Source organism: Megasphaera intestinihominis (assembly GCF_040096415.1).
Classification (GTDB): domain Bacteria; phylum Bacillota; class Negativicutes; order Veillonellales; family Megasphaeraceae; genus Megasphaera; species Megasphaera intestinihominis.
The window spans coordinates 57,672-114,839 of sequence record NZ_JBBMEU010000001.1; the positions used below are offsets into that span (position 1 = coordinate 57,672).

At 54.8% G+C, this 57,168-nt stretch carries 49 protein-coding genes (1 of these 49 cut by a window edge); 34 read left to right on the forward strand and 15 right to left on the reverse strand.

Going from position 1 to position 57,168, the window contains the following annotated elements; all coding sequences use genetic code 11:
• The 3 genes in view from addA to sdaAA are tightly spaced (at most 21 nt apart) and all read left to right on the forward strand, a layout consistent with a single transcriptional unit that may run on beyond the window.
• Nucleotides 1-1,406, forward strand: the final stretch of a protein-coding gene (addA, locus tag WMO23_RS00260; protein WP_292281979.1) for a helicase-exonuclease AddAB subunit AddA. It extends 2,230 nt beyond the left edge of the window; 1,406 of the gene's 3,636 nt are visible here — the last part of the coding sequence; the start codon falls outside the window, past its left edge; it ends in the stop codon at nucleotides 1,404-1,406.
• Nucleotides 1,407-1,427: 21 nt separating this feature from the next.
• Entirely contained in the window at nucleotides 1,428-2,087 is a 660-nt protein-coding gene (gene sdaAB, locus WMO23_RS00265) for an L-serine ammonia-lyase, iron-sulfur-dependent subunit beta (RefSeq protein ID WP_020309698.1), read from the forward strand.
• 10 nt (nucleotides 2,088-2,097) lie between these two features.
• Nucleotides 2,098-2,982: an L-serine ammonia-lyase, iron-sulfur-dependent, subunit alpha gene (sdaAA, locus tag WMO23_RS00270; RefSeq protein WP_020309699.1), complete on the forward strand. Its 885-nt coding sequence runs from the start codon at nucleotides 2,098-2,100 to the stop codon at nucleotides 2,980-2,982.
• A 9-nt stretch (nucleotides 2,983-2,991) separates the two neighbouring features.
• Here the strand turns inward: sdaAA and WMO23_RS00275 are convergent, their stop codons facing one another.
• Nucleotides 2,992-3,177: a hypothetical protein gene (locus WMO23_RS00275; protein ID WP_036200724.1), complete on the reverse strand. Its 186-nt coding sequence runs from the start codon at nucleotides 3,175-3,177 to the stop codon at nucleotides 2,992-2,994.
• Between the two features lie 302 nt (nucleotides 3,178-3,479).
• On the opposite strand from WMO23_RS00275, the gene WMO23_RS00280 reads away from it, so the two are divergent.
• The 12 genes from WMO23_RS00280 (at nucleotide 3,480) to WMO23_RS00335 (ending at nucleotide 14,751) form a co-directional block, all read left to right on the forward strand.
• A complete protein-coding gene (locus WMO23_RS00280) occupies nucleotides 3,480-4,220 on the forward strand; it encodes a suppressor of fused domain protein (protein ID WP_020309700.1) in 741 nt (246 codons plus the stop codon).
• A 27-nt stretch (nucleotides 4,221-4,247) separates the two neighbouring features.
• The gene (locus tag WMO23_RS00285; RefSeq protein WP_020309701.1) at nucleotides 4,248-5,060 is read left to right on the forward strand and encodes an FAD binding domain-containing protein; all 813 of its coding nucleotides are present in this window, start codon (nucleotides 4,248-4,250) and stop codon (nucleotides 5,058-5,060) included.
• 21 nt (nucleotides 5,061-5,081) lie between these two features.
• Nucleotides 5,082-5,870 carry a selenium cofactor biosynthesis protein YqeC gene (gene yqeC, locus WMO23_RS00290; RefSeq protein WP_020309702.1) on the forward strand — a complete coding sequence of 263 codons (789 nt, stop codon included), beginning with the start codon at nucleotides 5,082-5,084 and terminating at the stop codon, nucleotides 5,868-5,870.
• Nucleotides 5,871-5,900: 30 nt separating this feature from the next.
• Nucleotides 5,901-6,779, forward strand: a complete 879-nt coding sequence (locus tag WMO23_RS00295; protein ID WP_239639540.1) for a polysaccharide deacetylase family protein — start codon at nucleotides 5,901-5,903, stop codon at nucleotides 6,777-6,779.
• Between the two features lie 431 nt (nucleotides 6,780-7,210).
• Nucleotides 7,211-8,233 (forward strand): 3-deoxy-7-phosphoheptulonate synthase, encoded by a 1,023-nt coding sequence (gene aroF, locus WMO23_RS00300; RefSeq protein ID WP_020309704.1) that lies wholly within the window; start codon nucleotides 7,211-7,213, stop codon nucleotides 8,231-8,233.
• A gap of 21 nt (nucleotides 8,234-8,254) precedes the next feature.
• A complete protein-coding gene (locus WMO23_RS00305) occupies nucleotides 8,255-9,142 on the forward strand; it encodes a prephenate dehydrogenase (RefSeq protein ID WP_292108109.1) in 888 nt (295 codons plus the stop codon).
• Entirely contained in the window at nucleotides 9,123-10,196 is a 1,074-nt protein-coding gene (gene aroB, locus WMO23_RS00310) for a 3-dehydroquinate synthase (RefSeq protein WP_292108108.1), read from the forward strand. Before WMO23_RS00305 ends, aroB begins: the two co-directional genes overlap by 20 nt.
• Complete coding sequence (gene aroA, locus WMO23_RS00315; RefSeq protein ID WP_292108107.1) at nucleotides 10,193-11,479, forward strand: 3-phosphoshikimate 1-carboxyvinyltransferase; 1,287 nt, start codon at nucleotides 10,193-10,195, stop codon at nucleotides 11,477-11,479. The genes aroB and aroA overlap by 4 nt, the downstream gene beginning before the upstream one ends.
• 1 nt (nucleotide 11,480) lies before the next feature.
• On the forward strand, nucleotides 11,481-12,572 hold the full coding sequence (gene aroC / locus WMO23_RS00320; protein ID WP_292299377.1) for a chorismate synthase: 1,092 nt from the start codon (nucleotides 11,481-11,483) through the stop codon (nucleotides 12,570-12,572).
• 17 nt (nucleotides 12,573-12,589) lie between these two features.
• Complete coding sequence (gene pheA / locus WMO23_RS00325) at nucleotides 12,590-13,450, forward strand: prephenate dehydratase (protein WP_349173002.1); 861 nt, start codon at nucleotides 12,590-12,592, stop codon at nucleotides 13,448-13,450.
• Complete coding sequence (locus WMO23_RS00330; protein ID WP_292108104.1) at nucleotides 13,425-14,255, forward strand: shikimate dehydrogenase family protein; 831 nt, start codon at nucleotides 13,425-13,427, stop codon at nucleotides 14,253-14,255. The genes pheA and WMO23_RS00330 overlap by 26 nt, the downstream gene beginning before the upstream one ends.
• On the forward strand, nucleotides 14,248-14,751 hold the full coding sequence (locus WMO23_RS00335; RefSeq protein ID WP_020309712.1) for a shikimate kinase: 504 nt from the start codon (nucleotides 14,248-14,250) through the stop codon (nucleotides 14,749-14,751). Before WMO23_RS00330 ends, WMO23_RS00335 begins: the two co-directional genes overlap by 8 nt.
• Nucleotides 14,752-14,756: 5 nt before the next feature.
• Here WMO23_RS00335 and aroD read toward each other — a convergent pair whose 3' ends face one another.
• From aroD to WMO23_RS00370, 7 genes are all read right to left on the reverse strand, one after another.
• Nucleotides 14,757-15,503: a type I 3-dehydroquinate dehydratase gene (aroD, locus tag WMO23_RS00340; protein WP_292281974.1), complete on the reverse strand. Its 747-nt coding sequence runs from the start codon at nucleotides 15,501-15,503 to the stop codon at nucleotides 14,757-14,759.
• A 261-nt stretch (nucleotides 15,504-15,764) separates the two neighbouring features.
• Nucleotides 15,765-16,130 carry a P-II family nitrogen regulator gene (locus WMO23_RS00345; RefSeq protein WP_020309714.1) on the reverse strand — a complete coding sequence of 122 codons (366 nt, stop codon included), beginning with the start codon at nucleotides 16,128-16,130 and terminating at the stop codon, nucleotides 15,765-15,767.
• 11 nt (nucleotides 16,131-16,141) lie between these two features.
• Nucleotides 16,142-17,551: an ammonium transporter gene (locus WMO23_RS00350; RefSeq protein ID WP_020309715.1), complete on the reverse strand. Its 1,410-nt coding sequence runs from the start codon at nucleotides 17,549-17,551 to the stop codon at nucleotides 16,142-16,144.
• 282 nt (nucleotides 17,552-17,833) lie between these two features.
• Nucleotides 17,834-18,808: an AEC family transporter gene (locus WMO23_RS00355; protein WP_020309716.1), complete on the reverse strand. Its 975-nt coding sequence runs from the start codon at nucleotides 18,806-18,808 to the stop codon at nucleotides 17,834-17,836.
• Between the two features lie 74 nt (nucleotides 18,809-18,882).
• Entirely contained in the window at nucleotides 18,883-20,076 is a 1,194-nt protein-coding gene (locus tag WMO23_RS00360) for a M20 metallopeptidase family protein (RefSeq protein WP_349173005.1), read from the reverse strand.
• A gap of 98 nt (nucleotides 20,077-20,174) precedes the next feature.
• Nucleotides 20,175-23,255, reverse strand: a complete 3,081-nt coding sequence (locus WMO23_RS00365) for an efflux RND transporter permease subunit (protein WP_292299373.1) — start codon at nucleotides 23,253-23,255, stop codon at nucleotides 20,175-20,177.
• Between the two features lie 5 nt (nucleotides 23,256-23,260).
• Nucleotides 23,261-24,505 carry an efflux RND transporter periplasmic adaptor subunit gene (locus WMO23_RS00370; RefSeq protein WP_302491130.1) on the reverse strand — a complete coding sequence of 415 codons (1,245 nt, stop codon included), beginning with the start codon at nucleotides 24,503-24,505 and terminating at the stop codon, nucleotides 23,261-23,263.
• 209 nt (nucleotides 24,506-24,714) lie between these two features.
• Here WMO23_RS00370 and WMO23_RS00375 point away from each other — a divergent pair, with 209 nt between their 5' ends.
• The 11 genes from WMO23_RS00375 (at nucleotide 24,715) to nifJ (ending at nucleotide 38,394) form a co-directional block, all read left to right on the forward strand.
• Nucleotides 24,715-26,289: a ClC family H(+)/Cl(-) exchange transporter gene (locus tag WMO23_RS00375; protein WP_303267719.1), complete on the forward strand. Its 1,575-nt coding sequence runs from the start codon at nucleotides 24,715-24,717 to the stop codon at nucleotides 26,287-26,289.
• Between the two features lie 247 nt (nucleotides 26,290-26,536).
• Nucleotides 26,537-27,103: a peptidoglycan-binding protein gene (locus tag WMO23_RS00380; RefSeq protein ID WP_417087648.1), complete on the forward strand. Its 567-nt coding sequence runs from the start codon at nucleotides 26,537-26,539 to the stop codon at nucleotides 27,101-27,103.
• A 119-nt stretch (nucleotides 27,104-27,222) separates the two neighbouring features.
• A complete protein-coding gene (glmU, locus tag WMO23_RS00385; RefSeq protein ID WP_292108122.1) occupies nucleotides 27,223-28,596 on the forward strand; it encodes a bifunctional UDP-N-acetylglucosamine diphosphorylase/glucosamine-1-phosphate N-acetyltransferase GlmU in 1,374 nt (457 codons plus the stop codon).
• A 33-nt stretch (nucleotides 28,597-28,629) separates the two neighbouring features.
• Nucleotides 28,630-29,595, forward strand: coding sequence for a ribose-phosphate diphosphokinase (locus WMO23_RS00390; RefSeq protein WP_292281967.1), 966 nt, complete (start codon nucleotides 28,630-28,632; stop codon nucleotides 29,593-29,595).
• A gap of 16 nt (nucleotides 29,596-29,611) precedes the next feature.
• Entirely contained in the window at nucleotides 29,612-30,175 is a 564-nt protein-coding gene (pth, locus tag WMO23_RS00395) for an aminoacyl-tRNA hydrolase (RefSeq protein ID WP_036202476.1), read from the forward strand.
• A 145-nt stretch (nucleotides 30,176-30,320) separates the two neighbouring features.
• Nucleotides 30,321-31,319, forward strand: a complete 999-nt coding sequence (locus WMO23_RS00400; protein ID WP_349173008.1) for an MBL fold metallo-hydrolase — start codon at nucleotides 30,321-30,323, stop codon at nucleotides 31,317-31,319.
• Nucleotides 31,320-31,338: 19 nt separating this feature from the next.
• A complete protein-coding gene (locus tag WMO23_RS00405; RefSeq protein ID WP_020724142.1) occupies nucleotides 31,339-32,493 on the forward strand; it encodes an autotransporter domain-containing protein in 1,155 nt (384 codons plus the stop codon).
• A 107-nt stretch (nucleotides 32,494-32,600) separates the two neighbouring features.
• Nucleotides 32,601-33,053: a desulfoferrodoxin family protein gene (locus WMO23_RS00410; protein WP_014015231.1), complete on the forward strand. Its 453-nt coding sequence runs from the start codon at nucleotides 32,601-32,603 to the stop codon at nucleotides 33,051-33,053.
• 19 nt (nucleotides 33,054-33,072) lie between these two features.
• The gene (locus WMO23_RS00415; protein WP_020309726.1) at nucleotides 33,073-33,624 is read left to right on the forward strand and encodes a glutathione peroxidase; all 552 of its coding nucleotides are present in this window, start codon (nucleotides 33,073-33,075) and stop codon (nucleotides 33,622-33,624) included.
• Nucleotides 33,625-34,026: 402 nt separating this feature from the next.
• The gene (locus WMO23_RS00420; protein WP_296819111.1) at nucleotides 34,027-34,458 is read left to right on the forward strand and encodes a YbjN domain-containing protein; all 432 of its coding nucleotides are present in this window, start codon (nucleotides 34,027-34,029) and stop codon (nucleotides 34,456-34,458) included.
• 423 nt (nucleotides 34,459-34,881) lie between these two features.
• Nucleotides 34,882-38,394, forward strand: a complete 3,513-nt coding sequence (gene nifJ, locus WMO23_RS00425) for a pyruvate:ferredoxin (flavodoxin) oxidoreductase (RefSeq protein WP_020311612.1) — start codon at nucleotides 34,882-34,884, stop codon at nucleotides 38,392-38,394.
• A gap of 238 nt (nucleotides 38,395-38,632) precedes the next feature.
• Here the strand turns inward: nifJ and WMO23_RS00430 are convergent, their stop codons facing one another.
• Nucleotides 38,633-39,559 (reverse strand): LysR family transcriptional regulator, encoded by a 927-nt coding sequence (locus WMO23_RS00430; RefSeq protein WP_292108331.1) that lies wholly within the window; start codon nucleotides 39,557-39,559, stop codon nucleotides 38,633-38,635.
• A 599-nt stretch (nucleotides 39,560-40,158) separates the two neighbouring features.
• Here WMO23_RS00430 and WMO23_RS00435 point away from each other — a divergent pair.
• The 8 genes from WMO23_RS00435 to trpA all read left to right on the forward strand — a co-directional run bounded on the left by WMO23_RS00435 (nucleotide 40,159) and on the right by trpA (nucleotide 48,450).
• Complete coding sequence (locus tag WMO23_RS00435; protein ID WP_292105998.1) at nucleotides 40,159-41,454, forward strand: SLC5/6 family protein; 1,296 nt, start codon at nucleotides 40,159-40,161, stop codon at nucleotides 41,452-41,454.
• A gap of 551 nt (nucleotides 41,455-42,005) precedes the next feature.
• Nucleotides 42,006-43,475, forward strand: coding sequence for an anthranilate synthase component I (locus WMO23_RS00440; protein WP_020311615.1), 1,470 nt, complete (start codon nucleotides 42,006-42,008; stop codon nucleotides 43,473-43,475).
• Nucleotides 43,472-44,038 (forward strand): anthranilate synthase component II, encoded by a 567-nt coding sequence (locus tag WMO23_RS00445; protein WP_020311616.1) that lies wholly within the window; start codon nucleotides 43,472-43,474, stop codon nucleotides 44,036-44,038. Before WMO23_RS00440 ends, WMO23_RS00445 begins: the two co-directional genes overlap by 4 nt.
• Before the next feature lie 36 nt (nucleotides 44,039-44,074).
• On the forward strand, nucleotides 44,075-45,097 hold the full coding sequence (gene trpD / locus WMO23_RS00450) for an anthranilate phosphoribosyltransferase (RefSeq protein ID WP_292281383.1): 1,023 nt from the start codon (nucleotides 44,075-44,077) through the stop codon (nucleotides 45,095-45,097).
• A gap of 11 nt (nucleotides 45,098-45,108) precedes the next feature.
• The gene (trpC, locus tag WMO23_RS00455) at nucleotides 45,109-45,897 is read left to right on the forward strand and encodes an indole-3-glycerol phosphate synthase TrpC (protein ID WP_292106022.1); all 789 of its coding nucleotides are present in this window, start codon (nucleotides 45,109-45,111) and stop codon (nucleotides 45,895-45,897) included.
• On the forward strand, nucleotides 45,890-46,492 hold the full coding sequence (locus tag WMO23_RS00460; protein WP_020724038.1) for a phosphoribosylanthranilate isomerase: 603 nt from the start codon (nucleotides 45,890-45,892) through the stop codon (nucleotides 46,490-46,492). The genes trpC and WMO23_RS00460 overlap by 8 nt, the downstream gene beginning before the upstream one ends.
• Nucleotides 46,493-46,496: 4 nt before the next feature.
• Nucleotides 46,497-47,681 (forward strand): tryptophan synthase subunit beta, encoded by a 1,185-nt coding sequence (gene trpB, locus WMO23_RS00465; RefSeq protein ID WP_020309927.1) that lies wholly within the window; start codon nucleotides 46,497-46,499, stop codon nucleotides 47,679-47,681.
• Nucleotides 47,674-48,450: a tryptophan synthase subunit alpha gene (gene trpA / locus WMO23_RS00470; protein WP_020309928.1), complete on the forward strand. Its 777-nt coding sequence runs from the start codon at nucleotides 47,674-47,676 to the stop codon at nucleotides 48,448-48,450. The genes trpB and trpA overlap by 8 nt, the downstream gene beginning before the upstream one ends.
• A 66-nt stretch (nucleotides 48,451-48,516) precedes the next feature.
• Here the strand turns inward: trpA and WMO23_RS00475 are convergent, their stop codons facing one another.
• The 6 genes from WMO23_RS00475 to WMO23_RS00500 form a co-directional block, all read right to left on the reverse strand.
• A complete protein-coding gene (locus WMO23_RS00475; protein WP_020309929.1) occupies nucleotides 48,517-49,821 on the reverse strand; it encodes a dicarboxylate/amino acid:cation symporter in 1,305 nt (434 codons plus the stop codon).
• A gap of 375 nt (nucleotides 49,822-50,196) precedes the next feature.
• On the reverse strand, nucleotides 50,197-50,523 hold the full coding sequence (locus tag WMO23_RS00480) for a cupin domain-containing protein (RefSeq protein WP_020309930.1): 327 nt from the start codon (nucleotides 50,521-50,523) through the stop codon (nucleotides 50,197-50,199).
• 587 nt (nucleotides 50,524-51,110) lie between these two features.
• Complete coding sequence (gene larAH10 / locus WMO23_RS00485; protein WP_349173012.1) at nucleotides 51,111-52,418, reverse strand: NPN-dependent 2-hydroxyacid racemase, LarAH10 family; 1,308 nt, start codon at nucleotides 52,416-52,418, stop codon at nucleotides 51,111-51,113.
• A 120-nt stretch (nucleotides 52,419-52,538) separates the two neighbouring features.
• Complete coding sequence (gene amrS / locus WMO23_RS00490; protein ID WP_292107078.1) at nucleotides 52,539-53,390, reverse strand: AmmeMemoRadiSam system radical SAM enzyme; 852 nt, start codon at nucleotides 53,388-53,390, stop codon at nucleotides 52,539-52,541.
• Nucleotides 53,391-53,398: 8 nt separating this feature from the next.
• Nucleotides 53,399-54,760 carry an AmmeMemoRadiSam system protein A gene (gene amrA, locus WMO23_RS00495; RefSeq protein WP_349173013.1) on the reverse strand — a complete coding sequence of 454 codons (1,362 nt, stop codon included), beginning with the start codon at nucleotides 54,758-54,760 and terminating at the stop codon, nucleotides 53,399-53,401.
• 310 nt (nucleotides 54,761-55,070) lie between these two features.
• Nucleotides 55,071-56,891, reverse strand: a complete 1,821-nt coding sequence (locus WMO23_RS00500) for a phosphoethanolamine transferase (protein WP_292281380.1) — start codon at nucleotides 56,889-56,891, stop codon at nucleotides 55,071-55,073.
• Between the last annotated feature and the right edge of the window lie 277 nt (nucleotides 56,892-57,168).

The window sequence follows — 57,168 nt, forward strand, 5'->3', positions numbered from 1 at the left end:
GCTTCCGCGGCCTCTTCCGCTACCTGCAGCTCATGGATAAGATGAAAGAAGACGGCCTGGACCTGGCGCCGGCTAAAGTCGTCAGTGAAAAGGAAGACGTCGTGCGCATCATGAGTATCCATAAGAGCAAGGGCCTGGAATTCCCCGTCGTCTTCGTCGCCGATATGGGCAAGGCCTTCAACCGCCGCGACACGCAGGACCAGATACTCTTTCACAATCGCCTGGGCATCGGTCTCAAGCAGTATGACCCGGAATGGCGCATATCCTATCCGACGCTCATCTGGAGCGGTATCGCCGCCCAGCTGCGCTGGGAAGGGACGGCCGAAGAAGAGCGCATCCTCTATGTCGCCATGACCCGCGCCAGGGACCAGCTTATCCTGACGGGCCACAGCAGCCACATCGACCGTGACTGGCAGCGCTGGACGAGCCACCTCAATCCGGCTCAGGCCAAATCGTATTTCGACTGGGTCATGCCGGCTGCCCTGGCCCCCTTCGGGGCCAAGGCCGATGCTGATTATGCCCGTCCCGGTGCGGCCTGGCAGGATGCGGTCTGGCAGGTGCGCATCGCCAAGGCCGTCCCGGCAGGGACTGTTGAAGAAGGCGCCTATGATGGGGAACCGCGGCTGGAAGCCCTGCGGCGCGGCGACTTGACCGGCACGCCTGTCCCGTCCTGGCTGGACGAACAGTTATCCTGGCAGTATGCCTATCCCCAGGCTGTCCGGACAGCGGCCAAGTTTTCCGTATCCGAAGTCAAGCGGCGATATCAGGAACTGCACAGCGATGAACTGCAAGACGAAGCCGCCCTGTCTGTCCCGGCTGCGGCCGTCATCCCGCCGGCGCCCGGTGAGGACGATGCCTTTGCCGCCCTGCCGCCCTGGCTGGCCGGAGAAGAAGCGGCTGTCAGCGGAGCTCAGCGCGGGACGGCCCTGCACAAGGCCTTGCAGTATATCACGCCGGCTGCCGATCAGACGACGGCGACTTTGCGTCGTGAAATCGACGCCTTTGTCCGCCAGGGCCTGTTGAGCCGGGAAGAGGCCAAGCTGGTCTATGTGCCGGTCCTGGCAGCTTTCTGTCAGTCCGATATAGGCCGGCGCATGGCCGAATCGCCGGAGCTGCATCGCGAATATCCCTTCACTGTCCTGTTAGCTGGCGGCGATCCTCTGCCTGAGACAGAAACGGGCGAACAGATTTTGATCCAAGGGGTCATCGACTGCCTTTTCCGCGAAGATGATGCCTGGATCCTCGTCGATTATAAGTCGGACCGGCTGGAAACGGCAGACGCCTTCCGCAGACGCTATGCCGTCCAGCTGGCATTATACAAGCGGGCTGTCGAACAGATTACGCACCGGCCCGTCGAAGAAACGTACATTTATAGCTTACATCTACAACAAGAAATCAGACTATAAAAACTGTAAGGAGGTTTTCTCATGGGAGTTTTTGATGTGGTCGGCCCTGTCATGATCGGGCCGTCCAGTTCCCACACGGCGGGTGCCGCCCGGATTGGCCTCATGGCCCGGGAAATCCTGAAAGATGAACCGAAAAAGGCGGTCATCACTGTCTATGGTTCTTTTGCCAAGACCTATAAGGGTCACGGTACGGACCGGGCCCTCGTCGCCGGCCTGCTCGGCTTTTCTGCCGACGATGTCCGCCTGCGCACGTCCTTTGCCATTGCCGCAGACCAGGGCCTGGCTATTGAATTCCACCGGTCCGATGAAGAAGTGGACCATCCCAACACGGTACGCATCGCCATGACCGGCGCGTCTGGCCGGAAGATGGAAGTCCTCGGCGTCTCCCTGGGTGGCGGTAAAATCGAAATCCGCGAAATCAACGGGGCAGAAGTGGCCCTGAATGGGGAAGAACATACACTGATTACGGTCCACAGGGACCAGCCGGGCATCATCGCCCAGGCGACGACGGTCCTGGCCATCGGTCATATCAATGTATCGAATATGCGCGTCTTCCGCAGTGCCAAGAACGAAACAGCCGTCATGATCGTCTGCACGGACAGCCCTGTTCCCAATGAAATCGTCCACATGATACAGAATATTACAGCCATTGAAAGCGTCGTCACGCTGCTGCCGCTCTAGGAGGAATAAGATGTATAAATATGAATATAAGACCCTTCATGACTTATTGGCCCTGGCAGAAAAAGAAAAGACGACTCTGTCAGACATCGTCGTGCGTCATGAAGTAGAGTCGTCAGAAGAACTGGAAGAAAAAGTACGGGCCATCATGGCCAGCCGTCTCGATGTGTTCCAGGAATCCATCGATGCCGGCATGAAGGACCCGGGAAAATCGGTCAGCGGCCTCGTCGGCGGCGATGCCCATAAACTGGCTGAAAAGGCGCCGAATTTACTGGGCCCCTTGGCGCATAAGGCGGCTGTCTATGCCCTGGCCGTCAGTGAAGCCAATGCCAAGATGTTCAAAATCGTCGCCTGCCCGACAGCCGGTTCCTGCGGCATCGTGCCGGCCGTCATGATGGCCGCTGCCGAAGAAATGCAGACGCCCCGTCCCGTACTGGTCGATGCTTTGTTCACGGCAGCGGGTATCGGCGCCGTCGTTTCCCGCAATGCCTCTGTCGCCGGTGCCGTCGGCGGCTGCCAGGCCGAATGTGGGACGGCTGCGGCTATGGCGGCAGCGGCCGTAGCCGAAATGGCCGGCGGCGATAACGATACGATCCTCCAGGCCTTTGCCCTGTGCATGAAAAACACGCTGGGCCTGGCCTGCGATCCCGTAGCGGGCCTGGTCGAAGTGCCCTGTGTCAAGCGCAATGCCGTCTTTGCCGTTGAAGCCCTGGCGGCTGCTGAAATGGCCCTGGCCGGCATCAAGAGCGTCATCCCGCCAGATGAAGTCATTGCGGCCATGGCGGAAATCGGCCGCCTCATGCCAGTCGCCCTGAAAGAAACCTCCGATGGCGGCCTGGCCCGGACCGAAACGGGGAAGGCCATCGCCGCTCGATTAGAAAAAGCGATGGAAGAGTGAGGCTGCCTTTTACGCCTCCCCGTCCTGGAGTCCCGGCTGGTTCTGTGCCAGTGCCGGCTGGCCTTCGAGACGGCGGTATATCATACGGCACAGGCTGGCAGAAACGGGAGCATCCTTGGGCTGGCAGGCGAATTCGAGGATCAGTTCAGCTTCAAAACGGTTTAATTCTACCCAGCGTACCTTCAATGTAGTCATCCCTTTGCGGTTAATATAGTGCGTTCCATTCTCCTTTATTCTACTATACCGTCCTGCCTTTTACAAGGCGCGCCGAAGGCGCTGTGATTTGACAATTTCCCTATTTATTGATATGATATATCCCGTCAATTGAACAGGCGATGAGATTCAGTGAATCCCTCCGGCACGAACCCTGAGGGCTAAAAAGTCTATCGTCATGATAGTGGAGAGGGGCTTCGCGTTCGCGGCGCCCCTTTTTGGTTGCCCAGAGCGGGCTCATTTATGTTATAATGAAGCTGAATATAACGAAAAGGGGGGATTCGATGAGTACCTTACCGATTACGTCCTATCGATGGCCTCGCTTTTTTTCCTTGATGGACACCTTGAAGATACAGCGGCCTCACGAGGAATATGGCCGCGCCGTCCAGGCTTATTTCCACAGCCTCTTTCCTCATCGGCAGTGGAGTGTCTTCCAGGACCCGGACGGGACGCCGCTGGCAGTGGACGTAGAGCTCTTATATCCTACGGTAGAAGAACCCTTCTATCTCCTTCATACCATCGGCATGAGTGCCGCGCCCATGCATTACCCGGCTGGCGAATTTGTGACCGGGAAAGAAGGCTACGGCGAACTCTGCCTCATCCTGCCGGCTGATTGGCCCTTCCGCAAGGACTGGGATATTTCCCTAAACGACGAAGAAGCCTGGCCCATCTGGCTGCTCATGGAGCTGGGGCGGTTCCCGCACGTCCATGATGTGTGGATGTCCTATGGCTTTCTCCTGCCCAACTCGGAAAGCCATGAGCCTTTTGCCAGGGATACGGCTCTGTCCGGCCTGGTCATCGTCCAGTTTGAAGGTCAGCTGGGCGGCGTTTCCATGGCCGATGGTACGACGGTGGAACTTCTCATGCCCATCCTTTTATATAAAGAAGAAATGGATTTGTGCAGCGACATCGGCGTCGACGCCCTTGTCGATGCTGTCGTCGATGAATGTGGCGGGTCTTTCCTGCTCAACAAGGACAGGCCGAACGTGGCCCTGGAAGACTGGTTCTTCGACGACATCCCTTAACTAGGCAGAAAGGAGATTTTCAGTATCGTGATTACCAGTACGACGACCCTGGTCCCGGATAATCCGGCCGCAGCCTACGCTGCTTATCGGCAGGCTGCGTCGGCTGTTTTCCTGGCGGGAACGCAGGGCTTGAAATATAAAAAAGACCATTATGACCTGGCTGTCGATTTGTCGAAAGCCGGGATGCAGTATATCGAAGAACGGGAAGACGACATCGTCATCGGCGCCATGACACCGCTTTGGCAGATCAAGATTTCCCCGGTCATCCAGGAGTTTGCCGGCGGAGCCATCAGCAAGGCCATCAGTGACGTAGCCGATAAAAACGTCCAGCGCTACGGCACGCTGGGCGGCGTCATTTCGGGGAAAGCGCCTTTTTCCGTCCTCCTGCCGATCCTCCTGTCCCTCCACGTCGATGTACAGCTGCAGGATAAAGGCTGCATGAGCCTGGATGACTATTTGCACTGCCCGCCCATGGGTGAACTGGTAACGGGCATTTCCATTGCCAAAGAAGCTGTCTATACGGCCTATAAAGCCTATCGCAAGCTGCCGGCAGATGAACCGTATCTGGTCGGTGCCGTCGCCATGCGGGAAGATTCGTGGTGCATCGTCGTCGGCGGCCGTCCCGGCCTGGCTGCCATTGCCCGCTCGGCCAGTGAAGAACTGACGGAAAAGGGCATGGCCGTCAAAGAAAATGTGGCCCATCTGGCCAGTGAAGAACTCGATTTCGGCAATTTCGGCACCTGCTCCGAAGAAGAACGGCGGGCCCTGACCATCGATATGGTCCGCGGCCTCATCAAATCGGCCTGGAAAGGCTATAATCGTTATGTTGTGAAGAAGTGAATTCCAGAAGGGGGTACTTTCATGTTTGAAGATAATCGTTGGCGACGTATGTTGAAACCCGGCATTACGGCTATTGTCGGTGCCGGTGGTAAGACGACCGTATTGGAACGGCTGGGGACTTACGGCCACGGCGGTCATCTGCCGATCATGGTCAGCAGCATCGTTCCCATGGACAGCACGCGTGTCGATAATGTCGAACCCTTTGACGTCATCTGCACGGAAGATATGGAAAAGGGCGAAGCCTTCTGCGCTGAACGCATTGCCGCCGGCCACGTCCCGGCGTGGTTCGCCGGCCTCGACGACCAGGACCGCTATATCGGCCTCGACCCCAAGGTCATCGATGACATCAAGATGCGCCACCCGGCCTGGTACATCCTCATCGAAGGCGATGCAGCCGGCAATAAGTGGCTCAAGGCCCCGCTGGCAGACGATGTACCCCTGCCGGCTTCCTGCGATACCGTCATCGGTGTCCTCAATTTACAGATGCTGGGCAACGTCATCAGCGCCGAAAAAATCGAAGGCGTCGAAACGGCAGCGGCCATCATGGGCCGTCCTTGCGGCGCTGTCATTACGCCGGCCATGCTGGCCAAGCTCATCAAGCATCCGCGGGGACTGTTCCGCGGCGTGCGCTGCCCGCGGATCCTCTTCTGCACGGGCTATAATGCCGTCCAGCACCGCATGACCGAAGCCCTCCTCGACGATTTGGAAGACTTCGACCTGACGGCCAGCGTCCTGGCCGATGGCTATCGGGAAACGTGTACGATACGCCAGTATATTCACTATGGTAATGTCAAAAAGAAACGGATGTAAGCAAAAATGAAACAAAAAGGCAGACTGTTTTTGGGATGTATCTTACTTTTCTTCCTGGCTTCGCTGGGGCTTTTCCTGAATTTCGACCGCGACCGCGTCATGGCAGCGGCCGAAGCCCGGCATATCCCGGTGCCGCAGGTCCTTTCCAGCAAGCCTGACGTAGCTCTGATCGGTGATGATTTCTCCCTGCCTCCTGTCGATAATGATAAACCGGTGTACGATAAATATACGACCCGGCAGCGTCAGGAAAAGGGCCTGCCCACGACATACGGCAAGACGCGGGATTATTATTATGGTGACAACGTCGTCTATCTGACCTTTGACGACGGCCCGAACGATAAGAATACGTCGCGCATTCTGGATATCCTGAAAAAGGAAAACATCCATGCTACCTTCTTCCTGACCGGCCAGAATGTCGTCCGCTACCCTGATGTGGTCAAGAAAATCTACCAGTCTGGCAATGCCATCGGCGTCCATTCGTATACGCATGATTATAAGAAAATATACGTTTCGCCCAAGGCTTATACGGACGAGCTCTTGCAGACAGAAGAAGAAATTTATAAGATTCTCGGCGTCCGGCCCATCATTTCTCGCGCCCCTGGCGGTACGGAAGGGCACTTCACCAAGGACTTCTGGACGGCTATCAACAACATCGGCTATATCGAAGTCGGCTGGAATGCCTTGACCGGCGATGCTGACGGGACGGGCAAGACAGCCGATAAAGAAGTGGAAAACATAAAGCAGCAGCTGCAATTGCGGCCCTATCTCCATCGCCATCTGGTCATCCTCATGCACGATGCCTATGGCCACGGTGCGACCGTCGACGCCCTGCCGGACATCATCCATCTCCTGAAAGGGCAGGGCTATACGTTCCGCGTCGTCACGACAGCCATTCCGCCTTCTTGGTAAAAGACATAGATGATATGCGAAAATAGTATACAATATATCCGTCAGTAAAACGATTGTCCACGGGGATTCTCATATCTATACAGAGAATCCCTGCTTTTTTACCTTGACAATTATTTCCCCGGGGTATACAATGACGACAACGAATTTTTAAATGTTGCACAAGGAGATTCCTATGAACACGTCATTCTTACATCAGGTAATTGAATACGTCTTTACTTATTTTAGCTGGGGCTACCTGTATTTTAGCGCTGGTTATTTTTGCTACGACGAATTCAATAAAACCGATGTAAGCATGAGAAGACTTCCACCTTTTCCGTGCCAGCCGGCTATGGCTGCCTAAGCAAGACGCGAGGAAAAGGCGATAAACGAGAATCTTAGAAGCAGGCTCATGTGAGCCTGCTTTTTTTGTTGCTGGAATGGAGGAAAAAGTTATGATCATTGTATTGAAAGCAAACACACCGAAAGAAGAAGCGAAAAAATTAGTCGATGCCATCAAGGCCAAGGGCCTGCAGGTCGATATCAGTAAAGGCGCCCGCCAGACTGTCATGGGCCTCGTCGGCAATACGGAAGTCGTCGATGTCGAACAGATACAGAGCTATGAATGTGTCGACAAGGTCATGCGCGTCGAAGTCCCGTACAAACGGGCCAGCCGGGCGTTCCATCCCCAGGATTCGGTCATTCCCGTCGGTAACAGCGGCGTGACCATTGGCGGCAAGAAACTTGCCGTCATCGCCGGTCCCTGCTCCATTGAAACGCCGGACCAGATCGAAGGCGTCGCCTACGACGTCGCCAAGGCCGGTGCCAACATCCTTCGCGGCGGTGCTTTCAAGCCGCGTACTTCGCCGTACTCCTTCCAGGGTTTAGGCAACAAGGGCCTCGACATGCTCCGCGACGCCGGCCGCAAGGCGAAACTGCCGGTCATTACGGAAATCATGTCGGCCGACAAACTGCCGGTCTTCCTCGAAGATGGCGTCGACATCATCCAGATCGGGGCCCGGAACATGCAGAACTTCGACCTCCTCAAAGCCGTCGGTAAGACGCGCAAGCCGGTCCTGCTCAAGCGGGGCCTGAGCGCGACCATCGAAGAATGGCTCATGTCGGCTGAATACATCATGGCCGAAGGCAACCACAACGTCATCCTCTGCGAACGGGGAATCCGGACGTTTGAAACGTACACCCGCAACACCCTCGACTTGAGTGCCGTCCTGGCCGTCAAACGCCAGAGCCACCTGCCCATCGTCGTCGACCCGAGCCATGCGACGGGTAAGCGCTGGATGGTAGCCGACCTAGCCAAAGCCGCCGTTGCTGCCGGGGCTGACGGCCTGATGATCGAAGTCCACAACGACCCGGACAGGGCTTGGTGCGATGGCGCTCAGTCGATTACGCCGGCCATGTTCGCCGACCTCATGGATTCGCTCCGCAAACTGGCACCCGTCGTCGGCCGGGAAATATAAGGGATACAGGGGGAGACAATCATGGATAAGGAAGCTAGTGGTTTTAATACGAAACAGACTGTGGCCATCGTCGGCCTGGGCCTCATCGGCGGTTCCTATGCCCGCGGCCTGCGGCGCATCGGCGTCGGACATATCATCGCCATCGATCCCGATGAAAAAGCCCTCCACCAGGCTAAGCAGGAAGGCATGGTCGATGAAATCTATACGGCTGGCAGTAAGGCATTGAAGCAGGCGGATCTGGTCATCTTTTGTACGGCCGCTGATGTGATGATACGATTCCTGGCAGAAAATAAAGCCTTCTTTGCACCGGGGGCGGTCTTGACGGACGTAGCCGGTATCAAAGGGGATACGGCGACGGCTATTGCCGCTCTTCTCCCGGAAGGCGTTGATTTCGTGCCCGGTCACCCCATGGCAGGCCGTGAAGGCCGGGGGTATGCCATGGCCAGTGCCGATATCTTCAACGGTGCCAATTATATCCTCGTCCCCATGGCGGGCAACGACGAAGACCATATCCGGGCTGTGAAGGATATGGCCATGGCCCTGGGCTGTTCCCACGTCGTCCGCGTGACGCCGGAAGACCACGACCGCTTCATCGCTTATACCAGCAGCCTGCCCCACGTCCTGGCGACGGCTCTGGTCAACAGCGAATCCATGAATACGCTGACCAAGTATTTTGTAGCCGGCAGTTTCCGCGATGGGACGCGGGTTGCCGACATCAATGCGCCGCTGTGGACCAAGCTGTTCTTATCCAATAAAGACAACCTCTTGTATGAAATCAACCGCTTCAGCGCAGCCCTGCAATCTTTCTCGACCATGCTGGCCGAAGAAGATGCCCAAGAGATGACCCGTTTTTTACAGCAAGCCGCTATGCGGAGAAGGGAATTAGTTCATGAAACACATTCACGTTGATTTAGGAAAAGACTCTTATGATATCCATATTGAAAATGGCCTTCTCGACCGGGCTGGCGATTATATCCGCAACCTGACGAAATCGCAGAACCTGGCTGTCATTAGTGATTCGAACGTCGATGCCCTCTACGGTCAGCGATTGGAAACGGTTCTAACAAAGGCTGGCTTCCGCGTTCACCGCCTGGTCTTTCCGGCCGGGGAAGAACACAAATGCGCAGCGACCCTCCTAGACCTCTATCAGCAGCTCTCTGATGCTGGCATTACCCGCAGCGATTGTATCCTGACTTTCGGTGGCGGCGTTACCGGCGACCTCGGCGGCTTCGCGGCAGCGACCTTCTTGCGCGGCGTTCCCTTTATCCAGATTCCGACGACGATTATTTCCCAAGTCGACAGCAGCGTTGGAGGAAAAGTTGCCATCGACCTGCCCAGCGGCAAGAATCAGGCCGGCAATTTTTACCAGCCCAAAGGCGTCCTCATCGATCCGGCACTGCTATCGACGCTGCCCAAGCGCTTCATCCACGACGGTATGGGGGAAGTCATCAAATACGGCTGCATCCGCGACCTGGCCCTCTTTGAACTCCTGGAAAAGCTCGATGACCAGTCTGTTTTCGAGCATTGGGAAGAAATCATCGAACGCTGTTGCCAGAGCAAGGCCGATATCGTTGAACACGATGTCTTTGATATGGGCGAACGTATGATGTTGAACTTTGGTCATACTATCGGCCATGCTATCGAAGGCTGTTATGGTTTTGGCCACTACACCCACGGTGAAGGCGTCGCTGCCGGCATGTCCATGCTGACCGGTGTCACCGAAGCCATGGGGCTGACGAAAGCCGGGACGACGGCGCGGCTGCGCAAGGTCCTCGAACAGTATGGCCTGCCGATCGATGTCGATGCATCGGCTGAAGAACTCATCCCTTACATCAGCAATGATAAGAAGATGCGCGGCAACCATATTACCCTGGTCATTATCGAAGAAATCGGCAAGGCCCGCCTGCTGCCGCTGGCTGCGGAAGACCTGCCGAAATACATCCGAAAGAAGGACGCCCAATGAATGTCATCATTACACCACATACCTTACAAGGGACGGTAGAAGCGCCTTCTTCTAAAAGTATCGGCCACCGCGACCTCATCTGCGCGGCCCTGGCCGAAGGGGAAAGCCTGGTCGACAACATCTCCCTATCCCAGGACATCGAAGCGACGTGTGATATCCTGAAGGCTTTAGGGGCCGACATCACACCTGCCGTTTCAGCTCATTCCGGCCGGGCTGCCTATCGCGTCCAAGGCGGCTTGAAGCCTCAGGGCCAGCCGCTGGCCGTCGATGCCAATGAATCGGGATCGACCTTGCGCTTCCTCATTCCCGTCGCCATCCTCAGCGGCAATAAGGTTACTTTTTCCGGCAAAGGCCGCCTGGCCAAACGGCCGTTGACGCCGTATTATGAACTCTTTGATGAAAAGGGCATCACTTATGAAACGACGGAAGGCGCCCTGCCCCTGACCGTATCGGGGACCTTGCAGCCCGGGACGTATTCCCTGGCCGGCGACGTCAGCTCTCAATTCTTCACGGGCCTGCTCATGACCTTGCCCCTTCTCGACGGCGACTCGGTCCTGCGCAGTACGACGCCGCTGGAATCGGCCAGCTATGTCGACATGACCCTCGACTGCCTGCGCCAGCACGGCATCGTCATCGATAAAGAATGGGACGGCTCCTATCGGATTCCTGGCAATCAGCACTATCGATCCGGGACTTATGTCGTCGAAGGTGATTATTCCCAGGCCGCTTTCTGGCTCTCGGCTGGCAGCCTGGGCCGGGCTATCTGCTGCACGGGTCTGCGGTCGAAATCGTCTCAGGGCGACGAAGTCATCGTCTCTCTCATCCGCGACATGGGCGGCCAGGTCGAAGGCAAGACGGAATTGACGGCCTGCCCGTCAGAACTGACTGGACGAGTCATCGACGTCGAAGACTGCCCGGACCTGGTCCCGGTCCTGACCGTCCTGGCGTCCTGTGCCAAGGGCATTACCCGCATCATCCATGCCGGCCGGGTCCGCTTGAAAGAATGTGACCGTCTGCACGCCATGGCCACAGAGCTCAACAAAATCGGCGGCGATATCGAAGAAGAAGACGAAGGCCTCATCATCCACGGTGTCGGCGGTTTTACCGGTGGTACGGTCAACGGCTGGAACGACCATCGCATCGCCATGGCCCTGGCCGTCGCATCCCAGCGCTGCAGCCAGCCGCTGCGCATCGAAGGCGCTGAGTGTGTCCGCAAATCGTATCCGGAATTCTGGCAGGATTTCCAGGCCTTAGGCGGCATCATCCAAAAGGAGGGGGAGTAAAATGAATACCTTTGGAAGAACGATCGGCCTTACGATTTTCGGTGAATCTCACGGCCTTTCTATCGGCGCCGTCCTCGACGGCCTGCCGTCGGGCGAGGCCATCGACTGGGACGCCGTCCGGGCTGAAATGGCCCGCCGCGCGCCGGGGAAGAATAAAATGTCTACGGCCCGCTCGGAAAAAGATGCCTTTGAAGTACAAAGCGGCTTTTTCAACGGCCATACGACGGGGACGCCGCTGTGCGCTATCATCCGCAACAGTGACCAGCACTCGCGGGATTACGACCAGCTGCGCCACATCATGCGGCCTGGCCATGCCGATTATTCCGGCAAGATACGCTATGGCGGTTTCAACGATTACCGCGGCGGCGGCCACTTCTCAGGCCGTCTGACGGCGCCCCTGGTCTTTGCCGGTGCCGTCGCTTCGCAGATACTGGCCCGCCACGGCATTACCATCGGCTCCCATATCCTGCGCCTGGCCGGCATCGCCGACAAGCCCTTTGATGCTGCCGGGGAAACAGCAGAAACCCTGCAGGCGCTGAAAAAGGAAACACTGCCCGTCCTCGATAAGGCCCAGGCCGGCCCGATGGAAGAAAAAATCCTGGAGGCCAAGAACGACCTCGATTCCGTCGGCGGCGTCATCGAATGTATGGTGACAGGCCTTCCTGCCGGCATCGGCGACCCGTTCTTCGACTCTGTCGAAAGCCAGCTCAGTCACATGATGTTCTCCGTACCGGCCGTCAAGGGCATCGAATTCGGCGACGGCTTCGCCCTGGCTGACCTCCGCGGCTCCCAGGCCAACGACGCCTTTTATTACGATGGCGATGCCGTCAAGACCCGGACCAACCACAACGGAGGCATCAACGGCGGCATCACCAACGGCATGCCTGTCGTCTTCCGCCTGGCCGTCAAGCCGACGGCGTCGATTAGCCAGAAACAGGAAACCATCGACACGGACACGAAGGAAAACTGCGACCTCGTCATCAAGGGCCGCCACGATCCCTGCATCGTCCAGCGCGCCATTCCCGTCGTCGAAGCGGCCGCTGCCTGGGCTATCCTCGACGTCTGCTTGTCAGAGAAAGGGCGGTGCTGGTAATGGATGCGTCTGAAGATATGCCATTGAACATCGCCTGTTTCGGCCAGCCCGGATCGTATACGTATGAAGCCATGAAGTCTTATTTTGCCGGCAAGAATATTTCGCCTGCTTATGGCTCTCACTTTGAAGACGTCGTTCAGGCTGTCGCTACCCGTCAGGCTCGTTACGGCGTCCTGCCCATCGAGAATTCATCGACTGGCGGCATCACCGATGTATACGACCTCATCCACCGCTACGATTGCTGCGTCGTCGGCGAAAAATACGTCAAAGTAGAGCATTGCCTCTTGACCCTGCCAGGGACGAAACTCGAAGACATCCGCGAAGTCTATTCGCATCCGCAGGGCCTGAACCAGTGCCGCAGTTACCTCAAGCACCACGGCGAATGGCAGCTCCACCCCTATTTCAGTACCTCTCAGAGTGCCGAACAGGTTCAAAAAATGGAGGACCCCCATATCGCTGCCATTGCCAACAAGACGGCAGCTGATATGTACGGCCTCGATGTCCTGGTGGAACATATTAATGACAATACCATGAATTATACGCGGTTCTTCATCATCGCCGCCGATATGGAACAGTCGCCAGAGGCCGACAAGATTACCCTAGTCCTGACGACACAGCACCGGCCAGGCGCCTTGTATCACGTCCTGGGCTACTTCTTCTATAACGGCATGAACATGACTCATCTGGAATCGCGGCCCCTCAAGGGCCGGCCCTTTGAATACTTTTTCCACATCGACGTCATGGGCAACCTGCGCAATCCGGCGACATCCCGGGTCCTGCGCAATTTGGCAGAACACTGCAATTATTTTAAAATCTTAGGGAATTACGTATCCGACCAAGGAGGAAATGTAGATGAAATTAGGCGTCATCGGGGCTAAGTTAGGTCATACGGCTTCCCCGGCTATCCACGAAAAATTATTCAGGATTTTACAGGCCGAAGGGCAGCATCAGTATGGCGTCCTGGAAATGGACCGCAGCGATATCCCAAATGAACTTCAGCGCCTGCGCGACGAAGGGTATACGGGAGCCAATGTCACCATTCCCTACAAACTCGACGTCATGCCGTACTTGACGGATATTTCCCGCGAAGCCCGCATCATCGGAGCTGTCAACACGCTCCATTTTACAGATAACGGGATTTTTGGCTATAATACAGACTACAGCGGCTTCGGTCGCTCCCTGGAACATGCCGGTATCGGCATCCAAAAGAAGGACTGCGTCGTCCTCGGTTCCGGCGGCGGTGCCCGGGCCATCATCCAGTACCTGGCCGACAGCGGTGCCAAGTCGATTACCGTCGTATCCCGCCATCCTCACTCGAAGACGGAATTCGACGCCTTCACGAAGACCGTCGGTGCCGATACTATCGATTATCAGGACTTTGAATATTCTCAGGGCGGCGACGTCCTGGTCAACTGCACGCCAGTCGGCATGTTCCCTGACGTCAACGGCTGCCCTGCATCGGAACGTATCATCGCCGCCTTTCCGGCTGTCGTCGATATCGTCTATAACCCGAAAGACACGCAGATTTTGCAGGCCGCCCGTCGCCACGGCGCCAAGACCCTGAACGGCATGTACATGCTCGTCGCTCAGGCCATCGGTTCGGAAGAAATCTGGATGGGCCGGACTATCGATTCGTCTGTGATTGAACAAATTGCCAAGGAGATGGAATCTTATTATGAATGATAAGGTCAATATTGTCCTCATCGGCATGCCTGGATGCGGTAAGAGTACTTTAGGGAAAGCTTTGGCGAAACGCTTAGGACGTGATTTCTACGACGCCGACGACGTCATCGTAGAACAGGAAGGTAAGACCATCCCGGAACTCTTCGCCGTCAGTGAAGACTGCTTCCGCGATGCCGAAGTCCGAGCCAGTCGTACGCTGGCTGCCAAGCAGGGCGTTATCATTGCCTGTGGCGGCGGCGTCATCAAACGTCCGGAAAATATGGCTATTTTAAAAAAGACGGGCAAAGTATTTTTTATCGACCGTTCACCAGATGATATCGTCTCCGATGTAGATGTAGCTGTCCGCCCCTTATTAAAAGAGGGCCGGCAGAAAGTCTACCGGCTCTACGAAGAACGCATCACACTTTACCGTGAAGCGGCTGATTATTGCATTGTCAATGATAAAAGCATGGAAGAAGTACTCTATGCCCTTGAAGCACTTATCAGAAATATATGAAGGCCTCAGTGAAGGGCCCGCAGGATTTGTTGCAATGTCGTGACTTCCAGCTGGCCCGGTGCAGAGGCTTTTTTAGCCGAACCGAAGGTCAGGGCAGAGCCGAAGATTTCCCCGCTGATGCGGCTGATGGCGCCGAGTCTGCCCATGGACATGGTGATGATCGGTTCATCGGGATACTGGGATTTGACGGCTTCTGTTGCCGACAAGAGGGTCAGGACGTCTTTAGCCGAGTTCGGCATGCAGGCCAGTTTGGCCACATCGGCGCCGAGTTTCTTCATGCCCATGAGGCGGCCAGTGATTTCATCGAAAGACGGCGTCTTGTCGAAGTCGTGGTTGCTCATGATGACCGTTACGCCGTGTTCTTTCGCGACGACCAGTGCTTTTTCGATGCTGGCGCGGTCGCGGAAGTATTCGACGTCGACGGCATCGACTTTACCGCTTTTAATAGCGTAGCCGATGAGGTCGAAATAGTAGCTTTCAGGAACTTCCGTTTCGCCGCCTTCTTCTTTAGTACGGAACGTGAACAGGATAGCGCCGTTTGGCAATTCCTGGCGGACAGCGGCCAAAGCTTCGCCGACAGCGTCGAGGGACGTGACGTCTTTCAAGAAGTCGATGCGCAGTTCGACGACGTCGTAGATTTTATCCTGGAGATAGCGGCATTCCTGGACGAGTTCGTTCGTAGAATGACCGACAAGGGGGACACAGATTTTAGGCATGCCATTGTCGAGGGCAACATTGCCGATTTTGACCATACGTTGAATTCCTCCTCTTGTGAGTAGTTGCAGTGGATTTTTCTTTCATGACGCTATTATAGCGCAAAAATGATAAGTTGTTAGCCCCTAATAACAAAAAGCGGGGCCGTCATACGAAGATTTATATCATCATGCGAAACACCTTGTGCTTTATAGTTTGTAGAAAAGACCTTTAAATTTAAACCCATCCGCTAACAACTAACAACTAGCCACTAACAACTTGAAAGGGGCTGTCGCGATGCGGCAGCCCCGTTTGTACACTCACTTTTCGTCCATGATGGCGATAGGTCCTCGTTCGCCTGTCCGGATGCGGACGGCATCGTTCAGGCGGTAGATGAAGATCTTGCCGTCGCCCGGTTTGCCTGTCTTGCAGACTTTCTGGGCGACTTCGACGACTTTGTCGACCGGCACTTCACAGACGACCGTTTCGACTTTAATGCCTGGCAGGAGGTTGATGTTGTACCGCTGGCCGCGGTAGACTTCGACGTAGCCTTTCTGGAGGCCGCAGCCGAAGACCTGACTGACAGTCATGCCCATGACACCGATGTTGTTCAGGGCTTCTTTGAGCTCTTCCAATTTACTCGGACGAGTGATGATTTCTACTTTTGTAATCGGATGTTCTTCCATTCGTATCACCTCTATAAGTTACGACCGTTAATGCCTGCGTTGTTGACGGCGGCATTGTCCAAGGATGCATTGCCGAGCGGCGTCGCCGGCGTTTCGCCGAAGGGGCTGCCGGACATGATAGCATAATTATAACCCCGTTCGCCGTGTTCGCCAATGTCCAGGCCTGTGATTTCTTCATTCTTATCGGTGCGGACCGTCATGAAGAGGCTGATGATCTTGAAGATGATGAACGTGCCGACAATGGCCAGGGCGTAAGCGACGACAGTGGAAATAATCTGAGCGACGAGCAGATCCGAGCTGCCGTAGAAGAGGCCGTCAGCCCCGGCCGGGTTGACTTCCGTCGTAGCCCAGAGGCCGGTGGCGATGGAGCCCCATGTACCGCCGATACCGTGGATACCGAAGGCGTCGAGGGAATCGTCGTAACCGAGTTTGGCTTTGACGACGGCGACGGCGAAGTAGCAGATGACACCGCCGACAGCGCCGATAATCAAGGCCGGCAGGGGAGCGACGAAGCCGGCTGCCGGTGTGATGGCAACCAGGCCGGCGATGCAGCCCGAAGCGGCACCGAGGATGGTCGGTTTACCCTGGACAATCCATTCGACAGCGACCCAGGTGACCGTAGCGGCAGCGGCAGCGGCCTGAGAAGCGATGAACGCGCTGGCAGCCAGTGCGTTGGCGCCGAGAGCACTGCCGGCGTTGAAACCGAACCAGCCGAACCAGAGGAGGGCTGCGCCGAGGACGGTCATAGGCAGGTTATGCGGAACCATGGGGATTTTCCCATAGCCATAGCGTTTGCCCAGGAGGACGCAGAGGGTCAGGCCCGAAACACCGGAGAGGATGTGGATGACCAGGCCGCCGGCGAAGTCGAGGGCACCGAGTTTAGCCAGGAAGCCGCCGCCCCAGACCCAGTGTGCCATGGGGTTGTAGATGAAGATAGCCCAGAGCAGGATGAAGACGACGAAAGCGTGGAACTTCATGCGTTCGGCGAAAGCGCCGGTAATCAGGGCCGGTGTGATGACGGCGAACATGCACTGGAAGGCGACGAAAGCCATTTCCGGAATCGTCCCGTTTTCCAGGACAGCCATGCCGACGCCGGTAAGACCGACTTTATCAAGAGAACCGATGAAACCATTAATATCCGTACCGAAAGTCATGGCATAGCCGATGAGGATCCATTCTACGGAAATCATGGCGACGATGAAGAAGCTCTGCATAATCGTCGTCAAGACGTTCTTGTTGCGGACCATGCCGCCGTAGAAGAAGCCAAGGCCCGGTGTCATGATGAATACCAGGGCTGCGCTGATGAGGACCCAGGCCGTATCGCCTGTATCGATCGTCCCCGGATCGGAAGCGAAGGCTGCCGGCGCTGCCATGAGCAGACACGGGAGCAGCACTCCTAAACGTGACCATAATTTTTTCATAATTCCCAACCTCCTGACAAATAAAAAAGATGCCTTTCCTGATGGAACCATCGGGGAAAAGACATCATTGTCTACTGTCATATTTTATTATCGCCAGAATATACGAAAAGCCTGGAAAGATAGTTTATGCTCTCTCTTTCCAGGCTCCTTTGCCGCTGCTATTCTGTTGATGAAATCATTATATAAGTAAAAACGCGTCATGTCAATAACTTTTTTTGAAATTCTTTTAATAAAAGTTGGGATATATTGATTTTAGTAACGAACAGATAAAAAGTATATCATTCAGACGAAAAGAATGTGCCCCAGGAAAATATAGAAAGTCAGGGATACGGCGCTCAGGGCCGTCGTGTTCATGACGACCTGCGTGGTGTAATCGGGGTTGTTGTCGAACTCGATGGCAAACAGGGCCGTATTGACGGCCGTCGGGATGGCACAGTAGATGAGGAAGACCGTGGCACTGACGGCTGTGAACGTGCCGGGCCGGAAGGCATTGGCCAGGTAGATCATGGCCAGGCCGATGAGGGGCAGGACCGTCATCTTGAGGATGCTGACAATCCAGACGTCCTTGTCGAGCCATTGGATCTTCGTCTGCGACAACTGGGCACCGATGCTGACCATGGCCAGGGGCAGGAGGGCCTTGCTGGCCATATCCATGATAGGCCACAGGAAGAAGTCCTTGGCGTCCCAGCCGACGTAGCGGGCGATGAGGGCCGCAGCCAGGACATAGAGCAGGGGCATGTGGAACATAACAGATAGCGTATCCCTGGCCGTCAGGCGGCCCCGGCCGGCCTGATAGAGGCCGAGCGTGTTGAGGGAGATGCTCTGGATCATGAAGATGATGATCTGTACAACCATAGCTTCGGCCAGATACGGCGTCTGGCCGTTGACGACGAAGGGGTCGTGGGAAAAGACGAGGATGATCAGGGCGACGCCGAGATTTCCCGTGTTGTTGAACATGAAGGCATTGCGGCACGATTCCAGCATGGCTGCATCGTAGTGGCGGATACGGCCGACGATGTTGGCGATGACGAAGCAGATGACCATGAAGATGGCGATGGCCGCGATGATGTTGATGCTCGTCGCCGGGAATTGCGTCGTATAGATATTGGTAAAGATGAAACTGGGGATGACCAGGAAAAACATGAGCTTCGATAAGGTCTTTACGTCGAGGTGGAATTTCTTATCGAGGAAATAACCGAGGACGACGAGAAAGAAAATGGGAAGCATCGTGTGTTCGATGATGAACCAGAATACCATGAGGGGTATCACTCCTTTTTCAAGATGGATACCCCTCATTATACGCTCAATATGGAATTAGACAACTGGGAAGCTCAGGCATAACTTTCAAAGTAATAGACGATGGTGAGCATCGTTTCGCACATGTACTTCAAGGCGTTGCTGTCCCAATGGAATTCCGGTGAATGGCCGATGACCGGTGCGTCGCTGTAGACGCCGACGTAGTAGAACGAGCTGGGCACGGCGGCGCTGAAATAAGCGAAGTCTTCCGAGCCGGAGCCGCGCTTCAAGGGGACCAGGTCGACGCGGTGGGAACAGTGGTCCTGGAGGATGTGGACGACCCGGTCGGTGACGCCGTCGTCATTGACGCAGACTGGCGAGAAGGGGACGACGTCCAGGTCGAAGGTGCCGCCGTAAGTGGTAGTGACATTTTTCAGGATGGCCTGAATGGCGTCGAGGATGCGTTTCCGCTTTTCTTCGTTATATGTCCGCAGGGTCCCTTTCAGTTCGGCCGTTTCCGGGATGACGTTCGGGCTGTGGCCGGCCTGGAACTGGCCGAAGGTGAGGACGACGCCATCGCCGTCGGCATGGCAGTTGTAGACGAAGTTCTGGATGGACTGGATGATGTCGATGCCCATCTGGATGGGGCTGATGCACAGGGACGGCTGGGAGCCGTGGCCGCCGCGGCCGTGGAGGGTGATGGTGAAGTCGTCACAGGACGCCGAAATCTCACCGCGGCCGATGCCGACGTACCCCTTGGGCAGGCTGCCGGCGACGTGCAGGCCCAGGGCATAGTCGACGCGGGGGTTGTTGAGGATGCCGGCGTCGATCATGCGGGCGGCGCCGCCGTTGCCTTCTTCTGCCGGCTGGAAGGCCAGGCGGATCGTGCCGCGCAGGCAGTCTTTGTGCTTGTTGAGGATTTTGGCGACGCCCAGGAGATTGGCTGCATGGCCGTCATGGCCGCAGGCGTGCATGACGCCGTCGACGAGGGACGAATAAGGGCAGTCGAATTTTTCCGTCAGCGGCAGGGCGTCGATATCGGCCCGCAAGAGGATGACTGGACCGGGCAGGGCGCCGTGGATCAGACCGGTGACGCCTGTGCCGGCGATGATTTTAACGTCTTCGATGCCCATGAGGGACAGTTCCTGGAATATCGTCTTGCACGTATCGAATTCTTTTTCACTCAATTCCGGATGGGCATGGAAATATTCGCGCATTTCCATCATATAAGGTAAAGTCTTGCGCACGGCTTCGTGAATATTAAATGTCGGTGTGTATCTATCGTTCATAGGTCAGTCCTCCTTCATTGAGCCCGATGCATTTTCTATATATGTATATATTATTCTATAATAAAACAAAAAATCCTGCCACCAGGGCAGGACTTTTTTTAGGCACTCTTTCGTCGGAACAGGCTGTGCTTTTCCATGAAGACGAAAAGAATCGGGATAATGACCAGTGTGAAGACTGTCGATGTCAGCAGGCCGCCGATGACGACGACGGCCATACTGGCCCGCGTTTCCGCCCCGGCCGTCATGGACAGGGCCGTAGGCAGCATGCCGACGACCATGGTCAGGGTGGTCATGAAGATAGGACGCAGCCGGACGCGGCCGGCCTGGATGACGGCGCTGCGCGGGTCCAGGCCCTGTTCGTGCATGAGGGTCAGCGTATAGTCCAGGAGGAGCGTCCCATTCTTGGCGACCAGGCCATCCATGACCAGGATGCCGATAAGGGAATAGAGGTTCAGCGTATTATTGGTCAAGAAGAGCAGGAACAGGGAGCCGATGAGGCCCAGGGGCAGCGAGAACATGCGGATGAATGGCGTCTTGACCGATTCATAGAGGATGGCCAGGATCATGAATATCAGGATGAGCGACAGGAGCAGGGCTTCGCCCAAGTCCGTGAAGGTCGTCGTCATCTGGTCGGCCTGGCCGGTGAAGCGGAAAGTCACGCCGTGCAGGTCCATGGCGTTCAGGTGATTCGCCACGTCCTGGATGACCTCGTTCAGCGGCCGTCCCTGAGGCGAGCCGCCGAGGGTGATGCTCCGTTCCTTGTCGGTCCGGCGGATCGTCACCGGTCCTGTCCCGGCCTGGACCTTGGCTACGTCGGCGATGTAAATGATGTGGCCGTTGGCGTTGAGGGGAATCGTTTCCAAGTCGGACAGGCGGAAGGCGTCGGCCCCTTTGAGGCGGACGTAGATATCCGTGTCGTTGTTGTCGTTTTTGGCGTCATTGGCCAGGACGCCGGCTTTCTGGCCGCTGATGGCATTGGAAAAGGTGTCGTTCAGATCGCTCAGGGACGTGCCGTATTGTTTCAGCTTATTACGGTCGACGACGAGCTGGTATTCGGGCATGCCGTCCTGGTAGGAGCTGCTGATGTCGCGCAGGCCGGCGATGTCGGTCTTCATCATCTGTTCGATAGCCCGTGACTGGGCCAGCAGGGCCTCGCTGTCCTTGCCGCGCAGTTCCAGGCGAAGGTTGCCTGAACCGCCGCCGAAGCCGCCTGTCGTCCCGGATACGGAAGCCTGGGCTTCTTTGACCCGGACGTCGCCGTCATAGATGTGGTCCGCAGCAAAGCGGCGCACGTCGTTGGTGACTTGCCATATCGTCCGCGACCGGTCGCGCCGGTCTTTCAGCGTTACCTGGATATTGGCCTGGTTCAGGCTCTTGCCGCCGATCATCGACGTATAGTACGTGACTTCCGGGACCGTCTTCAAGTAATCTTCGAGCTGGCGCGCTACTTTATCCGTCCGCGTCAGATTGGCATTGGTCGGCAGTTCGACGGTGATGCGGAAACTGCTTTCGTCAGTCTGGGGCATGAATTCCGAACCGACCAGGCCCGTCGGGATCAGGGCCGCTGCGGCGATAAACAGGACCAGGACGGGGATGACCAGCTTTTTGGCGTGATCCAGGCTCCAGGTCAGGATAGACGTATAGTGGTTGCGGGCGCTTTCTTCGATGGCGTCCATTTTATGCCAAATCGGTTTGTCCGGGATTTTCAGGCCCAGGCGGAACAGGCGCGATGCCAGCATCGGCGTCAGCGTAAAGGAAACGAAGAGGGAAAAGAGTGTGGCAAAGACGATGGTCAGGCCGAACTGTTTGAAATACTGGCCGACCATGCCCGTCATGAAGGCAATAGGCAGGAAAACGACGACATCGCAGAGGGTGATGGCGACAGCAGCCATGCCAATTTCCGACCGGCCGTGAAGGGCTGCTGATTTTGGTGCTTCGCCCTGCATGAGGTGGCGGTGGATGTTTTCCAATACGACAATCGAGTCGTCGACGAGGATGCCGATGCACAGGGCCATGCCCATGAGGGACATCATGTTAAAGGTGAAGCCGGCCAGGTACATGGCAAAAAAAGTAGAAATCAGGGATGTCGGAATGGCAATCATGACGGCCAGCGTCGATCGCCAGCCCCGGAGGAAGAAGAACAGGACCAGCCCTGTCGTGCACAGGCCTTCGATGAGGGTCTGCAGGGTATTGTGCAGGGAATTGCGGATATACGAAGCCGATTCATTGGTAATGGTAAAGGTATAGTCCGGATTGTCCTGGCGCAGTTCGTCCAGCTTTTTGGTCACATTGTCGACCGTGTTGACGACGTTGGCGTCGCTGTTCTTGTAAATGGCCATGACGACAGCATCGTCGCCGTTGACACGGGCATAACGCGTGACTCGCTGGTCCTGGCGCTTGATGGAGGCGACCGCCGTAATGGGAATCTTGGCACCCTTGGCATTGGTGACCTGGATTTGGGACAGTTCGCTTTCATCGGCGTACTGGGCTTTGACGCGGACGTCCGTCGTCGTGCCTGACGAATAAATCGTCCCCGACGGCATGAGGACGTTTTCCGCTTTCAAGGCTTTGACGACTTCTGCCAGGGTCATATCGTAGTGGATGAGCTTGTCCTTGTCGATTTCGACGGCGATTTCCTTATCACGGCCGCCGTTGAGCTCGATTTCCGAGACGCCATCGGCCTGCTGGAGGACATCTTGGAAATCATTTTCTGTCTTGCTGTAGATATCGTCCAGGGAGTGGGAAGATTGGACGGCGACGTACATGATCGGCGTCGCGTTGACGTCGCGCTTGATGACGACTGGCTCGTCGATATCGTCAGGCAGGCTGCCGCGGATGGCATTGATTTTTTTCGTAGCGTCAATGGCTGCCGCATCGGCATTGGCCGAAAAATCAAGCTCCAGCGTAATCCGGGCCTGGCCGTACGATGCCGTCGACGTCATATGTTTTAAATTAGACACAGAAGACAGAGCGTCTTCGGCAGGCTTGACGACCTGCTGTTCGACGGAATCGGCATTGGCACCGGGGTAGGAAATGGACACGGTGACGTACGGTGTGTTCAAGGCCGGCAGCAGTTCAACGCCGATGCGGTAGAAACTGAACAGGCCGAGGACGACGAAGAAGGCGATGACCATAGTGATGCCGATAGGGCGGTCGATAGAAAACTTAGTCAAATTCATGACGGTCACTGCCTTTCTTCGATGGATACGGTCGTACCGTCTTTGAGGCGGGCCAAGTTGGTTGTGGCGATGACGTCACCGTCATCGAGGCCGTCCGTGATTTCGATATAATCGTCGTTGCGCAGGCCCGTCGTGACCGTGCGGAGTTCAATCGTATCGTCAGGCCTGATGACGCAGACCTGAGCCTTCCCATCCTGTTCCGTCAAGGCGTCTTTGGGGATGAACAGGGTATCCGGTTTCTGCAGGACGTCGATGGACGACTGGGCGAACATGCCGCCGCGCAGCTTCGCGTCCGGCTGGGCCAGGGTGATGCGGACGACGTAGGTCTTGGTCGTATCGTCCATGGCCGGGCTGACGTAGGTAATATAGCCGTCGTAGTCCTGGGCCAGGGACTCGATGGATACGCTGACGGGCATCCCCTGCTGGATGGCGGCGACGTCGGCTTCGGACAGGGAACAGTCGATGTATACGCCGCTCGTATCGGTAATGGTCATGACTTTCGTGTTGGCCGCGGCCATGGCGCCGACTTCGGCGTTGCGGTAGGTGACGACGCCGGCCCGCGGGGCCCGCAGGGTCATGTCGTCGAGCTGCTGGGTCAGGCTGTCGACGGTATAGCCGGCTTTGGCCTGGGCGGCATATTTACTGGCCACACTGGCCGGGACGTCGCCGACATTCTGCGACTCCAGGTTGTCCAGGGCCGATTTGGCGACGATCAGGGCCTGATAGGCTGTATCCAGTTCCTGCTGGGAAATGGCGCCTTCGTTTTTCAGGACGGCATAGCGGTTGTAATTCATCTTGGCCGTGTCGTATTCGACTTCTGCTTTTTGCAGGTCTGAGCCGAATTGCGATTCCGCAGCCTTGGAATCGGCGACGGCCTGTTCCAGGGCTGCTTTATCCTGATTGAGGGTCAGGTTCGTGTCGACCGTATCCTGGATGAGCAGGACCTGGCCCGGCGCGACGACATCGCCGAGGTTGACGGCGACATCGGCGATTTTACCGGCGTATTTCGTGGAAATGTCGACCTGGGCGACGGGAACGGTCTGGCCGGACAGGGAAATCTTGCGCTTCATATCCTGGCGGGTCACGGTATACGCCGTGACCGATACGTTCTGGGCCGTGCCTTTTACTTTTGAGACGGCACTGGAATGGCTATAGAGATAAATGGCTATACAAGTCAGGAGAAAGATGAGGCCAAAGGCGATGGCCTTGGCCCGCGGGCTTTTTGGGAAATGGAAAGATGGCTGATTCATGGACAGGACTCCTATCGATGTGTTGTTTCTATCATAATGAGTCATTCTTTAAATAGCAACGATTTTTAGGAAATGCTTGCGAAAAATTTACGAAAACTTATATTTCGCCTTCTCTATAATACTATAATAGGGGATACCATCAGGAACCTGCGAAAGTTACGGGACTATGATATAATTTGGACATATGAATAGAAAGGATTGTGAAAGATATGCATGTCGATACACAGTTAGAAGCGGCTCTGCGGGCCCTCGACCATTGGCCTCGGTTCCGCCTGCGCCTTTTTTTTGAAGGCATCGTCGTCGGGATATTATCAGGAACGGTTATCAGCTTTTTTCGCTGGGGCCTGGAAATGGGGACGGTCTGGCGCCAATGGATCTATGCCAACGTCCTGGCCAGCGGCGGCGTACTCCTGAACCTGTCCTGGTTCGGCGTCTTATTGGCGGCGGCCCTGCTCTTATGGCACCTGGGGATTTATGAACCCAATGCCGGCGGCAGCGGCATCCCCCAGGTAAAAGGCGTCATCTTGGGGGCCATCCGCATGCGCTGGCTGCGCATTCTCTGGGTCAAGCTCATCGGTGGCATCGTCGGCATCGGCCTGGGCCTGTCCCTGGGCCGCGAAGGGCCGTCCATCCAGATCGGCGCCGTGACGGCTCAGGGCCTGAGCCGGGCCTTGGGGCGGACGCGCATGGAAGAACGCTACCTCATCACGGCCGGTGCCAGTGCCGGTCTGGCGGCGGCCTTTAATGCGCCCTTGGCCGGCGTCATGTTCGCCCTGGAAGAACTGCACCGCAATTTTTCCGGCGTCGTCCTGGCGCCGTCCATGGCAGCGGCCCTGCTGGCGACCATGGTCAGCCGCTACGTCTTCGGCCGGGCGCCGGTCTTCCATTTCGGCATGCTGCCGCCGTTTCCCCTGCGCTACATGTGGCTCGTGGTCATTCTGGGAATCATTATTGGCTTGGCCGGCGTCGTCTTCAACAAGGGTTTGCTGAATATTCATTATTTCTATGATTTACCTGTCTTTCGCAATAATTATATGCGCATTGCCTTTGCCTTGTGCATGGCCGGCATCTTGGGCTATGTCTTCCCGGAAGTCCTGGGCGGCGGCAACGACCTGGTCAACAGCCTCTATACCCTGCCCTTATCGCTGAAACTCTTTGCCGGCCTTCTCATCGGGAAGTTCCTCTTCACCCTGGTCAGCTATGGCTGCGGCGTCCCTGGCGGCTTTTTCCTGCCCATGCTGGTCCTGGGCGCGCTGACAGGCGGCATTACGGGCATCGTCTTTGTCCGCTTGGGACTCATTTCTTCGTATTACTTGTCCAACATCGTCGTCATCTCCATGGCCGCCTTTTTTGCGGCCTCTGTTCAGTCACCGGTGACGGGAACCATTCTCATCATGGAAATGACCAGCTCTTATGAGCACCTGCTTGTCCTCTGTACGGCGTCATTGGTCGCACTGGTCGTAGCTCAGCTCTGCCAGGGCGAACCGATTTATGAAGCTTTATTGCAGCGGAACCTGGCCAAGAATAAGCCCGTCTTATCGTCGGAAGAACGGCGTAATCTCCTGGAACTGACCGTATCCAGCGGCAGTCAGGCCGATGGGAAATATGTCGGCCGCATTGCCTGGCCGGCCCATACGGTCATCGTCGACATCAAGCGCGGCAGTGGAGATATCATCCCTGATGACGATACGTGTCTGCGGGCAGGAGACTTCATTTACGTCCTCACCGATTCCATAGAAGGGGCTGAATCCATAAGAAATATTGTGGAGAAGACGAAGAGCTAAAATAGGTAAAAATGCATAATAATTATAAAAAACTAGTACCAGGTACTAAAAAATACATCTCGAAGTTGAGCATTAACGGACATACGCTGTTTAAACGGTGTACAGAATAAAGAATAAATGCATCAAAAACAGATTATAATTATTAATTTTTTTGACTTATAGTGGGAAGTTTGTTATAATTCAGGACGTACTTGATATTGTGTTCGTTCAAAGAGGTGGTTTTTTGAGAAATCGTATACTGATATTAATGACAACAATCTGCATGTTCGCGTTTACATCCCTGGCTTGTGCTAGCGTTCAAATGGGTATGAGTGGCTCTGTCGTACAGAGCGTTCAATATATGCTTCAGGATACGGGCTATCTATCCGGTAGTGCTGATGGTGATTTTGGTCCCTCGACAGAAGCTGCTGTCGAACAGTTCCAGGCTGACCACGGCCTCACGGCAGACGGCGTCGTCGGCTCCCAGACCATGGAAGCCCTGTCGGAAGCCAGTGGCCGTCCGATCCCTGAAGAATCGTCTTCGACGGAAGGCTGTCAGCGTCGTCTTGTCATGGAAGCTACGGCTTACACCGCTGAAGATGGCGGCGGTGATGGCTACACGGCAACGGGACAGTATCTCCAGCGCGGCATGGTTGCCGTCGACCCCGATGTCATTCCCCTCGGCTCGCAGCTCTACATTGAAGGCTATGGCTATGCCGTAGCTGCCGATACGGGCGGAGCTATCGTCGGTGACCGCATCGACCTGGCCATGGATTCGACCAGCGAAGCCCTCGACTTCGGCCGTCGTGATGTCGTTGTCTATGTATTAGGTTAATACGAGCTTGTTTGATAAAAGAGGCGTCTTTATGTGACAGCCTCTTTTTTTTCGCCCCGTTTTGTGTTATCCTTAAATGGACATTATATAGTTATGGAATTCAGGGAGGCTATAACTGGATGAAAAATACTATTGCACTTATCCTCGCTGCCGGCAAGGGGACGCGTATGAAGTCGAAGTTCCCCAAGGTTTTGCACAAAGTCGGCGGCGTCCCGATGGTCGAACAGGTACTGCGGGCTGTCAAAGCAGCCGGGACGCAGCGCCAGGTCGTCGTCGTCGGGTTTGGCGGTGAAACGGTCCGGGATTACCTCGGTGATCAGGCCGAAACTGTCATGCAGAAAGAACAGCTCGGCACAGGCCATGCTGTCCTGCAGGCAGAACCGCTGCTCCAGGGGGAAGCTGGCACCCTCCTCGTAACCTGTGGCGATACGCCGCTGGTCACGAAGGAAACGTTTACAGCCCTTATCGACTGCCATGAACAGAGCGGCGCTGCAGCGACGGTCCTGACGGCACATATGCCGGATCCGACCGGTTACGGCCGCGTCATCCGCGATGAAAAAGGGCAGGTCGTCAAAATCGTCGAACAGAAAGACGGCACGCCGGAAGAACTGGCAGTCGACGAAGTAAACGCCGGCATTTACTGCTTTGATATGTCTCTCTTGTGGGATATGCTTCACAACGTCACCAATGACAACGCGCAAGGTGAATACTATCTGACCGATATCATCGGCATGCTCGTATCGGCAGGCAAAGTCGTCAGTGCCTTTGCTGCGCCGTCCTATGCGGAAACACTCGGTGTAAACTCGCGTCAGCAGATGGCCGAAGCCGAACGGGTCCTGCGCCAGCGTAAACTGGATGAACTCATGACCGATGGCGTTTCCATCATCGATCCGAATAACACCTATGTAGACACGACGGTCACCGTCGGCCGCGACACCGTCCTTTATCCGGGGACGATCCTCGAAGGCGATACGGTTATCGGCGAAGGCTGCCAGGTCGGCCCGTACGTCCGCATGACTAACGTCAAGATGGGCGATGACGACCATGTCCAGTTCATGTATGCTCATGACTGCGAAATCAAGAACGGCTGTGAAATCGGCCCATTCGTCCATTTCCGGCCCAATACGGTCATCGGCAATCAGGTCAAAGTCGGCAACTATATGGAAGTCAAGAACTCCACCGTCGGCGATGGCACGAAACTGCCGCACCTCAGCTACATCGGCGACAGCGATGTCGGCAGTGGTGTCAATATCGGCTGCGGGACGATCACTGTCAATTACGACGGCAAGATCAAACACCGCACGATCATTGGCGACCATGCCTTCGTAGGCTGCAACAGCAACCTCGTCGCACCGGTCAAAGTCGGCGACTATGCCTATGTCGGCGCCGGTTCGACGATTACCAAAGATATTCCGGCCAAAGCCTTATCCGTTGCCCGGGCACGGCAGCGCAACATTGAAGGCTGGGTCAAGGAAGATACATATAAAAAATAACAATTAATCACTACTTATACAGGGAGGCTCACTATGAGTTACGAAGACGGGAAAAAGCTGAAGATTTTTACGGGGAATGCCAATCCGGAATTGGCCAGGGAAATTGCCGATTACCTCGGTTTGGAACTGGGCAAAGCCTTTGTTGGCAAATTCAACAACGGTGAAATCCAGGTCATGATCGACGAAAGTGTCCGCGGTAAGGACGTATTCGTCATCCAGCCGACTTGTCAGCCGGCCAATGACACCCTGATGGAACTGCTCATCATGGCAGATGCCCTCAAACGCGCTTCGGCTAAACACATTACCGCCGTTGTTCCGTATTATGGTTATGCACGTCAGGACCGCAAGACCCGCGGCCGTGAACCGATTACATCCAAACTGGTTGCTGATTTGATGACGACAGCCGGCATTACCCGCGTCGTTACCATGGACTTGCATGCCGGCCAGATCCAGGGCTTCTTCGACATCCCTGTCGATCACCTCGGCTCGGCTTCCATCATTGCCAAATACATCAATCAGAAAAAAGAAGAAACGGATATGGGCGACATCGTCGTCGTATCTCCTGACCTCGGTGGCGTAACGCGTGCCCGCGATCTGGCTGACCGCGTCAATGCACCTATCGCCATCATCGAAAAACGCCGTCCCCGTCCGGGCGTTGCTGAAGTCATGAACATCATCGGCGACATCAAAGGCAAGACCTGCATCCTCGTCGACGATATCGTTGATACGGCTGGTTCCTTGTGCGGTGGCGCGAAAGCCCTGAAAGAAATGGGTGCTTCCCGTGTCTTCGCTGCCTGCGCTCACGCTGTCCTCACCGACCCGGCTGTCGAACGCATCCAGAAATCAGTCATTTCCGAACTGATCATCACCAATACCATTCCTTTGCCGCAGGAAAAACAGATCGATAAGATCAAAGTCCTTTCGGTCGCACCGCTCCTCGGCGAAGCTATCATGCGCATCTTCCACGACGTTTCCGTAAGCCGTCTCTTCGACAAATAAGGGACCTGTCGTGCATATGATCGTAGGCCTGGGCAATCCGGGCCGCCAATATGAAGAATCGAAACACAACACGGGTTTCCGTGTCGTCGATGAATTAGCCAAGCGCTGGAACGTGACCTTGTGGCAGGATAAGATGGACGCCCTTGTGGCCCAGACCACGGTGAACGGCGAAAAGATCATCCTGGTCAAGCCGCAGACGTACATGAATGAAAGCGGCCGCGCCGTCGGCCCGCTCATGCGCTGGTATAAAATCGATCAGCCCGATGTCTACGTCGCCTATGACGATATGGACTTGGCCGTCGGCCGTCTGCGCATCCGCAAGAGCGGCAGCGATGGCGGACATAACGGCATCAAGAGCCTGTTTGCCAACGGCTGTACCGATTTCACCCGTTTCCGCGTTGGCATCGGCCGGCCCTTGCCGCACCATGACGTCGTCGACCACGTCCTGACTCCTTTCCCGGAAGAACTCCGTGAAGCCTACCAGCAGGGCATTGAAGACGCAGCGACAGCTATCGAAGGCTGCCTGAGCCTGGGCGTCGACAAAGGCATGAACCGCTATAATCCTAAAAAGAAGAAATGAGAAAAGAGGCTGTCATCTGACAGCCTCTTTTTGAGTAGTAAGTTTGCAGTCTGTAGTTTTTAGTGAATGGTTTTAAATTTAAAGGCCTTTATTCGTAGGGCCGTCCCAGAGGGCGGCCCGCCTGATTCCTTTAAAAGGAGGTCCCATGATCCAACAAGTTCATTCTCATCCCGATATATACCGTATCCGCGTCGATTTGCCTGACAATCCCCTGCAGTATCTCAACGCCTATGTCATCAAAGGAGTGTCTGGCAATCTAGTCATCGACACGGGCTTTAACCGTCCTGAATGTAAACGCGCCTTGTGCCAGGGTTTACAAGAACTGGACATCCGTTTACAATCTGATACGTCCCTGTTCATCACTCATCTCCACGCTGACCACAGCGGTCTCGTCGGCCTCTTTGCCCAGGCCGGCTGTCCTATTTACATGCATCCCGTCGATTACCAGTACCTCGTCGATTCCGAAGACGGTTCGACGTGGAAAGCGGCTGAAGATAACTTCATGCGCGAAGGCATGCCGCCGGCCGAAATCAAGACGCAGTTCTCCAACCAGGCCCGGACCTTTTCGCCAGACCCGCATTTCCCGGTGAACCCTGTCCATGACGGCGACTGCCTCCACCTGGCCGGCTGCGATTTACAGGTCATTCACACGCCGGGCCATACGCCGGGCCTGTGCTGTCTGTACCTGGCGAAAGAGCAGGTCTTCTTTACCAGTGACCACATCCTCTTCGACATTACGCCGAACATCCAGGTCTGGTATCATATGAAACAGGCCCTGCAATGCTATCTCGAAAGTTTACAGAAAGTGCGGGACCTCCCCGTCCGACTGGCCCTGCCGGGACACCGTGAAGGCGATACGTCCATTGCCGGCCGCATCGACGAAATCGTGGCCCATCACGACCGACGCCTGGCGGAAATCTGCCATCTGGCAGGGCTCTATCCGCACAGCACGGCCTACGACATCGCCCCGCATATGACCTGGTCCATGCGCGGTAAGCAGTGGAAGGACTTTCCGCCGACGCAGAAATGGTTCGCCTTGGGGGAAACGCTGGCCCACATCGAATATCTCGTCGACCACGGTGTCCTGTGCTGCCGTGAAGAACAGGGCTGCCGCCATTATGATTTAGTAAGGACGGAAACATAAGTCCTCGAAGGAGGTTTTTATGAAATTCAGTCTGCCTGGTTTGCGTAATTGGATAATCGCTTTTTCGCTCCTGGTCTGTCCGGCCGGAGCAGCTGCTGCGGGAACGGCGGACTGGTCGTCTGCCGGCCGGTCTTTGGCAGCGACACAGGCTGGGACGGCTTCTTTTTATGAAATGGCGTCGGACCTTTTCTGGCGGCGCAGCGATGATAATCGTTTCGCTTCTTATAAAGACTTGGCCGAACCGTCAGAAGATACGGGCTGGTGGGTCAAGACCGATTATCGCAGCTATACCTTTCCCGATTACGGCAGCCTGTCTTTCAGCCAGGACTACAGTGCGACCCTCATCGGTTATGATTCGCCGCATGCCATGGCCCGTTGGGGCGGGACCCTGCATCAGGGCGCTTTTTATACGATGAGCACGTCGAATGTATATACTAATGGTCAGGCAGGAAGCCAGCCCTATGGTGGCGGGTCTGACTCTATCAAGGAATATGGCGGCGGTTTTGCCATGGAATGGGGCGATAAGCACGACCGTCACGGTGATGCCGTCATCCGCCTGTCCCAGTTGCAGCATACTGTCTCTTATAGCGATGCCGATGGGAATAGCGATTTGGTCAACTACCGGAACTGGCTGATCGCTGCTGGTATACGCTATTATGAAACGCGTCTCTTGCCCAAGCAATTCTTTTGGGAACCCCAGGCCGGCCTGTCCCTGAGTTATGTCTTCCCTTACACGGTCAGCGGAGACGACGTGACCTATCGGTCCGGGAATAAACCCTATGTCACCGGACGCCTGGGCATTATGGCCGGCAAATCGTATAGCGTCAACGGCCATGCCGGCCTGCTCTATGGCCGCTTTGGCGTTCAGCGGGAAATGAATGGGACTACGACGGGCAGTCTCCATGGCGATGGCCAGGCACCCCAGACGGCCGATGTCGGTTCCAGCCATTACACCTGGTATGACATGACTTTTGGGACGTCCCTGTCTTTGGGGAAGGGGAATTCCGTCTGGGGCGAATTGACAAGGCGGTCCGGCTCCAATATGACGTCGACGTGGAGTGTAAACGGTGGACTGGTCCTCAAATGGGGCGGTGCCAGCCGGACGACGCGGGAACGGATGAAGGCCCTAAAGAAAGACCCGCACAGCATTGAGCTGGATATCAAGAAAAAATAATAAAGAATAATTATTCTCCATTATTGACAAGCGTACCGATTTAGTCTATAATGAGCACATAAAGAAAAATAATTATTAAGGGGCCAAGCCCCGAAGGAGGAACCCATATGAAACACGTAGAATTTTACCGTAACGATAAAGATGGCAGCGTTTTAGTATCTGTAGGCACGCAAGTACCGGAAAAACTCATCTATGCCGGCCAGGAATTGACTCATCTCGTCGCCGACACTGTCGATGCAGCTAAAGAAAAACACGTACCGGCTATCCAGAAAATCGATGGTCATCTGGAAGTCCACGTCGGCTCAGTGACACACCCGATGGAAGAAAAGCATTACATCGAATGGATTGCCCTTGTCGATGACAACGGCGTCGACATCCGTTACCTCAAACCAGGTGAAGAACCGAAGGCTGAATTTGAAACAGGCGATGCCGGCGAAGTCTATGCATACTGCAACCTCCACGGCCTGTGGAAGGAGTCGTTCGCTGTCAAAGAAGCGCCGTCCCTCGACGGGGCCACCTGCTCGCCGGAATTTGGCGGCTGCGTTATCCACGAATTATAAACCATAAAGAGGTCACGTCATGAACGTATACGATTTCACTGTCAAAGATATCCAGGGTCACGATGTATCCCTGAGCCAATATAAAGATAAAGTCCTGCTCATCGTCAATACGGCCAGCAAATGCGGCTTTACACCACAGTACGACGGCCTGGAAGCCTTATATCAGAAATATAAGGATAAAGGCCTGGTCATCCTCGGTTTCCCGTGCAACCAGTTCCTGGAACAGGACCCGGAAGATAACCAGCACATCGAACAGTTCTGCCGCCTCAACCATGGCGTCACCTTCCCGCTCTTTGCGAAAATCGACGTTCGCGGTGATCAGGCAGCTCCGCTTTATCAATACCTCACGGGAGCCGCGCCTTTTAAAGGCTACGAAACCGATAAAGAAAGCGGCCAGCTCATCCAGAAGGTCGTTTCCGAATACTATCCGGACAATGCCCAGGGCAACGGCATCAAATGGAATTTCACCAAATTTCTCATCAACCGGGACGGCAGCCAGGTCCAGCGCTTTGAACCCAGCACGACACCGGAAGAATTAGACCCAATCCTCGAAAAACTACTCCTCTCCTAATAAGAAAAGGGACTGTCGCACATGTGGCAGTCCCTTTTCTGTAGGGGCGCCACGTGGGGCGCCCGCTTCGGGATATGTATGATTTACCGCCCCGTTTGCTGGAAGAATTATCCCAATCCCTAACGGGCCGCTCACGTGGCGCCTCTACAAGATCCGTATTACAAACTATAAAACCATCTGCTAATCACGAACCACTAGCTGCTAACCACTTAAAAAGGGGACTGTCCAACCTTATGGGTACAGTATAAGCTTTAAATTTAAAAAACTTAACTACAAACTGCAAACATAATACTCAAAAAGGCGCTGTCTTCACGCGACAGCGCTTTTTTATATGACAAGCCCTGATGAAATGGGGTATAATAAAACCGAAGTGTTATTTGTAGAAAAAGGAGAGTGTTTCCCATGAATAAAAAAGCGGAAAATTTCAAGAAATATCTGGACGAAAAGGATATCAAGGCTTTTACGGTCGATGAAATCAAGGATGACCAGTTCCAGACGGTCGTCTTCCGGTCGGCTGCTGACATCAATGGCAACCGCCTGTCCCTCATCGTCATCCTCGACACCAGCATTTACGGCATGATCCGCGTCCTGGTAGCGCCGAAGGTCCTGCACGATGACAATGAAGCCGCCGTCCTCAAGCTGCTCAATACGTACAACAAGCAGTACAAGTCCTTCAAATACTATGTCGATGATGAAGGCAACCTCATCCTCGATACGTGCGTCCTTCTCAAAGACGATGAAGTTGATGGCGATTTGATTTACGCCATGTTCGACGTCATCATCCGCCACCTCGGCGAATCGTACAAAGAGCTCATGAAATCCATCTGGGCGTAATATAGTTTATCGTACAGAGTTTGTAGCAGGCGTAGAGGTTTGTGAACGTACTCCCGCCTATAGAGGCGGGAGACTTCTTGCAGAATCAGGTTAAATTTTTAGCTGTCCATTCACTAAAAACTGAAAACTACAAACTAAGGACTAAAAAACAGGCTGTCTTTGTGTGACAGCCTGTTTTTTTATGACTCTTTTTCATGAATATATACGCGTTTAGACAAAATCGGCATAAGATGAACGTTTTACTAGAAAGGCCTTGCATAAATTTTTTCGAAATAGTACAATGAAGATAACAAATAGTCATCTAAAAAATACCTTAGTCATATAGTGAAAAAAGATGATTTTATCTGCGCAATGTTAAAGATGACTCCTAAGTGTACACGGATTCTTTCAGTTACCAGGTTTTACAGAAAGGGGAAAAGTACTATGGCAAAGAAAATCTTCAAGACAATGGATGGCAACGAAGCTGCGGCTTATATTGCCTACGCCTTTACGGAACTGGCTTCCATCTTCCCGATAACGCCGTCGTCGCCGATGGCTGAACACGTCGATGAATGGGCTGCTCATGGCCGTAAGAACTTGTTTGGCACGACCGTCCAGGTTCAGGAAATGCAGTCTGAAAAAGGGGCTGCCGGTGCTATGCACGGCGCTTTGAATACCGGCGCATTGACGACGACCTTTACATCTTCCCAGGGCATGATGATCATGCTCAGCAACATGTTCAAGATTTCCAGCGAACTCCTGCCCGGTGTCTTCCACGTCGCATCCCGTACAGTTGCCACCAACGGCTATACGATTTTTGCCGGCCATGACGATGCTATGGCTATGCGCGGCACGGGCATCAGCATGATGTGCGAATCGAGTGTCCAGGAAATCATGGACCTGGCAGCTGTCGTCCATGCCACGGCTATTTCCTGCCGCATCCCGATCATCAACTTCTTCGATGGCTTCCGCACGTCCCACGAAATCCAGAAAATCGAAGTCCTGCCGTATGAAAAACTCCGGCCTCTCCTCGATATGGATGCCGTCCGGGCCTTCCGCAAACGCGGCATGAATCCGGATAATCCGGAAGCCATTTCTTTCTGCGAACCGGCTGAAACGTTTATGCAGCACCGCGAAGCCCTCAATAAATTCTACGACCGCGTTCCCGATGTCGCTGAAGGTTACATGCAGAAAATCAGTGAAATCACGGGCCGTGAATACCACCTGTTCAACTATACCGGCGCTCCTGATGCTGAATTCGTCCTCGTTGCCATGGGTTCCGGCGCCCAGACCATTGAAGAAACGGTCAAGATGCTCGTCGATAAAGGCGAAAAGGTCGGCTGTATCAACGTCCACATGTTCCGGCCCTGGTCGGAAAAGCATTTCCTGGCCGCTCTGCCGAATACGGTCAAGAAGATCGCTGTCCTGGACCGCACCAAGGAAACCGGCGCCAACGGCGAACCGCTCTATCACAGCGTAGCTGCTACCTTTGCCGTAGCAGACAATGCGCCGAAAGTCTACCACGGCCGCTATGGTATCGCATCGAAAGAATTCTTGCCGGGCGACGTCGTCGCTGCCTTTGAAAACCTCAAGGCCTTCGAACCGAAGAACGACTTCACTTTGAGCATCGTCGACGATGTTACCTATAAATCTCTGCCGCGCGTCAAAGGCATCACGACAGGTGGCAAAGGCCTGAAAGCCTGCAAATTCTGGGGCTTCGGTTCCGACGGTACAGTCGGCGCCAATAAGAGTGCCATCAAGATCATCGGCGATAACACCGATATGTATGCTCAGGCTTATTTTGCTTATGACTCCAAGAAATCCGGCGGCGTCACCGTATCGCATCTGCGCTTTGGCGATACGCCGATCAAGATGCCGTATCTCATCAATAATGCCGACTTCATCGCCTGCCACCGCCAGTCCTATGTCCATGGCTTCGACCTCCTGCGGGGCATCAAGAAAGGCGGTACGTTCCTGCTCAATACGGTTTGGAAACCGGAAGAACTGGATGAAAAACTGCCGGCTAAATTAAAACGCGCTATTGCCCGCAACGACGTCAAATTCTACATCATCGACGCTGTCGGCATTGCTCAGAAAATCGGTCTCGGCGGCCGCATCAACATGATCATGCAGTCGGCCTTCTTCAAACTGGCCGATGTCATTCCTCTGGACCTGGCTATTGCGAAACTGAAAGAATCCGTCGTCGCATCGTATGGCAAGAAAGGCCAGAATATCGTCGACATGAACAATGAAGCTATCGACCAGGGCCTGTCTGCTATCGTCAAGGTCGATGTACCGGCCGCCTGGGCTGATGCTGTCGATGAACCGGTCGACATGTCGAAACATACGAAATTCTTCCGCGAATTCTCCATTCCTGTCAATGCCCTTGAAGGCGACGACCTGCCGGTCAGCGCTTATGATGGCATCGAAGACGGCCGTTGGCCGACGGGGACCTGCGCCGAAGAAAAACGCGGCGTCGCCATGTTCGTACCGAGCTGGGATGCTGAAAAATGTATCGGCTGTAACCAGTGTTCCTTCGTCTGCCCCCATGCTGCTATCCGTCCGTTCCTGATGACGCCTGATGAAGCCGCTAAGGCTCCGAAAGGCTACCAGGACAAGGAAATCAAAGTGGCTCCGGGCTACAAGTACAATATCGTCGTATCCGTCATGGATTGCCTGGGCTGCGGCAGCTGTACCCATGTCTGCCCGAAACAGGCATTGACCATGAAACCTTTCGACGGCGAAGAATATAAAGCGGCTCTTTGGGATTACGTCATCGGCCTGCCGGTCAAAGCCAACCCGATGGATAAGAATACCGTCATCGGCAGCCAGTTCGAACAGCCGCTCCTCGAATTCACCGGCGCCTGCGCAGGCTGTGCTGAAACGCCGTATTGTAAAGTCGTCACCCAGCTCTTCGGCGACCGCATGATGATTGCCAACGCTCACGGCTGCTCCAGCGTCTGGGGTGGCAGTGCACCGGACTGTGGCTATACCAAGAACGCTCAGGGTCACGGCCCGGCTTGGTCGACATCCCTCTTTGAAGACAACGCAGAATACGGTTTCGGTATGATGCTGGCTGAAAAGACGGAACGGAAACTGCTGGAACAGTACATCGATGCCGCTATGGACGTCGCCAGCCCGGAACTGCAGGCAGCCTTTACGGAATGGAAAGAACACAAGGCTGAAAGCGAAGGCACCCGCGAACGTTCGGATAAGGTCATTGCCCTCCTGGAAGCTGAAAAAGACGGCAAACCGGCACTGGAACAGGTTTATGATATGAAACAGTTCCTGGTCAAACGCAGCCAGTGGATCTTCGGCGGCGACGGCTGGGCTTACGATATCGGTTATGGTGGCTTGGACCACGTCTTGGCTCAGGGCGAAGACGTCAACGTCCTGGTCTTCGATACGGAAGTTTACTCCAATACAGGCGGCCAGGCTTCCAAAGCTACGCCGACGGCAGCTGTTGCCCAGTTCGCAGCTTCCGGTAAGAAGACGCGCAAGAAGGACTTGGGCATGATGGAAGCACAGTACGGCTACATCTACGTCGCTCAGGTCGCTATGGGCGCCGATAAGAACCAGTTCATGAAGGCTCTCAAAGAAGCCGAAGCCTACAACGGCCCGTCCCTGATCATCGGTTATGCACCGTGCATCAACCACGGCCTGAAAGTCGGCCAGGGTCAGAGCCAGCTCGAAGAAAAACGGGCAGTCGAAGCCGGCTACTGGCATCTGTGGCGCTATAATCCGGAATTGAAGAAACAGGGCAAGAACCCCTTCATCCTCGATTCAAAACCACCAACAGCCAACTTCCGCGACTTCCTCATGGGTGAAACACGTTTCTCGTCCTTGCAGCGCACCTTCCCGGATACGGCAGAAGCACTCTTTGAAAAGACCGAAGAAGATGCTAAGGACCGCTACGAAGGCTATGTCCGCATGACAAAAGCCTATGATGACAAATAAATAGTTCGTTGTAAGTGAAAAAAGGAGCCGCCCCATTAAGCAAGAACACGCTTAATGGGGCGGTTTTTTTGCACTGTAGGGGTCGCCGCGTGGGCGACCCGTTAGGAATCTGGAAGCTTCTCCTAGCAGACCGGCTAGAAAATCACATATATCCTGGGACGGGCTCGCCACGCGCGAGCCCCTACGGATTATGATCCCCTTCGTGAGACAGCCACTACAAGCCACGAACTACGAGCCACTAGCCATGCTCCCGTCCTTCTAAGAGGCCGGCCAGGATGGTGATGTAGTGGCGGGCTTCTTCGGGCAGGGGTTCTCCGGCAATCTTGATCCAGCCTACGGTCATCGTATCCAGGGGATTTTCGATGGGGATGGCCTGGATATGGCGGCCGATGATCGACGGGGCTACATGGCCCGTGCCGATGGTGTAGGCATCGGTAGACCGTATGACGCTGAACAGGGTGGAACGGTCGGTGACGTAGATGCACTGGCGGCTGGCCGGATTGGGCAGGAGCAGTTCTTCCGAGAACTGGGACTTGTCATGGCCCTGTTCAAAGCGGACACAGGGATATTCCGCAAATTGACTGGGAACGACGTGCTGACACGCTGCCAGGGGATGGCCGCTGCGGACGTAAAGACAGGGCGTAAAGGCGCAAAGAGACGTGAATTCCAGCTTGTTTTTGTGGAATAAGTCCTGCAGGAAGCGCTCGTTCATATGGGACAAGAAGAGGATGCCCAGATGGCTCTCGCGGGTGACGACGTCGTGGATGACCTGCGACGTCCGCCCTTCGCGCAGGGTGAATACGCAGGACTTGCCCGGCTGGACGTGTTGCAGGGCATGGATGAAGGCTTCATCGGCAAAGGGATAGTGCTGGGAAGAGATGGACAGGATCTGGGGCAGGTCCTGTCTTTTTTCTGCCTGGAAATGGTCGTGCATGGCCGCTGCATGGGAGAGGATGTGACCGGCATAGTGCAGGAATTCCAGCCCTGCCGGTGTGAACATGATGCCATGGCGGTTGCGCTCGACCAGGGTCAGGGAGAACTCTTTTTCCAGGTCCCGTATGGCCGTGCTCAGGCTGGGCTGGGAGATGTTCACAGCCTGTGCGGCAGCCGAAATTGAATTGTGCTTAGATAACTCTAAGATATAACTAAGTTGCTGTAAAGTCATAATTAAACACCTCGAATATCAACCGTACCTATAGAATCGCATATCGTACTTTTATTGTATCAAAATAAAAAAATAGAGGAAAGTTATGAGTTTTTGATACAATAAAGGAATATTTAAAATGAAAATAAAGAATAAATAAAAACGAAAAGCTAAAAAGAGATGTCTAGCCATGACTTACAAATTATAAAGAAAATATATCGAAATTTGACTTTTTGGAAAGGACATTTCTTCATAGAAATGCTGGAATCGTGAGAACAAGTCATTCTCAATATATGAAAAACCTAGCAAATGATGAAGAAAATTTAAAGGAAATAAGTCGTTGATATAGGAATTTCCTATAAAAGTAAATTGCGCAATGAATATTTTACAGCATATACCTTCCATGTTATACTTTAAGTAAGAAATAGAACGTTTTAGTAAAAGGTGAAACGCCGACATATACATTAAATTTTACGGTTTTTGGAAAATAGACCATAACTGATATAGATAAAATGTATATGAACAGAAATTGAGAAAGGGGAGCCGATGACATCGACAAACATGTAATGTTAAGAGAGACACTTTATTTTCAAATGTATCCATCATAGGAGGTAATTCATATGAACTCAACAGCAGCATTGGCCCGGCAGGCGGGCATGACAGATGCACAATGGAAAGAAGCCGTCAAGTTCGACAGTACGGACTGGGGCTGGATTATTATGAGTATCGGCATGGCCATCGGCGCCGGTATCGTCTTTTTGCCCGTTCAGGTAGGCCTGGTCGGCGTATGGGTTTATTTATTCTCAGCTATCATCGCCTATCCGGCTATCTATCTCTTACAGTGCTTATTCATCAATACCCTGGCAGATTCGCCGCGGTGCGAAGATTATCCCAGCGTCATCAGCGGTTACCTCGGTAAGAACTGGGGCTTCCTCCTGGGGATCCTCTACTTCCTGAGCATCCTCATCTGCGTCTTCATGTATTCGACAGCCCTGACCAACGACAGCGCGTCCTTCCTGTTTTCCTTCGGCGTAACGGACACGCTCCTGTCGGATAGCCCCTTCTACGGATTGGCCATCATCTGCGTCATGGTCCTCATCGCCTCCCGGGGTGAACAGCTCCTGTTCCGCGTATCGACGCTCATGGTCCTGACGAAATTGTTAGTCGTCATCTGCTTGGGCGGCATCATGATCCAGCATTGGAACCTGGCCAACATCGGCGTCTTCCCGGACCTGGGCTACCTCGTCAAGAATACCATCGCCATGCTGCCGGTCACGCTGACATCGATCCTCTTCATCCCCAGCATCAGCCCGATGGTCATTTCCTACCGCTCTCACAACAAGTCCATCCACGTCGCCCGTTATAAAGCCATGCGGGCTATGAAAATCGCTTTCTCCGTCTTGTTCATCACGATTTTCTCGTACGCTATGTCCTTCAACCTGGCCCTCGGTCATGACCAGGCCGTCCTCGCTTACTCCCAGAACATTTCGGCCCTGGCCATCGTTGCCAGAGGGTTTGATGGCAGCGCCGTCAAGATCTTCAGCCTTATCCTCAACATCTTCGCTGTCATGACGGCTTTCTTCAGCGTCTTCCTCGGCTTCCGTGAAGCCTGCCAGGGGATTGCTATGAACATCCTGCGCCGCTTCATTCCGGAAGAAAAAATCAGCAAGACCGTCGTCCGTCACGGCATCCTCATCTTCGCCGTCGCCGTCGCCTGGGGCGCCATCGTCCTCAATGCACCGGTCCTCAAGCTTTTGACCCTGCTCGGCCCGATCTTCGGTATCATCGCCTGCCTCATCCCAGCATACCTGGTTTACAAAGTCGATGCCCTGCATAAATACAAAGGCATCTCCCTGGTCCTCATCGTCTTCGCCGGCATCCTGCTCATCATCTCGCCGGTCATCGCTATGATGTAGGGCGTGCGTAAAGGACTCTGTCATCAGGAGTGACTCATTCGTTCGTAAAGTTTGTAGTACAGAGTGTGTAGTTTGTAGAAGAAGGTTTTAAATTTTTTACCATTTGCTGAAAACTAAAAACTACAAACTTAAAACTCAAAAAGAGGCTGTCTTCATGCGACAGCCTCTTTTTTGCCAGTAAAACGATTGTCTTTAGAATATGGACAAAAATCTCCTTGACAGGTTAAAAAATGCGGTGTATCATACAACCATCAAATGAACATCGTCCATGAAACCTTTGAGGCGGAAGTAAAAACGATGACGTGCACGTACAGAGAGCCGGGGTGCTGAGAGCCGGCCGACGCAGCTCGTTAAATGGACCGCTGAGGGCGCAGTCAAAGGCCGTAAGGCTGAGTATTCTGCGACGTGTTGGCATACGTCAGTTGCCGGGAATATGTTGGTATTCCGCCGAGAGTAGGGCTCGATCCCTGAAACAAGGTGGCACCGCGGAACTTAATCCGTCCTTGACAAGTAACATTGTCATGGACGGATTCTTTTTTTAGGAGGCTCATATGGAAACGCTCAGTCTGGAACAGGTAAAAGCATATCAAGGTGAATATAAGGTCGTGCCCATCTGCCGCAGCATATATGCCGACGTCCGCACGCCCATCGAAGTATTGCGCATCGTCAAGAACATCAGCTCTCATTGCTATTTGCTGGAAAGCATGGAAGACTCCCAGCGCTGGGGCCGCTACACTTTCATCGGCTATGACCCGCAGATGGGCCTGTACTGCAAGGACAGCACGGTCCACATCAAGACCGGCGCCGAAGTCCAGATCCATACGGACCATCCGGAACAGCTCATTTCCCAGATCCTGGCAGATAATAAGGCGCCGCGCCTTTCGGACCTGCCTCCCTTTACGGGCGGCCTGGTCGGCTACTTTGCCTATGATTTCATCAAATACGCCGAACCGTCGCTGAAGCTCAATGCCGTCGATGATGATGGCTTCAACGATTTCGACCTCATGTTGTTCGACAAGGTCATCGTCTTCGATAACCTGAAACAGCAGATTTACCTCATCGTCAATGTCCGCCTCGACTCGGTTGAAGAAAATTACAACCGGGCCCTCCTGGAAATGAAGCGCATGGAAAGCCTCATCTGCGAAGGCAAGAAGGCACCGGACGTACCGCTGCAGCTCAAGAGCGATTTCAAACCCTTGTTCAATGAAGAAGAATATTGCCAGATGGTCGAAAAGGGCAAGAACTACATCCGTGAAGGCGATATTTTCCAGGTCGTCCTGGCCAACCGCCTGAGCGCCGAAGCCGAAGGGAGCCTCCTCGATACGTACCGCGTCCTGCGGACCATCAATCCGTCGCCGTACATGTTCTTCTTCTCTGGTGACGATATCGAACTGGCCGGTTCTTCGCCGGAAACGCTGACCCGCCTGGAAAATGGCGACCTCTTCACCTTCCCTCTGGCCGGCTCGCGGCCGCGGGGCAAGACGCCGGAAGAAGACCAGGCCTTGGAAGACGAACTCCTGCACAATACCAAGGAACTGGCCGAACACAACATGCTCGTCGACCTGGGCCGCAATGACCTGGGCCGCATCAGCGAATTCGGCAGCGTCCACGTCGAACGCTATCTCGACGTCCTGCGCTTCTCCCACATCATGCACATCGGCTCGACTGTCCACAGTACGATACGCAAGGACAAGACGGCTGTCGATGCCATTGCTTCGGTCCTGCCGGCGGGCACCCTGTCGGGGGCGCCGAAGATCCGGGCCTGTGAAATCATCGACGAACTAGAAGGCCACAAACGCGGCGTCTACGGCAGCGCCATCGGCTACATCGACTTTACCGGCAATATGGACTGCTGCATCGGCATCCGCCTGGCTTACAAGAAAGGCAATCACGTCTATGCCTGCTCCGGTGCGGGCATCGTCGCCGACAGCATCCCCGAACAGGAACATCAGGAATGTCTGAACAAGGCCAAAGCCGTCGTCATTGCATTACAGCAGGCTAATGGAGGAATCGACAAATGATAGTTCTCATTGATAATTACGACAGTTTTTCTTATAATCTCTACCAGCTCCTCGGTCAGTTCGACCCGGATATCACGGTCATCCGCAACGATGAAAAGACCGTCCAGGATATTGAAGCCATGCATCCGGATCACCTCATCATTTCACCCGGTCCGGGCCGTCCCGCCGATGCCGGTGTCTGCGAAGAAGCCATCAGCTACTTCGCCGGCAAGGTCCCCATCCTGGGCGTCTGCTTAGGCCATCAGGCCATCTGCGAAGTCTACGGCGGAACCATTACCTATGCCAAGCAGCTCATGCACGGCAAACAGTCCGTAGCGACGCTGAAAACGGACAGCCCGTTGTTTAAAGGGCTGCCGGAACAGGTCGACGTCGGCCGTTATCATTCCCTGGCCCTCGACCCGGATACGCTGCCCGAAGAATTGGAAGTCCTGGCCCATACGGAAGACGGCGAAATCATGGCCGTCGGTCACAAGCAGTATCCCGTCTACGGCCTGCAGTTCCATCCCGAATCGATTTTGACGCCCCAGGGGCCGATGATGGTAGAAAATTTCCTTACATTATAAGTAATATAGATGACTCTTTGAATGGAGGTACTTACGATGATTAAAGAAGCGATTATCAAGATTGTCAATAAAGGCGATTTGACTTACGACGAAGCCCATCAGGTCATGATGGAAATCATGAAAGGCGAAACGACGCCGACTCAGAACGCCGCTTTCCTGGCTGCCCTTTCGACGAAGAGCACCAAAGCCGAAACGATCGATGAAATTTCCGGCTGTGCCGAAGCCATGCGCTCCCTGGCGACGCCCGTTCCCCATCCGGGCATGGAAGTCCTGGAAATCGTCGGCACCGGCGGTGACGGCGCCCATTCTTTCAATATTTCCACGACGTCGGCCATGGTCCTGGCCGCAGGCGGCGTCAAGGTCGCCAAACACGGCAACCGGGCCGCTTCATCCCTGTGCGGTACGGCGGACTGCCTGGAAGCGCTGGGCATCAACATCCAGCAGGACCCGCAGCTGGCCTTGAAGATGCTCGAAGAAACGAATTTCTGCTTCCTCTTTGCCCAGAAATACCACGCTGCTATGAAATACGTCGGCCCTATCCGCAAGGAACTGGGCTTCCGGACGGTCTTCAACATCCTCGGCCCTCTGACCAACCCGGCCAAGCCGGAAATGTTCCTCCTCGGCGTCTATGACGGCTATCTCGTCGAACCGCTGGCCAAGGTCCTGGCCTCCCTCGGCGTCAAACGGGGCCTCGTCGCTTACGGTCAGGAAAAACTCGACGAAATCTCGCCGAACGGCCCGACGACGATCTGTGAACTCCGCGACGGTTATTACCGGACATCGGTCATCAAACCGGAAGACTTCGGCCTCACGCCGGGGACGAAAGAAGACCTCGTCGGCGGGACGCCGGAAGTCAACGCCCAGATTACCCGTGATGTCCTGTCCGGGAAAATCCAGGGGACGAAACGCAATGCCGTCCTCATGAACAGCGGTGCAGCCTTCTTTGTCGCCGGCAAAGCCGATTCCATCGCCGACGGCATCCAGCTCGCAGCCAGCCTCATCGACAGCGGCAAGGCGACGGCAGCCCTGGAAAAATGCATTGCCGTCAGCGACGAGTGAGAAGGTGCCCTATGATATTAGATGATCTTACGGCAGCCGTTGCCAAGCGGCTGGTCACGGATAAACAGCAGGTCCCGCCGGAAGTCATGAAGCAGCGGGCCCTGGCAGCTCCGAAGAAAGAAGGATTCCCCTTTGAAAGGAACCTGAAGAAGCCGGGCTTGTCTTTCATCTGTGAAGTCAAGAAGGCCTCGCCGTCGAAGGGCCTCATCGCTCCCGATTTCCCTTACGTCGCCATTGCCAAAGAATATGAACAGGCCGGCGCCGCAGCCATTTCCGTCCTGACTGAACGGGATTACTTCCTGGGCAGCCCGCAGTATTTGCAGGAAATCGCCGCTGCCGTCGATACGCCGGTCCTGCGCAAGGATTTCATCATCGACGAATACCAGATTTACGAAGCCCGGGCCTTGGGCGCGTCGGCTGTGCTCCTCATCTGCGCCGTCCTCGACGACGACCGGCTGCGGACCTTCTTCCAGCTGGCCGATTCTCTGGGCCTGTCGGCCCTGGTCGAAGCCCACGATGAAGACGAAGTGCGCCGGGCCATCGCCATCGGTGCCCGCATCATCGGTGTCAATAACCGCAACCTCAAGGACTTCACGGTATCCCTCGATACGAGCTGCCGCCTGCGGCCGCTGGTACCGAAGGACATCCTCTTCGTCGCCGAAAGCGGCATCAAGACGGCAGACCACACGAAGGTCCTGCGCGACCACGGCGTCGACGCCGTCCTCATCGGCGAAACCTTCATGCGCAGTCCCGATAAGAAAGCCATGCTCGACGAGCTGGCCGGAGGCTATCGTGGTTAAGGTCAAGTTCTGCGGCCTCAAGCGGCCCTGTGATATTGCCTGGGCCAATGAACTCCGGCCCGATTATGCCGGTTTCGTCTTTGCCGGCAAGAAGCGCCGCGTCAGCGACGACCAGGCCGCAGCCCTGCGCAAGGCCCTGGACCCGTCTATCCCGGCCGTCGGCGTCTTCGTCGATGACAGTCTGAAACACATAGGGCAGCTGGTGACGGCCGGGACCATCCAGATCGTCCAGCTCCACGGATGCGAAGACGACGCGATGATCGAAGCTGTCCAGCAGACCTTGAAGGTACGGGTCATCAAAGCCTTTTCCATCGCCAGCGAAGCCGATGTCCGGCAGGCCCGGTGCAGCCGGGCCGACTACATCCTGCTCGACCACGGCGCCGGCGGGACCGGGGACTGTTTCGACTGGGCCCTGCTGGCCCATATAGACAGACCGTACTTTCTGGCCGGCGGCCTCAATCCCGACAATGCCGCCCAGGCGGCAGCGCTCCAACCCTTTGCCCTGGATGTGAGCAGCGGCATTGAGACAGACGGCGTGAAAGACAAAGAAAAAATGAAACGATTCATGGCACAAGTACGTGCTTACAGGAGGTAACTACATGAGTACAGGAAGATTTGGCCCCTTCGGCGGTCAATACATACCGGAAACATTGATGAATGAAATCCAGCGCTTGGAAAAAGCGTACAGCCATTATAAGAGTGATCCCGATTTCCAGGCTGAATTGAAAGACTTGCTTGACAATTATGCCAACCGTCCGTCCCTGCTCTACTATGCCGAACGGATGACCAAAGATTTGGGCGGCGCCAAGGTTTACTTGAAGCGCGAAGACCTGAACCATACAGGCGCCCATAAGATCAACAACGCCCTGGGCCAGTGCCTGCTGGCCAAGAAGATGGGCAAGACGCGGGTCATCGCCGAAACCGGCGCCGGCCAGCACGGCGTCGCTACGGCGACGGCAGCGGCTTTCTTAGGCCTGGAATGTGAAGTATTCATGGGCGAAGAAGATACGATCCGCCAGGCCCTGAACGTCTACCGTATGGAACTCCTGGGCGCCAAGGTCCACGCCGTCACGTCGGGCTCGCGGGTCCTCAAGGACGCCGTCAACGAAGCCATGCGCGAATGGGTCAGCCGCGTCGACGATACGCACTACGTCATCGGCTCGACCATGGGTCCTCATCCCTTCCCGATGATGGTCCGCGACTTCCAGTCCGTCATCAGCAAGGAAGCGCGTCAGCAGATCCTCGAACGGGAAGGGAAACTGCCCTCGGCTGTCCTGGCCTGTGTCGGCGGCGGCAGCAATGCCATGGGGATGTTCTACCACTTCATCGGCGATAAAGACGTCAAGCTCATCGGCTGCGAAGCTGCTGGCAAGGGCATCGACACCAAGATGCATGCCGCTACTATGGCCAAAGGGGAAGTCGGCATTTTCCACGGCATGAAGTCCATTTTCTGCCAGAATGAAGACGGTCAGATTGACGAAGTCTATTCCATTTCGGCTGGCCTCGACTATCCGGGCATCGGGCCGGAACACGCTTATCTCCATCAGACCGGCCGTGCTCAGTACATCCCGGTCAAGGACGACGAAGCCGTCGAAGCCTTTGAATACCTGGCCCGGACGGAAGGCATCATCTGCGCTATCGAAAGCGCCCACGCCGTCTACGAAGCCATGCAGATAGCACCGAAGATGAGCAAGGACGACATCATCATCGTCTGCTTGTCCGGCCGCGGTGATAAAGACGTCGCCGCCATTGCAAGATATAAAGGGAGGGACTTACATGAGTAAGATTGGCAACGCCTTTAAGAACGGCAAAGCTTTTATCGGATTCTTGACAGCCGGCGACCCGTCGCTGGACAAGACGTATGAATATATCATGACCATGGAAAAGGCCGGAGCGGACCTCATCGAAATCGGCATCCCTTTTTCCGATCCCATCGCCGAAGGCATCGTCATCCAGGAAGCGGACCTGCGGGCTTTGAAAGCAGGGACGCGCATTGACGACGTCTTTGCCCTGGTCGAACGGGTCCGCAAGGAAACGCAGATTCCCCTGGTCTTTTTGACCTATCTCAATCCCGTCTTCCATTACGGCGCTGAAAAATTCTTTGCCCGCTGCCAGGAAACCGGCATGGACGGCATCATCATCCCCGATATGCCCTTTGAAGAACGCGATGAATGTGCCGCTGCCGCTAAGGCCCATGGCATCGACATCATCTCCATGATCGCGCCGACGTCGAAAGACCGTATCCAGAAAATCGCTAAAGTCGGCGAAGGCTTCCTGTACATCGTTTCCTCCCTGGGCGTCACGGGGACGCGGACGGAAATCAAGACGGACCTCAAGGAAATCATCGATACGGCTAAAGAAGTCACAGACGTACCGTGTGCCGTCGGTTTCGGCATCAACACGACGGAACAGGCCGAAAAAATCGGCCGCGTCGCTGACGGCGTCATCGTCGGCAGTGCCATTGTCAAAATCATCGCTAAATACGGCGACGATGCGGCTCCGCACATCTATGACTACGTCAAAGCCATGAAAGAAGCTACCATTCGCGGCTAACAGTTATGCTAGCCCCTAACAACTAAAAAAAACCGCCGTCTTTAAGACAGCGGTTTTTTTACGCTCTTAATGCTGAGCCGGTGCCGGCTGGGCATCGAGTTCAGAAGCTAAGTCGTGGTCGGTCATGGCACAGACGGCCGAGTCGGACCAGACGTTTTCGGCTGTTTCGATCATGTCGATGATGGTGTAGATCGGCAGGATGATACCCATGATGCCGATAGGCGCACCGATGCCGGACATGAGCGACAAAGTCAGGAAGTAGCAGCCCATGGGGACGCCGGCGTTGCCGATGGCAGCCAGGACGGCGACGAAGAGCCAGGCAATCATGGTGCCCATGGAGAGGTCGAAGCCGCCGTTCTGCATGAGGAACAGGGATGTGACCAGGATGAAGGCGGCACAGCCGTTCATGTTGATGGTCGTGCAGATCGGCAGGACGAAGCGCGATACCTGGGGATGGACGTTGAGGCGCTGTTCAGCCGAAGCCAGGGTGACCGGCAGGGTACCGGCCGAGCTCTTGGTGAACAGGGCGACGGCAATGGCCGGAGCCATCTTGCGGAAGACGTAAATCGGATTGAGGCCGCGGAGGACCAGGAAAATCGGCAGGACGATGAAGAACTGGATGAGGTTGCCGCCGAGGATGACCAGAGTATATTTACCCAGGGCACCGACGATGACCCCGGCTTCAATCTGAGCCGACAGCTGTGCCGAGAAAGCCAGGATGCCGACAGGCAAAATCCAGAGCAGGGCACGGATGAGGGTGAACAGGACTTCCTGTAAGCCCAGGAGGCCTTTCAGGAGGACGGCGCGGTTTTCTGTCTTAGGCATGAAGGCCAGGGCCAGGCCGACAGCAGCAGCGATGAGCATGACCGAGAGGACGTTGCCCGACAAGAACGGCTGGAGCATGTTATTCGGGATGACCGACAGGAAGTGGTCGTAATAGGTGACTTTTTCCAATTTCTGCGGGACATTGGAAACGCCGGAATTGATGAGGTCTACCGGCAGGTTGCCCGGGGCAATCCAGAGGTAGAGTGCCAGGCCGATGGCGGCGGCACAGATGGTCGTCAAGAGCGTGTACGTGACGGCATGGGCGAAGATGCGGCCCGTTTCTTTTTTGGCTCCCAGCGCCGATAAAGTAGTAATGACGGCTAAGGCGATAGTCGGTACGGCAATGAACTGGAATAAGCGCGTGAAAACTGTTGCAATGAAATCAAATAATTGGTTCAGTGCCGGAATGCCGAGCCAGCCTAAGATGGCGCCGATGATCAAGGCGCCCATCCACAAGGCGAATTGACGGCCGCGATGCTGGCCCTGGCTGCCGCGGATGGCTTCCCGGGCTTGTTCTTGGACCCGGTCTTGAGATTCGTTGGACATAATTGTCTCCCCCTTTGATAAATCTAAACGAATTCTATAGAATACCATTTTAGTATATTATAGAAGAGGGGACGGTTTCTGTCAATGGAGAAGGGACAAGTCAGGTAAAAAAAACACGTAAAAGGACCGATACACACGCGACATATGTCTACCGGTCCTCTACGTTATAGGATTCATATTCATCTCGTTTTTGGTTCTGGTTACTTTAACCTCGTACAAAAATGTTGAAACAATAATCGTTCGTTGCGCTTGGATTTACTAGACTAACCTATTTGAAAAACATCACACCCATTCGAAAAGTTCGAAGCACTTCAATCAAGATAAGTTAATTCGTAATGTTCATCGACGAACGCTTGCTGATCCTATGGACATTATTTAGTTGTTAATGATCAACGCAATGAAAACTAAATCGTTCTGACTTTTGTTTTCCAAGCTGTGACCCTTACCATCTGATGTGTAAGTAACGTCTCCTGGTTTAACGGTCCGGATTTCTCCGTTGTCGTCATATTCTCCCTCTCCGGAAAGGATGTAATATGCTTCTGCGTTGTCACTGTGAACGTGATAGCCTAAGGAACATCCAGGTTTCAATGTGATTTCGGCGAACATACCTACCTTGTCTTTCAGCTCGGTGGCGCTCAGAAGTTTTCTCTTCAAGATGTACCCCTTACCGCCGGCGGCATGTTCTACTTTCTCTATTTCCACTGGACTCCCCCCTTTCTAATGCGCTTACAAAGGAAGCAACTTACTTGCGATTCCTTTCGCATCTCTTGGCTATATTATAGCATAGGATTTTACGCTTGTCATGAGGTATACGAAAATATATTATGTTATTTGCGCATTAAATAATAGATGCGTATAGCCTTTGGGAATAATGGGGGGCGCGGTCCGCAGGTCGCAGGTCGCAGTCCGCAGGCCTCCCCTGATAGGGGAGGTGGCCTGAAAGGCCGGAGAGGTTGCATTTTCGAACCCGCTTGTGAAAATCCCCTAACCTGCACGGTGATTCAAAAAGCAATCTCGCAGTCAGCTGCGCTGACAGCTCTCCTATGAGGAGAGACTTGGGATAGGACATCAAAAGGCGCTGTCGCATAAAGACAGCGCCTTTTTGAGTATTAAGTTTGTAGTTTTTAGTGAAGGCTTTTAAATTTAAAGCCCTCTTCTACAAACTCTGTACTACAAACTTTCAGGAGAAAGGGGCCTTTCATGATGGTAAAAGCCTTCGTGCGCCCCCTACGGGTTATGGAATTAGGCGGGACGCCCAAAGGACGTCCCCTACGGGACCAATAATGAGGTTATTTGTCCTGTAAAATCGGCATGATTTTGGTGGCATGGGGCATGATGTTGATGGCGTAGTCCTTGTCTTTGCCCTGTTCTTTCAGTTTCTGCTGTGCCAGGTCCCATGCTTCCTGGACGGTTTCGACCGGAATCTGGCCAGTGCGGCGGATGTCGTTGAAGTTACGCGGCAGTGTGACCAGGATGACCGTGTCCTTATGAGTCAGGCAGAAGAGGTTGAAGGCGACGAAGAAGGGGATAGTGAAGTGTGCCCGCAGGGCTTTTTCCATGTCTTCCATCGTGTCGTATTTGAAGCTGTCCATGTAGATGGCCGGTTCTTTGATGTCCCGGGCTTCCATGATGGCGATGATGATGCCGCCGTCTTTGACAGCCATTTCAGCCGGATCGTAGCATTTGCAGCCCTGGTAGAGGCTGACGTCGCTGGGATAACCGCCGGCGCAGGCGATGACGACGTCCGATTTTTCTTTCATCGGGACGCGCTGGATGTCGAGGACGGCTTCCGTGCCGGCCCGCCATGCTTCGTACCAGTCGCCGCCGACCATGCGGCAAATTTCACCGTCGCCGTTGATGACGGAATGGACGAGGAAGCACGGATTGATCTTGCTGCAGGCTTCGACCATGTCATCGTTGAGCGGGTTGCCGTCGATCTTGAGGGCCCGCGTCTTGGGATTGATGCCGTGGCCGAATTCGTCAGCTAAAGCGTGGCAATGGTTGCGCTGGATCGTTTCAAAACCGGAGACGCCCGGCAGGATGAGCTTGCGGCCGCCGCCGTAACCGGCAAAGAGATGGGTCGTAATGCCGTCGACGATGATAACTTTGTCGGCGTCGACGACGTGTTTATTGAGTTTCAATGGTGTGCCGAGCTTGGTCGTACCGAAGTCGACGAGAGTCGGATCCATGCAGTCGTGCTGATAGGTCTTGATGCGGCGGACGACTTCTTCGCCGCAGACGAGGACGTCTTCTTCCGGCGTCTGGGCGCGGTGCGAGCCCTGGGCAAAGACGATGTAGATGTCGTCATCGGGGATGCCGGCCAGGTTCAGTTCGTCGATGATATAGATAAGGAATTGATTGGAATGGTTCCACGTGCGGGTGACGTCGGCGACGACGAGGCAGACCTTATCGCCTTTCTGGACTTTTTCCTGCAACGGGGCGCTGCCGATAGGATGACGCATGCAGTCGATCGTCGCCTGTTTGACGTCGACGGCAGGGACGTGTTTCCCTTCCATGACCCCGACAATGTGTTCTTCCGGGAGCTTGACAGTCTGCGTAGTTTCACCAATATTAAAAGTAAATTCCTTTAATGACATTCTTTACCACCACTTCTTTTTAAAAATTAAAAATAAACTGTAACTTATTATATCATGTTCAAAACAGTGCGCAAGTTTAAACTTTACGATAATCGTTTAACGTACAAGGGATAGCATCAGCTAGACATTGCCTAGATAGACGTAGTGAAGATAAGGAATGGCCGCGGCCTGCAGCTTCTTCAGCGTTTCTACAGGTGTCACCGGGGCAGACCAGTGGTACTGCGGGAAATAGCGGGTCAGATGCAGGGGGATGTCCGGTAAAATGGATGCCAGCCAGCGGGCTTCGGCGTCCATCTGGGCCGGGTCATCGTTTTCGCCGGGAATGACCAGCGTCGTCACTTCGACATGGCTTACGGCAGCGGCCGCTTCGATCGTGTCCAGCACAGGCTGGAGAGATGCTCCGCAGAGGGACTGGTAGAAGTCCTGGGAAAATCCCTTGAGGTCGATGTTCCAGGCGTCGATATAGGGAAGCAGGGCCTGGAGTGGTTCTTTTTCGATATAGCCATTGCTGACCATGACGTTTACCAGGCCGGCTTTGTGGACGAGGCGGGCCGTCTGGATGATGAATTCATAGCTCAAGGTCGGTTCGTTGTAGGTGTAGGCCAGACCGATGCTGCCGTCGGCCCTATAATGCCGGGCCAGGGCCAGGGCCTGCTCCGGTGTCAGTTCCCGAAAGGGCGCTTCCTGCTGGGAAATCTGCCAGTTCTGACAGAAGGGGCAGGTGAAATTGCAGCCCCACGAACCCAGGGACAAGATGGCAGAACCGGGATGGAAGCGATAGAGGGGCTTCTTTTCGATAGGGTCCAGGGCGATGGCCGTGCATTGGCCGTAGTTCAGGGCCTGGAGGTTCCTGCCATCGTAATAGCGGGTCTGGCAGCGGCCGCGATGGCCCTGGGCGATGTGGCAGTGATGGGGACAGAGACGGCAGCGCGCCTGGCCGGACGGGTCGATTTCATAATAAGCGGCTTCCATGGTCTCACCTACTTATAGCGCGTGACGGTGAAGCGGTAGAGGTCAGGCTGGACCTGAGGCGGGATGCCGGCTTTTTCCTTGGCAATGGCGATTTGCTGCTGGACCGTGTCGACGCCTTCCAGGTCGGGCAGTAAGAGGCCCGTCTGGGCATGGCTCATGACGATGACGCCGTACTTCTTGGAATCCAGGTCGGCTGGTGAAGCTACGGCTTCGGGCTGGCCCAGGACGTCGACGGAAATATCGATGTCTTTCAGTTCGTCCAGGCTGACCGGGTAGAAGCGCGGGTCCCGCGTCGCAGCCGATACGGCGTTGTGGATGATTTCACTGGCAATATTCATCTGCATGGGCAGGAAGGTGCCGATGCAGCCGCGCAGGCGGCTTCCCTTGTGGAGGGACACGAAGGCGCCGGCCTTGTCCTGCAGGTCTTCAGGCAGGTATTTGGGTACGTTCATGAAGGCATGGTACGTCAGGTAGTACGAGATGCTTTCCCGGGCCAGGCGGACGCGGATGTCGGCGACAGCCGGTTTTTCAGCCCGTTTTTCCTGGCCTTCCGGCAGGTACAGGGCGACGCCATAGCCGACGCCGAAGGGCCCTTCATAGGAATAAATCGGCATGACCGGGCGGAAATGGCGCAGGGCGCCGAAGAGGAAATACACCGACGGCAGGCCGCACATGCCGGCTTCGTCGATGAGGCTGCGGCTCATAGTCTTTAAGATGGCCGGGTCCTGTTTTTGCAGGGCCTCCATGACGGTCTTGTCGAAGATGGCCCCTTTCGGCGTGTAGCCGTTCGGCGAACCGGGCAGGAGACGGTGCGACAAGTCGCCCGATGCGATGATGGCGATGCGCCGGCCCAGTCGGGCAGCGGCCTGGACGACGAGATCGCCTAAGAGGCTCATGCTGTCATAGTCGTCGAAGCGCGGCGCCATGAGGACGACCTGGCCCGTGAAGCCGGCCTGGCGAAGGTAATATAAGGGGACGAAAGTGCCCTGGTCGACGTAGAGGGGATGGCCGAAGCGGTCGCTCCAGGCGGCATCGAGTCGGTATACGTCGGTCTTGGGCGTGGCTGTTTCAAAGATTTCTTCGGCCAGGTCCATATCGGTGCGGACATCCATGGCCAGCTCCGGATAGCCGAAAGCGTCGAGGTTGCCGTAGAGGCGGGGCGTTTCCACGAGCGTTGCCCCGTCGGGGAAGACGTAGTTATGAGGCGACATGATGACCAATGTTTCCGGTTTCTGGCTGATGATCAAGCGGGCAGCCGCCTGTACGGCCCGGACCGTGGCGTCTATCTTTCGCAGTTCATCGCCGCCGATTTCCGGCAGCATAATCGGCGGATGGGGAAATAACCCCGCTGCGACACAAGCATGTTCCATAAAAAAACCTCCCTCATAATGGTATATGTCTATTATACCATTATGAGGGAGGTTTGACTAAAGGGCTTGTCGCACGACGACAAGCCCTTTAAAGTGGTTAGCGGCTAGCAGTTAGTTGTTAGCAGATGGCTTTAAATTTAAAGCTATCGCTTCAAACATCATACATCAAACATTAAAGAGAAAGGAATCATGCATGATGGCAGAAACCTTCGTACGACAGCGGCCTGTGAAAGCGGTTCAGGGGATTCCCGCAAGCGGGACGCCCTTTGCGGCCTGCGAACTGCGGGCCGCCTTAACAGGCCGGCCCCTACTAGTATTCCGTGTCTTCCATGAGGCTGGTCTTGCCGAAGCGGGTCTTCAGGTCTTTCCGTTCCATGCTCCATTTGGACGAGGCGATGGACATGGTCGGGTCGTAGTTCGGCGATTCCATGTTGAGGACGCCGCAGATGAATTCGTATTCCAGGTCGTTGGTGAAATACTTGTCCTTATTGGCCTTGATGGCTTTGACGACGTCGGGATTGCGCTTCTGGTAGCCTTCAGACAAGTAGCAGAACATGGGGATGCGCAGGACTTTGAAGCTGGCACTGTCTGGCTGGCGGGCGACGTCGGGATCGCTGCCGTGATCGGAGAAGTAGATCATGGCGTCGAGGTTGAGGTTATCCCGGGCGTAGTCGTAAATCTGCGACAGGACCCAGTCCGTATAGAGGACGGTGTTGTCGAAGTCGGCTTCCTGGTTAATCTTGCCGTCGTTGAATTTCTGGAACTCTTTCGGGTAGCGGTTGCGGTATTCGATGTGGCTGCCCATGACGTGGAGGACGACGAAGTTCTTTTCCTTCGGATCGACGCGTTTGAGGAACTGCAGGAGCGCGCCGTCCAGGGTCGATTCTTTCAGGTCCCGGTCGACCCATTCGGAGACGTCGGCCGTGTTGGCAACCAGCGTAATCGGTGTATCGGCGACGCCGACGGAGCCCTGGTTGCTGAACCAGTAGGTCTTATAGCCGGCCTTCTTGGCCATGTCGATGATGGAAATGGATTCGTTGAAAGGCTTATCGTTGTAGAAATTCGATTCCGTCAGGGCGTGTTCCAGGACGGGGACCGTGTACCAGACGCAGCTGTAGGCGTTGGTGAACAGCGTGAAGTCCGGATTCGATTTCATCGCCGTCAGCCACGGTGTATTGGGCACGTGGTCCGGATTGTAGGCATTCATCAGCGTCCGCGTTTCCGATTCGCCGATGACGACGATGACCGTGTTGGGATAGTCGGCCGGATGGAGCTGGACGGCCTGGAGGGCATTGTATTTTTCGTCGTGGTTTTCGGCATATAAAGCCGAGCGCTGCATGTAGTCGTGCGTGTCGATGAAGGTCCGGATCGGGAAGGCTTCCGGGAAGATTTCTTCGCTCAAGGCGCCGACAGACGGGGCGATGATGAGCAGCAGCGAAGCCAGGGGGATGATCTTGCGGTAGACGTGTGTCCGGGGCAGGATGTTCTGGCGATAGTTCAAGAGGAACAGGGCTCCCAGAATCAGGGCCAGGGCGACGGCGATGGCGGCTACCTTGAACAGGCCCAGGGAGTGGAAGTATTCCAGCGTTTCTGCCGGTCCCGTCTGGAAGATGAGCAGGGCGCCGGACGTGGTGATCGACGAATTGTAGAGGAAATAGTAGACCCACTGCAGCAAAATGATGAAGAACGCTGCGAACTGGACGAGGGTCATGAAGACGGCCCCGATTTTGTGGGGGAGATACTGCCGGACAATCATGTTCAGGCAGAAAAAGATAGCAAAAAAGTATAGTCCTACATATATATCATATATATTGTTCAAGTAAATCGTATTCGTATTGATCAGGGAAATGTAACTCAAGTAAGGGCCCGTAATGATCCAGCCCAGGCCGATGAGGGCCGGCGGGATGATGGCGCCTGGTGACAAGTGCTTCCAGTACAGGGCCAGGGACAGGACGACAGCACCGACGCCGGGCAGCAGGCCGAACGTCATGTCTTCGATATTGTCGGGACCCATGCCCAGGGAGACGAGAAACTGCCATTCAAAGCAGAAGCCGTAGACTACGGCGAAGATGATAAGCAGCGGCAGGAGCCGATGACGACATTTGCTGATTGCCTTCGTTGCATGAACCATGTTGTTTGTTCTATCCTCTCTTAATCTCTTTGTAAAAACGGTGTAAACAAAGCATACCGGCTATATTATACATCAAATGTAGCCGATAACATAGAGGGATTTTCGGAATTATTGGAAAAAAAGATAAAAAAAGACTTGCCAAAAATGCCGTGTCATGGTAGAATAGTTTTCGTTGAGGCACTCCGTGCTGATACAATGGTGAAACGGCCCCGTGGTGTAGCGGTTTAACATGTCGCCCTGTCACGGCGAAGATCGTCAGTTCAAATCTGATCGGGGT

Coding starts and splice junctions, on each gene's coding strand:
- aroD (WP_292281974.1), bottom strand. CDS start 15,503: ATGGTCAAAATCGGCAATGTTGCCCTCGACAATGGCATGCCTAAAATC.
- WMO23_RS00430 (WP_292108331.1), bottom strand. CDS start 39,559: ATGACTTTACAGCAACTTAGTTATATCTTAGAGTTATCTAAGCACAAT.
- WMO23_RS00440 (WP_020311615.1), top strand. CDS start 42,006: ATGGAAACGCTCAGTCTGGAACAGGTAAAAGCATATCAAGGTGAATAT.
- WMO23_RS00275 (WP_036200724.1), bottom strand. CDS start 3,177: ATGACTACATTGAAGGTACGCTGGGTAGAATTAAACCGTTTTGAAGCT.
- aroC (WP_292299377.1), top strand. CDS start 11,481: ATGAATACCTTTGGAAGAACGATCGGCCTTACGATTTTCGGTGAATCT.
- amrS (WP_292107078.1), bottom strand. CDS start 53,390: ATGGAAGCCGCTTATTATGAAATCGACCCGTCCGGCCAGGCGCGCTGC.
- glmU (WP_292108122.1), top strand. CDS start 27,223: ATGAAAAATACTATTGCACTTATCCTCGCTGCCGGCAAGGGGACGCGT.
- WMO23_RS00345 (WP_020309714.1), bottom strand. CDS start 16,130: ATGGAAGAACATCCGATTACAAAAGTAGAAATCATCACTCGTCCGAGT.
- nifJ (WP_020311612.1), top strand. CDS start 34,882: ATGGCAAAGAAAATCTTCAAGACAATGGATGGCAACGAAGCTGCGGCT.
- pth (WP_036202476.1), top strand. CDS start 29,612: ATGATCGTAGGCCTGGGCAATCCGGGCCGCCAATATGAAGAATCGAAA.
- WMO23_RS00365 (WP_292299373.1), bottom strand. CDS start 23,255: ATGAATTTGACTAAGTTTTCTATCGACCGCCCTATCGGCATCACTATG.
- yqeC (WP_020309702.1), top strand. CDS start 5,082: ATGTTTGAAGATAATCGTTGGCGACGTATGTTGAAACCCGGCATTACG.
- WMO23_RS00415 (WP_020309726.1), top strand. CDS start 33,073: ATGAACGTATACGATTTCACTGTCAAAGATATCCAGGGTCACGATGTA.
- WMO23_RS00355 (WP_020309716.1), bottom strand. CDS start 18,808: ATGGTATTCTGGTTCATCATCGAACACACGATGCTTCCCATTTTCTTT.
- WMO23_RS00280 (WP_020309700.1), top strand. CDS start 3,480: ATGAGTACCTTACCGATTACGTCCTATCGATGGCCTCGCTTTTTTTCC.
- trpA (WP_020309928.1), top strand. CDS start 47,674: ATGAGTAAGATTGGCAACGCCTTTAAGAACGGCAAAGCTTTTATCGGA.
- WMO23_RS00475 (WP_020309929.1), bottom strand. CDS start 49,821: ATGTCCAACGAATCTCAAGACCGGGTCCAAGAACAAGCCCGGGAAGCC.
- WMO23_RS00370 (WP_302491130.1), bottom strand. CDS start 24,505: ATGAATCAGCCATCTTTCCATTTCCCAAAAAGCCCGCGGGCCAAGGCC.
- sdaAB (WP_020309698.1), top strand. CDS start 1,428: ATGGGAGTTTTTGATGTGGTCGGCCCTGTCATGATCGGGCCGTCCAGT.
- pheA (WP_349173002.1), top strand. CDS start 12,590: ATGCCATTGAACATCGCCTGTTTCGGCCAGCCCGGATCGTATACGTAT.
- larAH10 (WP_349173012.1), bottom strand. CDS start 52,418: ATGTCATTAAAGGAATTTACTTTTAATATTGGTGAAACTACGCAGACT.
- WMO23_RS00350 (WP_020309715.1), bottom strand. CDS start 17,551: ATGAAAAAATTATGGTCACGTTTAGGAGTGCTGCTCCCGTGTCTGCTC.
- aroA (WP_292108107.1), top strand. CDS start 10,193: ATGAATGTCATCATTACACCACATACCTTACAAGGGACGGTAGAAGCG.
- trpB (WP_020309927.1), top strand. CDS start 46,497: ATGAGTACAGGAAGATTTGGCCCCTTCGGCGGTCAATACATACCGGAA.
- WMO23_RS00360 (WP_349173005.1), bottom strand. CDS start 20,076: ATGAACGATAGATACACACCGACATTTAATATTCACGAAGCCGTGCGC.
- WMO23_RS00330 (WP_292108104.1), top strand. CDS start 13,425: ATGAAATTAGGCGTCATCGGGGCTAAGTTAGGTCATACGGCTTCCCCG.
- trpD (WP_292281383.1), top strand. CDS start 44,075: ATGATTAAAGAAGCGATTATCAAGATTGTCAATAAAGGCGATTTGACT.
- aroF (WP_020309704.1), top strand. CDS start 7,211: ATGATCATTGTATTGAAAGCAAACACACCGAAAGAAGAAGCGAAAAAA.
- WMO23_RS00420 (WP_296819111.1), top strand. CDS start 34,027: ATGAATAAAAAAGCGGAAAATTTCAAGAAATATCTGGACGAAAAGGAT.
- amrA (WP_349173013.1), bottom strand. CDS start 54,760: ATGGAACATGCTTGTGTCGCAGCGGGGTTATTTCCCCATCCGCCGATT.
- WMO23_RS00445 (WP_020311616.1), top strand. CDS start 43,472: ATGATAGTTCTCATTGATAATTACGACAGTTTTTCTTATAATCTCTAC.
- WMO23_RS00335 (WP_020309712.1), top strand. CDS start 14,248: ATGAATGATAAGGTCAATATTGTCCTCATCGGCATGCCTGGATGCGGT.
- WMO23_RS00400 (WP_349173008.1), top strand. CDS start 30,321: ATGATCCAACAAGTTCATTCTCATCCCGATATATACCGTATCCGCGTC.
- aroB (WP_292108108.1), top strand. CDS start 9,123: ATGAAACACATTCACGTTGATTTAGGAAAAGACTCTTATGATATCCAT.
- WMO23_RS00305 (WP_292108109.1), top strand. CDS start 8,255: ATGGATAAGGAAGCTAGTGGTTTTAATACGAAACAGACTGTGGCCATC.
- WMO23_RS00380 (WP_417087648.1), top strand. CDS start 26,537: ATGACAACAATCTGCATGTTCGCGTTTACATCCCTGGCTTGTGCTAGC.
- trpC (WP_292106022.1), top strand. CDS start 45,109: ATGATATTAGATGATCTTACGGCAGCCGTTGCCAAGCGGCTGGTCACG.
- WMO23_RS00435 (WP_292105998.1), top strand. CDS start 40,159: ATGAACTCAACAGCAGCATTGGCCCGGCAGGCGGGCATGACAGATGCA.
- WMO23_RS00375 (WP_303267719.1), top strand. CDS start 24,715: ATGCATGTCGATACACAGTTAGAAGCGGCTCTGCGGGCCCTCGACCAT.
- WMO23_RS00390 (WP_292281967.1), top strand. CDS start 28,630: ATGAGTTACGAAGACGGGAAAAAGCTGAAGATTTTTACGGGGAATGCC.
- sdaAA (WP_020309699.1), top strand. CDS start 2,098: ATGTATAAATATGAATATAAGACCCTTCATGACTTATTGGCCCTGGCA.
- WMO23_RS00410 (WP_014015231.1), top strand. CDS start 32,601: ATGAAACACGTAGAATTTTACCGTAACGATAAAGATGGCAGCGTTTTA.
- WMO23_RS00500 (WP_292281380.1), bottom strand. CDS start 56,891: ATGGTTCATGCAACGAAGGCAATCAGCAAATGTCGTCATCGGCTCCTG.
- WMO23_RS00405 (WP_020724142.1), top strand. CDS start 31,339: ATGAAATTCAGTCTGCCTGGTTTGCGTAATTGGATAATCGCTTTTTCG.